This window comes from Oryzomonas rubra, from assembly GCF_008369015.1.
Classification (GTDB): domain Bacteria; phylum Desulfobacterota; class Desulfuromonadia; order Geobacterales; family Pseudopelobacteraceae; genus Oryzomonas; species Oryzomonas japonica.
On the sequence record NZ_SRSD01000001.1, the window covers coordinates 1 to 57,671 of the forward strand.

At 58.4% G+C, this 57,671-nt stretch carries 49 protein-coding genes and 1 tRNA gene (1 of these 50 running past the window's edge); 27 read left to right on the forward strand and 23 right to left on the reverse strand.

All coding sequences use genetic code 11. From position 1 onward, the window contains the following. The 3 genes from ET418_RS00005 to ET418_RS00015 all read left to right on the forward strand — a co-directional run. On the forward strand, window positions 1–593 hold a 593-nt coding region (locus ET418_RS00005; protein WP_149305526.1), incomplete at its 5' end, for a cytochrome c3 family protein. 27 nt (window positions 594–620) lie between these two features. Then, window positions 621–2,639 carry a hypothetical protein gene (locus ET418_RS00010; RefSeq protein WP_149305527.1) on the forward strand — a complete coding sequence of 673 codons (2,019 nt, stop codon included), beginning with the start codon at window positions 621–623 and terminating at the stop codon, window positions 2,637–2,639. A gap of 201 nt (window positions 2,640–2,840) precedes the next feature. Continuing rightward, complete coding sequence (locus tag ET418_RS00015; protein ID WP_149305528.1) at window positions 2,841–3,389, forward strand: DUF2269 family protein; 549 nt, start codon at window positions 2,841–2,843, stop codon at window positions 3,387–3,389. Window positions 3,390–3,431: 42 nt separating this feature from the next. Here ET418_RS00015 and ET418_RS00020 read toward each other — a convergent pair whose 3' ends face one another. Further along, window positions 3,432–4,199 (reverse strand): formylglycine-generating enzyme family protein, encoded by a 768-nt coding sequence (locus tag ET418_RS00020; RefSeq protein ID WP_149305529.1) that lies wholly within the window; start codon window positions 4,197–4,199, stop codon window positions 3,432–3,434. Window positions 4,200–4,441: 242 nt separating this feature from the next. Here ET418_RS00020 and ET418_RS00025 point away from each other — a divergent pair, with 242 nt between their 5' ends. Genes ET418_RS00025 through ET418_RS00035 form a run of 3 tightly spaced genes read left to right on the forward strand, consistent with a single transcriptional unit; the run spans window position 4,442 to window position 5,960 of the window. Next, a complete protein-coding gene (locus tag ET418_RS00025; protein ID WP_149305530.1) occupies window positions 4,442–5,512 on the forward strand; it encodes a branched-chain amino acid aminotransferase in 1,071 nt (356 codons plus the stop codon). A 59-nt stretch (window positions 5,513–5,571) separates the two neighbouring features. Continuing rightward, entirely contained in the window at window positions 5,572–5,754 is a 183-nt protein-coding gene (locus tag ET418_RS00030) for a hypothetical protein (RefSeq protein ID WP_149305531.1), read from the forward strand. A 23-nt stretch (window positions 5,755–5,777) separates the two neighbouring features. Then, window positions 5,778–5,960 carry a 4Fe-4S dicluster domain-containing protein gene (locus ET418_RS00035; RefSeq protein ID WP_246152875.1) on the forward strand — a complete coding sequence of 61 codons (183 nt, stop codon included), beginning with the start codon at window positions 5,778–5,780 and terminating at the stop codon, window positions 5,958–5,960. Here the strand turns inward: ET418_RS00035 and ET418_RS00040 are convergent. The 4 genes from ET418_RS00040 to ET418_RS18040 all read right to left on the reverse strand — a co-directional run bounded on the left by ET418_RS00040 (window position 5,957) and on the right by ET418_RS18040 (window position 9,707). Continuing rightward, window positions 5,957–8,026: a fused MFS/spermidine synthase gene (locus ET418_RS00040; protein ID WP_149305533.1), complete on the reverse strand. Its 2,070-nt coding sequence runs from the start codon at window positions 8,024–8,026 to the stop codon at window positions 5,957–5,959. The two genes, ET418_RS00035 and ET418_RS00040, sit on opposite strands and share 4 nt — an antisense overlap. 72 nt (window positions 8,027–8,098) lie before the next feature. Beyond that, a complete protein-coding gene (locus ET418_RS00045; protein WP_149305534.1) occupies window positions 8,099–8,542 on the reverse strand; it encodes a tetratricopeptide repeat protein in 444 nt (147 codons plus the stop codon). 50 nt (window positions 8,543–8,592) lie between these two features. Then, complete coding sequence (locus ET418_RS00050; RefSeq protein ID WP_149305535.1) at window positions 8,593–9,096, reverse strand: ferritin-like domain-containing protein; 504 nt, start codon at window positions 9,094–9,096, stop codon at window positions 8,593–8,595. Between the two features lie 191 nt (window positions 9,097–9,287). Continuing rightward, window positions 9,288–9,707, reverse strand: coding sequence for a MauE/DoxX family redox-associated membrane protein (locus ET418_RS18040; RefSeq protein WP_188055167.1), 420 nt, complete (start codon window positions 9,705–9,707; stop codon window positions 9,288–9,290). A 172-nt stretch (window positions 9,708–9,879) separates the two neighbouring features. On the opposite strand from ET418_RS18040, the gene ET418_RS00060 reads away from it, so the two are divergent. From ET418_RS00060 to ET418_RS00070, 3 genes are read left to right on the forward strand one after another with little or no spacing between them, the layout of a single operon-like run. Next, complete coding sequence (locus tag ET418_RS00060) at window positions 9,880–11,526, forward strand: putative manganese-dependent inorganic diphosphatase (RefSeq protein ID WP_149305537.1); 1,647 nt, start codon at window positions 9,880–9,882, stop codon at window positions 11,524–11,526. Window positions 11,527–11,583: 57 nt separating this feature from the next. Then, complete coding sequence (locus tag ET418_RS00065) at window positions 11,584–12,417, forward strand: rhomboid family intramembrane serine protease (protein WP_149305538.1); 834 nt, start codon at window positions 11,584–11,586, stop codon at window positions 12,415–12,417. 47 nt (window positions 12,418–12,464) lie between these two features. Then, window positions 12,465–12,845 carry a DUF4124 domain-containing protein gene (locus tag ET418_RS00070; RefSeq protein WP_149305539.1) on the forward strand — a complete coding sequence of 127 codons (381 nt, stop codon included), beginning with the start codon at window positions 12,465–12,467 and terminating at the stop codon, window positions 12,843–12,845. A gap of 105 nt (window positions 12,846–12,950) precedes the next feature. Here ET418_RS00070 and ET418_RS00075 read toward each other — a convergent pair whose 3' ends face one another. Beyond that, window positions 12,951–13,322 carry a c-type cytochrome gene (locus ET418_RS00075; RefSeq protein ID WP_149305540.1) on the reverse strand — a complete coding sequence of 124 codons (372 nt, stop codon included), beginning with the start codon at window positions 13,320–13,322 and terminating at the stop codon, window positions 12,951–12,953. Between the two features lie 199 nt (window positions 13,323–13,521). Here ET418_RS00075 and ET418_RS00080 point away from each other — a divergent pair, with 199 nt between their 5' ends. Beyond that, window positions 13,522–13,842 (forward strand): cytochrome C, encoded by a 321-nt coding sequence (locus ET418_RS00080; RefSeq protein ID WP_246152877.1) that lies wholly within the window; start codon window positions 13,522–13,524, stop codon window positions 13,840–13,842. A gap of 151 nt (window positions 13,843–13,993) precedes the next feature. Here ET418_RS00080 and ET418_RS00085 read toward each other — a convergent pair whose 3' ends face one another. From ET418_RS00085 to ET418_RS00110, 6 genes are all read right to left on the reverse strand, one after another. Further along, window positions 13,994–14,770 (reverse strand): DODA-type extradiol aromatic ring-opening family dioxygenase, encoded by a 777-nt coding sequence (locus tag ET418_RS00085; protein ID WP_149305541.1) that lies wholly within the window; start codon window positions 14,768–14,770, stop codon window positions 13,994–13,996. A 100-nt stretch (window positions 14,771–14,870) separates the two neighbouring features. Then, entirely contained in the window at window positions 14,871–15,464 is a 594-nt protein-coding gene (locus ET418_RS00090) for a YceI family protein (RefSeq protein ID WP_149305542.1), read from the reverse strand. 80 nt (window positions 15,465–15,544) lie between these two features. After that, on the reverse strand, window positions 15,545–15,991 hold the full coding sequence (locus ET418_RS00095; RefSeq protein WP_149305543.1) for a MarR family winged helix-turn-helix transcriptional regulator: 447 nt from the start codon (window positions 15,989–15,991) through the stop codon (window positions 15,545–15,547). Between the two features lie 237 nt (window positions 15,992–16,228). Beyond that, window positions 16,229–17,449 carry a 30S ribosomal protein S1 gene (gene rpsA, locus ET418_RS00100; RefSeq protein ID WP_149305544.1) on the reverse strand — a complete coding sequence of 407 codons (1,221 nt, stop codon included), beginning with the start codon at window positions 17,447–17,449 and terminating at the stop codon, window positions 16,229–16,231. A 196-nt stretch (window positions 17,450–17,645) separates the two neighbouring features. Further along, on the reverse strand, window positions 17,646–19,283 hold the full coding sequence (locus tag ET418_RS00105) for an ABC-F family ATP-binding cassette domain-containing protein (RefSeq protein WP_149305545.1): 1,638 nt from the start codon (window positions 19,281–19,283) through the stop codon (window positions 17,646–17,648). Window positions 19,284–19,389: 106 nt separating this feature from the next. Then, complete coding sequence (locus ET418_RS00110) at window positions 19,390–19,851, reverse strand: YaiI/YqxD family protein (protein ID WP_149305546.1); 462 nt, start codon at window positions 19,849–19,851, stop codon at window positions 19,390–19,392. 253 nt (window positions 19,852–20,104) lie between these two features. Between ET418_RS00110 and ET418_RS00115 the strand changes: the two genes are divergently transcribed. The 3 genes from ET418_RS00115 (at window position 20,105) to ET418_RS00125 (ending at window position 23,610) form a co-directional block, all read left to right on the forward strand. Further along, the gene (locus ET418_RS00115) at window positions 20,105–22,489 is read left to right on the forward strand and encodes an ATP-binding protein (RefSeq protein WP_149305547.1); all 2,385 of its coding nucleotides are present in this window, start codon (window positions 20,105–20,107) and stop codon (window positions 22,487–22,489) included. An 81-nt stretch (window positions 22,490–22,570) separates the two neighbouring features. After that, complete coding sequence (locus tag ET418_RS00120) at window positions 22,571–23,059, forward strand: adenosine-specific kinase (protein ID WP_149305548.1); 489 nt, start codon at window positions 22,571–22,573, stop codon at window positions 23,057–23,059. Next, a complete protein-coding gene (locus tag ET418_RS00125; protein ID WP_246152878.1) occupies window positions 23,059–23,610 on the forward strand; it encodes a YbhB/YbcL family Raf kinase inhibitor-like protein in 552 nt (183 codons plus the stop codon). The genes ET418_RS00120 and ET418_RS00125 overlap by 1 nt, the downstream gene beginning before the upstream one ends. A 71-nt stretch (window positions 23,611–23,681) precedes the next feature. On the opposite strand, the gene ET418_RS00130 is transcribed toward ET418_RS00125, so the two are convergent. Continuing rightward, complete coding sequence (locus tag ET418_RS00130; RefSeq protein WP_149305549.1) at window positions 23,682–25,307, reverse strand: fumarate hydratase; 1,626 nt, start codon at window positions 25,305–25,307, stop codon at window positions 23,682–23,684. 226 nt (window positions 25,308–25,533) lie between these two features. Here ET418_RS00130 and cysE point away from each other — a divergent pair, with 226 nt between their 5' ends. Together cysE and lpxC are read left to right on the forward strand one after the other, a co-directional pair. After that, complete coding sequence (cysE, locus tag ET418_RS00135) at window positions 25,534–26,208, forward strand: serine O-acetyltransferase (protein WP_149305550.1); 675 nt, start codon at window positions 25,534–25,536, stop codon at window positions 26,206–26,208. Window positions 26,209–26,284: 76 nt separating this feature from the next. Then, complete coding sequence (lpxC, locus tag ET418_RS00140) at window positions 26,285–27,112, forward strand: UDP-3-O-acyl-N-acetylglucosamine deacetylase (protein ID WP_149305551.1); 828 nt, start codon at window positions 26,285–26,287, stop codon at window positions 27,110–27,112. Between the two features lie 240 nt (window positions 27,113–27,352). Here lpxC and ET418_RS00145 read toward each other — a convergent pair whose 3' ends face one another. Beyond that, a complete protein-coding gene (locus tag ET418_RS00145; protein WP_188055169.1) occupies window positions 27,353–30,595 on the reverse strand; it encodes a DUF3971 domain-containing protein in 3,243 nt (1,080 codons plus the stop codon). Next, window positions 30,592–31,902: a hemolysin family protein gene (locus tag ET418_RS00150; RefSeq protein ID WP_149305553.1), complete on the reverse strand. Its 1,311-nt coding sequence runs from the start codon at window positions 31,900–31,902 to the stop codon at window positions 30,592–30,594. Before ET418_RS00150 ends, ET418_RS00145 begins: the two co-directional genes overlap by 4 nt. Window positions 31,903–32,539: 637 nt before the next feature. On the opposite strand from ET418_RS00150, the gene ET418_RS00155 reads away from it, so the two are divergent. The 4 genes from ET418_RS00155 (at window position 32,540) to ET418_RS00170 (ending at window position 41,744) form a co-directional block, all read left to right on the forward strand. Then, window positions 32,540–33,769, forward strand: coding sequence for an MdtA/MuxA family multidrug efflux RND transporter periplasmic adaptor subunit (locus tag ET418_RS00155; RefSeq protein ID WP_246152879.1), 1,230 nt, complete (start codon window positions 32,540–32,542; stop codon window positions 33,767–33,769). A 238-nt stretch (window positions 33,770–34,007) separates the two neighbouring features. Continuing rightward, window positions 34,008–37,124 (forward strand): MdtB/MuxB family multidrug efflux RND transporter permease subunit, encoded by a 3,117-nt coding sequence (locus tag ET418_RS00160; protein ID WP_149305555.1) that lies wholly within the window; start codon window positions 34,008–34,010, stop codon window positions 37,122–37,124. Next, a complete protein-coding gene (locus ET418_RS00165; protein WP_149305556.1) occupies window positions 37,121–40,222 on the forward strand; it encodes a multidrug efflux RND transporter permease subunit in 3,102 nt (1,033 codons plus the stop codon). Before ET418_RS00160 ends, ET418_RS00165 begins: the two co-directional genes overlap by 4 nt. Window positions 40,223–40,301: 79 nt before the next feature. Then, complete coding sequence (locus ET418_RS00170) at window positions 40,302–41,744, forward strand: efflux transporter outer membrane subunit (RefSeq protein WP_246152880.1); 1,443 nt, start codon at window positions 40,302–40,304, stop codon at window positions 41,742–41,744. 123 nt (window positions 41,745–41,867) lie between these two features. Here the strand turns inward: ET418_RS00170 and ET418_RS00175 are convergent, their stop codons facing one another. Next, on the reverse strand, window positions 41,868–42,086 hold the full coding sequence (locus tag ET418_RS00175) for a hypothetical protein (RefSeq protein WP_149305557.1): 219 nt from the start codon (window positions 42,084–42,086) through the stop codon (window positions 41,868–41,870). A gap of 209 nt (window positions 42,087–42,295) precedes the next feature. Continuing rightward, entirely contained in the window at window positions 42,296–43,288 is a 993-nt protein-coding gene (locus tag ET418_RS00180) for a porin family protein (RefSeq protein ID WP_246152911.1), read from the reverse strand. A gap of 252 nt (window positions 43,289–43,540) precedes the next feature. Here ET418_RS00180 and ET418_RS00185 point away from each other — a divergent pair, with 252 nt between their 5' ends. From ET418_RS00185 to ET418_RS00200, 4 genes are all read left to right on the forward strand, one after another. Further along, on the forward strand, window positions 43,541–43,723 hold the full coding sequence (locus ET418_RS00185) for a hypothetical protein (protein WP_149305559.1): 183 nt from the start codon (window positions 43,541–43,543) through the stop codon (window positions 43,721–43,723). A gap of 119 nt (window positions 43,724–43,842) precedes the next feature. Next, a complete protein-coding gene (locus tag ET418_RS00190) occupies window positions 43,843–44,073 on the forward strand; it encodes a hypothetical protein (RefSeq protein WP_149305560.1) in 231 nt (76 codons plus the stop codon). Window positions 44,074–44,380: 307 nt separating this feature from the next. Beyond that, window positions 44,381–44,746 (forward strand): hypothetical protein, encoded by a 366-nt coding sequence (locus ET418_RS00195; protein ID WP_149305561.1) that lies wholly within the window; start codon window positions 44,381–44,383, stop codon window positions 44,744–44,746. Window positions 44,747–44,815: 69 nt separating this feature from the next. Continuing rightward, complete coding sequence (locus ET418_RS00200; protein ID WP_149305562.1) at window positions 44,816–45,823, forward strand: glycosyltransferase; 1,008 nt, start codon at window positions 44,816–44,818, stop codon at window positions 45,821–45,823. Between the two features lie 109 nt (window positions 45,824–45,932). On the opposite strand, the gene ET418_RS00205 is transcribed toward ET418_RS00200, so the two are convergent. The 6 genes from ET418_RS00205 to xseA form a co-directional block, all read right to left on the reverse strand. Further along, window positions 45,933–46,009 (reverse strand) — tRNA-Pro (locus ET418_RS00205). Window positions 46,010–46,059: 50 nt separating this feature from the next. Then, window positions 46,060–47,346, reverse strand: coding sequence for a peptidase MA family metallohydrolase (locus tag ET418_RS00210; RefSeq protein ID WP_188055173.1), 1,287 nt, complete (start codon window positions 47,344–47,346; stop codon window positions 46,060–46,062). A 38-nt stretch (window positions 47,347–47,384) separates the two neighbouring features. Beyond that, window positions 47,385–49,262, reverse strand: a complete 1,878-nt coding sequence (dxs, locus tag ET418_RS00215) for a 1-deoxy-D-xylulose-5-phosphate synthase (RefSeq protein WP_149305564.1) — start codon at window positions 49,260–49,262, stop codon at window positions 47,385–47,387. Between the two features lie 176 nt (window positions 49,263–49,438). Next, window positions 49,439–50,332 (reverse strand): polyprenyl synthetase family protein, encoded by an 894-nt coding sequence (locus tag ET418_RS00220; protein WP_149305565.1) that lies wholly within the window; start codon window positions 50,330–50,332, stop codon window positions 49,439–49,441. Between the two features lie 126 nt (window positions 50,333–50,458). Then, window positions 50,459–50,686, reverse strand: a complete 228-nt coding sequence (locus ET418_RS00225; protein WP_149305566.1) for an exodeoxyribonuclease VII small subunit — start codon at window positions 50,684–50,686, stop codon at window positions 50,459–50,461. 69 nt (window positions 50,687–50,755) lie between these two features. Further along, on the reverse strand, window positions 50,756–52,096 hold the full coding sequence (gene xseA, locus ET418_RS00230) for an exodeoxyribonuclease VII large subunit (protein ID WP_149305567.1): 1,341 nt from the start codon (window positions 52,094–52,096) through the stop codon (window positions 50,756–50,758). Window positions 52,097–52,452: 356 nt separating this feature from the next. Here xseA and lepA point away from each other — a divergent pair, with 356 nt between their 5' ends. The 4 genes from lepA to ET418_RS00250 form a co-directional block, all read left to right on the forward strand. Continuing rightward, complete coding sequence (gene lepA / locus ET418_RS00235) at window positions 52,453–54,255, forward strand: translation elongation factor 4 (RefSeq protein WP_149305568.1); 1,803 nt, start codon at window positions 52,453–52,455, stop codon at window positions 54,253–54,255. Between the two features lie 27 nt (window positions 54,256–54,282). Beyond that, on the forward strand, window positions 54,283–54,969 hold the full coding sequence (gene lepB / locus ET418_RS00240; RefSeq protein WP_149305569.1) for a signal peptidase I: 687 nt from the start codon (window positions 54,283–54,285) through the stop codon (window positions 54,967–54,969). Window positions 54,970–55,194: 225 nt separating this feature from the next. Then, window positions 55,195–56,979: an aspartate--tRNA ligase gene (gene aspS, locus ET418_RS00245; RefSeq protein WP_149305570.1), complete on the forward strand. Its 1,785-nt coding sequence runs from the start codon at window positions 55,195–55,197 to the stop codon at window positions 56,977–56,979. Window positions 56,980–57,087: 108 nt separating this feature from the next. Next, window positions 57,088–57,671, forward strand: the 5' portion of a protein-coding gene (locus tag ET418_RS00250; RefSeq protein WP_246152881.1) for a LysM peptidoglycan-binding domain-containing protein. 16 nt of this gene lie beyond the right edge of the window; the window shows 584 of its 600 coding nt (coding positions 1–584); its start codon is at window positions 57,088–57,090; its stop codon lies off the right edge, out of view.

Consider the following 57,671-nt stretch of genomic DNA (forward strand, 5'->3'; position numbering starts at 1 on the left):
CGATCAAGGAATGCAACGAGTGCCATAAAGGCGAAGGCATTGCGCCCAACCACGACGCCGACTTTGTCCGTGGCCACCGCGTCCTGGCCAGCAGGGCCGGCAGCAACTGCAGCCAATGCCACCAACAAGCCTGGTGTCTCGACTGTCACCAAGGTGGCGGCACGGGGGACGACCTGTCCCAGAGCAATGCTGGGCGCGACTACAAACCGAAAAGCCACCGGAGTGGCTGGCTGCAGATTCACCCGATCAAGGCTCAGGACAACCAGCAGCAATGCTATCGCTGCCATGATCAGAAATACTGCACGGCGTGCCACAGCAAACTTCCCCAAGCCGGTCTGAAATCACTGGGCTTCAAATCCCACAACAGCCAGGCAGTGAACGGGAACAGATGGGGCATGGATCATGCTACCGAGGCGCGGCGGAACCTGCAGGCGTGCCAGACGTGCCATGCCGACGGCGACACCTGCAAGAAATGCCACAGTGCGACAACAAGCGGTGTGAACCCCCATCCGCGCGGCTTCAAGGGCGGCAACTACAAAGACAGAAGCGGCGGCAAGGTTTGCTTGCAGTGCCACCTGTCGGGAACGTTTTAAGTAATATCAACCAGAGGGAGGAAAACTATGCAGATCAATAAGTTAAGCATGATGTTGCTGGGCGCGCTGTCTTGTGCCGTGTTATTGAACGGCTGCGGCGCCAGCAGCAAAGAAGCGGGCGTGCTTCCAAGCGATGTGCCCAAGGTGGACGAAGCTTTATGTGCCCAATGCCATGGCTCGTCATATAACGCACAAAGTGGTATGCCTATTTACTCTGAATACGTTCAATCAAAGCATTTCAAGAACAGCATCGGCGAAGTTATTGGTTGCCAGGACTGCCACGGCGGCGGTTCCCAGCATAATGGCGTCGGCCCAATGCCTTACCCGAACCCTGATACTGCCGGAAGATGTTGGGCTTGTCATCAGCCTGCGTTTATTGGTGCATTCGGCACTCCTACCGCCATTGAAAAAGCTCACTTCTACAACATTACCGGCGCAGGTGTTCACCCCGCCATGTTTGCAACCACGAACTTCCAAAAGGGCTGCACCGCCTGTCACGAGCCTCACAACCCCCTGCTGGGGTTGGGGGCCGCTGAACGCAAGGCTTGGGCAGAATCGGGGCATGGTGACATCAATTCTACAGCATTTGCTACCGAAGACTTCAAACAGAGCACCAGTTGTATCCGTTGCCATACATCCACCGGTTACAGCAACTTCCTGGCTGGCCTGACTGGCGGCACAACAGGCGCATATTCAGACCCCTTCCCGGCCAAAACCTGGGCAGTTGCTGGCGATAACGGCCGCGAGGTTCTGACCTGCCGTACTTGTCACGTCAATGACAGTTTTTCAGTCAAGGCTGCACCCGCGTTCTCTGCCCCCTACAATAGCAACAAAAATCCAAAGCTGTTCCCTAATGTTGGCACCAGCGACCATTGTATAGCCTGTCACTCGGCACGGGAAAGCGGTGACACCATTGTCGCTGTGACCGACTTCACCAATGTCAGTTTCAAAAACTCGCATTACAAGGCGGCGGCAGCGATAATGTATATGTCGAACGCCTTCATCAACTTCACCTCCCTGTCAGCAAAAGTACCTACCAACACTGAAGGTTCTGCGTTAACATTTGGCGCCGCAACCTATGGCCGGGCACTTCTTCCGAACAGCAACACCATTGTATCCAAAGCTACTGGAGCAGTCACTCCCGGCATCGCTTTCGGCATATACAGCGGTACAACCAGCACACATCGCAGACTTGGTACTTCTGCCATAGATTACTCTGAGGATTACCTTAACCCCAACGTAGGCGGGAGCTTGGGTATTGACACCAACGGCCCCTGCGTCACCTGTCACCTGAAAGCGGACAATCCTGTTGCAGCAACCAATGGCGGCGTCACATTTACGCCTCCTCCTGCTGGTCGCCCGGCGCATGGCCACAGTTTACAGATCGATGATGCGACCGGTAATGAACTCTGTCTAGAGTGCCATAACGATGGTCCGAACCTCAAGGGTGGCGACGGTGCTGGCAATGCAATAACAGTACAGTATCATTCTTTTGCTGACCTCGTTAATACTCAGCTTACGGGACAGTCTGATGCGTTCCAGAACGGCCTCGCTCTGATCCAGCAATTGCTGCTGACCAAGTGGCAAATCAGTTTTGATCAAGCTAACTATCCCTATTTCTACGACGAAAATCTACCGCTGAAGGGCGGCAAAAAACAGCAGGTAAAGGACTGGACCCGCGGTACCAATAACCAGACCTTAGGCAAGAAGGTAATGGGGGCCTGCTTCAACTTTAACCTTCTTACCCGTGAACCAGGCGCCTATGTTCATGGCCGTACCTTCTCGCAACGGTTGGTATATGACACCATAGACTTCCTCGATGACGGGGTGATGAACTTCTCGACGCTTACAACTGCGAGGACGTTGAATCCGGCAATCTATAATGGATATAATGTTAACGTGTATGTCAACAATTCCTTGGTACCTGCTACTCAGGCTCTTGCCACCGAATCAATGATTTGGTTGTCAGGTACCCATTACAGCCAAGCAAAATCTGGAAGTGCCACTAAAGCAACCGATTTTGTACCGATGAAGCTCCATCCTTAAATGGAAATGTTGTAACTTTCAGTTGTGACACCGTACCTGCCCCGCCTCGCAAGAGGCGGGGTTTTTTTATTGGGTTGTCGATTAATCAGGCCGCTCCGACTTGTTTCGCTGGTGTCCCGTATACATTATGTGCAATTTGTCTGCATCGGATTATAGTATATAAGGTGAGAAGAGGCGTATCGGGCGGGGAGGTACTAAATCATGCAGGTACTTGAGGAATACAGTACCGTCAGCATCGTACTCAAGTTCACGCATATCATTTCATCCTGCATCTGGTTTGGGACCGTCGTCTGTATCGGGGTTCTGCTCTATCTCAACCATGAATCCGGCAGCACTGCGGAGTTGAACGCTTTCAACCTGGGAATCCACTATCTGGACAACTATCTGATCGGTCCGTCGGTGATCATCAGTATATTGAGCGGAGTATTTCTCTGCTTCTGCAAAAAACTGCAATTATTTGCCTGCCGGTGGGTGATCAAAAAATGGCTGGGCAGCCTGATTGCCGTGGCATTCGGCCTGATATGGCTTGCCCCATGGTTGCGGGAGTTGGAGATTATCTGCAAGATCAACCAGTTCATGGTCTTTACCATACCCGGTTACTATCGCGCCTACTACCTGAACCATATCAGTCTCGTGGTCCAGGAAATCATGTTGCTCTACCTGATTCTCATCTCCCTCTTGAAACCATGTGCCGACCATAAGAATTGCATCCACTGCCGGGAACGTTTCGGTTACAAAAGAGATGAGTGACAAGCCGCTTTCGGCGCCTCTGCCGTTCCCTGACCCGGTGGGTCAGGGGGCCGTAATGACCAGACGGAATCCCACGTCATAGGTGTGCACTTCCGGCTCCAGGGAACTGCGCACCGAGGCCCTGACATTCTTGGGAAGCATGAACCAGCCGCCGCCACGGATGACGCGGTTTGAGCCAGTTGAAGGCCCCTGTGGATTGTCCTTGATGCTGGAAAATTTCTCGTCATACCAATCGCTGACCCATTCCCAGACATTACCGCTCATGTCGTAGATACCCAGACCGTTGGGCCGCTTCCTCGCCACACGTTGGGTGCGGTCGCCCGAGGTGCTGAAGTACCATGCCACTGCCTCCACATCGTTGCCGCCACAGAATTTTTCGCTCTTGCCGCCGCTACGGCAGGCGTACTCCCATTCTGCCTCGGTAGGCAGGCGGTACTCCTTACCGCTTAGTTTGTTAAGCTTGCTGATGAACTCCTGCACGTCATTCCAACTTACGTTCTCCGTCGGACAATCGTCGCCGCAGCTCTTGAAAAACGACGGATTGTTCCCCATCACCACTTTCCATTGGTTCTGGGTTGTTTCCTGCTTTGCCATGCTGAAGTCGGAGACACAGACATCGTGAGGCGGTTTCTCGTTGCTGGCGCCATCACCAAAGGTGTCGCCCATCTTGAAACAGCCGCCGGTGATGCGGGCAAACCGGATGCCGGTAGTGGCATCGGTATAATCCTTGGCCGCCTCTCCAAAGGACGGCGATGCTGCAAACAGGGGCATGAGCCCAATGCAGGCCGCGACTGACAGCAATCTTTTCATGACAAAGCCTCCATCTCATTTTTCGCAGCGCGAATAGCTGCTCGATGCTCCCATGGGCGCGAATACCGCAGCCGCTTCCATTGGGGCACGTAGCAGGCGACGCAGCATAATTGACAATATGCCTTATTTTTGCCCTTTTTACATCATCAAAACTAGGGTTGAAAGTGCTAGAGGAAATTGATATAGTTTCTAGACAAATTATTCCGATGACATTGTCATGGCATCATTTCCGGAGGCGCTTCATGGATATTTCAGTACTACCGTTGTCCGCTGATAAGATGAAGGCAAAGTTCAAGGACGAGTCGCATCTCGGCTTTGGCAAGATATTTACCGATCGGATGTTTCTGGCCGAATGGAGTGCCGGTAAAGGGTGGCACGATGCCCGCGTCAAACCTTACGAGCCGTTCGTGCTCGACCCGGCTTGTCTGGTGTTTCACTATGCCCAGGAGATTTTCGAAGGGCTCAAGGCCTACAAGTGGGATGACGGCAGGGTCGCCCTGTTTCGTCCCGAGATGAACGCCCGGCGTTTTCAAACCTCGGCGGAACGCCTCTGCATGCCCGAGGTTCCCGAAGATCTCTTTTTGAACGGTATCGAGAAACTGGTTTCCCTGGAGCGCGACTGGATTCCCACCGCACCCGGGACCTCCCTCTATATCCGGCCCGCCATGATCGCCGTTGAACCGGTGCTGGGGGTGAAAAGCTCCGACCATTACTATTTCTATGTTATTGCCTCACCGGTGGGCGCCTATTATGCCGCCGGATTCAACCCGGTCAGCATCCTGGTGGAAGACAAGTATGTACGCGCCACGCCGGGCGGCACCGGCGAAGCCAAGACCGGCGGTAATTATGCCAGCTCGATGAAGGCCGGCCAGGATGCCAAGAAAAAGGGATTCGATCAAGTGCTCTGGCTGGATGGCCGTGAACGGCGCTACATCGAAGAGGTCGGGGCCATGAATATGTTCTTCGTCTACGGCAACCACATCGTCACCGCCCCCTTGGCCGGTTCGATCCTTGCCGGTGTTACCCGCGACTCGGTGCTCAAGCTGGCCACGACCCTGGGATGCACGGTGGAGGAACGTCCCATCGATGTCAACGAACTTATGGCCGATTTCAAGAGCGGCAAGGTCACCGAGGCCTTCGGCAGCGGTACGGCAGCGGTGATTACGCCGGTCGGCAAGCTCTGCTACAAGGACGAGTGCGTCTCCGTGGGGCAGGGGGTGGGACGTCTGACCCAAAGGTTGTATGACACCCTGACCGGCATCCAGACCGGCAAGATTGCCGATACGTTCGACTGGGTACGTTTTGTAGCCTGAAAATGACTGAACCGGGGGAGCGGCGCGTCAAACCGCTCCCCCGACCTATGAGGGTAACCATGTCCCCCAGGAACAAGGAAATGAAGCAGGCATCCCCCAACCGATTGTGCGGTTCATGTCGTCGCACGTGCAAACAGGCGGCAAATGCCGTCGTTGCCAAGTGTCCCCGCTACTACCCCTTCAGCCGTACCACCCAGAAGCCTGAATTTACATGGAAACAGCTCGATCTGGGCCTCTTTTAGGTTCCTCCCCGTCAGTACCCCGCGTGGCCGTCGATCACTGCTCCGGTTGCGGCCGGTGCGTGGCCGCCTGTCTTCTCCATTTGGTAACGCTTGAACAACAGGGACACCGCAAGGCGGCCCGTATCGTGTCCGCGGAGCGCTGCACCCGTTGCGGCGCCTGCATCGCGAGTTGCCCCATCGGCGCGCTCATTACGGACACCCCCTAGAACTTCACCAAAGGCCACAGGCTGGCGTAGTCGTCCGTCCAGGGTCGGGCCGCCGCTGGCGGTAGTGGCGTGAGCCTGCTCCGCAGTGCGGCATCGTTTATGAATTTCGCGTTCTTGGTGAGCAGCATCCAGTCGGCCTTGAAGATGCCGTTTGGGCTATCGGCCGGTGAACTGACGGACGCTACGCGAAAGCCTTCCCGTTCTCCCTCGGTTCTGATGAGGGGGGCGAGGTCGAGGAAACGGTTGGTGACATTGATGGCGATGATGCCGTCAGGGCGCAGATGGCGGCCGTACACGGCGAAACATTCCCTGGTCAGGAGGTGGATCGGGATGGCGTCGCTGCTGAAGGCATCCACCACCATGATGTCGAATTGCTGCTGCCGTCCCGATACAAGCTCCGCTTCCAGCAGCAACCGCGCGTCGCCGGTAGCCGTCTCGATCCGGGCGGCGGAATCGGCAAGGTACGAAAAACGTTCCCGGGCAATGGTGATGACCGCCGGGTTGATCTCATAGAATCGGAACAGATCCTCCGGAAGTCCGTACACCGCGATGGAACCGGTCCCGAGACCGATAACGCCGACCCGTAACGGCAGGTGGAGTGCTCGGCGCGGATGGAGGAGCAGGGCAAGCCCGGCACCGCTCCCGGGGCCATAGTACGACGTGGCGAGGCGGCGTCTCCCCGGTTCCACGAACTGGATGCCGTGGGTGATGGCACCATGCATCAAGGTTCGCATTTCGCCGGAACTCTCCAGGTGTTTTACCACCCGCAGGACCCCGTAAAAATTGCGGGTGACCGTGTCGGTATAGGGCGCATAACTCAGCAGCGGATGTGCCGTAGTAATGACGAGCAGAACGATGCCGCAGCCTGCGAGCGGCATCAGCCAGTGCGGGGCGCGGCTGAAGAAGCCGCTTCGGCGCCAGGCGGCAACAACGGTGAGACAGGTGGCCCACCACGTGACCGGATACTCCCAAAAGTTGGTGAAAAGGGCTGGCGCGGCCAATGCGACGAACATACCGCCCAGCGCCCCGCCTGCTGATAGCGCCAGGTAAAAGGTCGTCAGGCGGGTGGGGTGGGGGCGGGAGCGCACCAGTTCGCCGTGGCAGACCATACAGCCGGCGAACAGTGCGGCGAGGTAGACGATGATCTGCAGCGGCAATGACACCCTGGCGCCCAAAGCGAAGACCGAGCAGGCGGGGACCAGAAAGCCGGGCAGAAGGATGCCCCACAGAACCCGGTCATAACTCTGGTCGTTGCGGAAACAGATAACGAAGCTGAACAGGTAGAGGGCGAGGGGGACAACCCAGAGAAAGGGGATCACCGCCACCTCCTGGCAGAGCTGGTTCGTTGTCGCCAGCAGCAGGGCGGAACCGCATGCCGAGAGCAGCAGCCAGAATAGCAGATCGGCGGCTGAGATCGCCGGTCCGGTCGCATCCTCTCTCCGTTCAGGTTGACCGCCATTTGTGGTTATGGCGGTGCGAAATGTGCCGGAAAGAACCGGCCGCAGGACGCAGGCGGCACAGGCCAGGCTGTAGAGGCCGAACCCCCAGCTCCAGACAATGGCCTGATGCCGGAGGGAGAGCAGGGGCTCGACGACGAACGGGTAGCTTGCAAGGGCCAACAGCGAGGCGATGTTGGAGAAGGAGTAGAGCCGGTAGGGCGAACGCTTCGGAAAATCGTGCTGGAACCAATGTTGGACAAGGGGAGCCGAGGCGCAGAGCGTGAGGTACGGTAATCCGATGGTGGTCGCCAGGAGTGCAAGGATCGTCGGTGCGGGTGGGCTCCCCGGAGCAGGTTTCCAGATATCCGCGGCGGGAGAGACCGGCAACAGGATGAGGGAAGCGATCAGGAATCCGCCATGGAGGCATGCCTGCCGCGTCCGGCTCAGGGTCGAGACGCCATGGGCATAGGAGTAGCCGGCCAAAAGCCCGACCTGGAAGAAAACCATGCAGGTCGCCCAGACGGCAGGCCCGCCGCCGAACCAGGGAAGGATGGAGCGGCCGACAAGCGGCTGGAGTTGGAACAGGAGGAACGAACCGAGGAAGATCGTGATGGTATGCAGGGGCATCGGTTCCTCCCGTGGTTGCACCTCTTTCAACGACCCCTTTGCCCCGTGTCCCATGACTAAACGTACGGAACGTTAGCGCATGCCAAGTCTCGTGAACAGGATGCCGAGGAATTTGTTGATGGGATTGTCGCGATGCAAAAATGACATGACCGGCGGTTTCCGCACGCCGACCACGGCAAGCAGCGCAGCAAGTTCCGGATCAGGGGCGTGCTGGATCCCCTCCCTGAGGACCTTGAGGGCATCCTCTTTGTTTGGCCCCAACAGGTGGATGCGGGCAAGGTTCAGATAATGAACCGGATTGCCCGGCTCCTGTGTCAACGCTTCGCGGCACAGGGCCACCCCCTTTGTGACATGGCCCCGCTCCTTTGCCATGCAATAGGCGTAATAGGAGGCGCAGAGGGGGGTTGGCTGCGCCTCCATGGATCTTTCGAAATGCCCCAATGCCCTCAGGATACTGCCGGTCTTGAACAGGATCAGGCCATTATCGAACTCCTTGTGCGCATCACTATCGGTCATGCAGAACTCCCGGTGGGTCATTGATGAGATGTGGTCCGACCTTCCGGTTCTCACCCCTTGAAGGCCCTCATCATCAAGTCAAAATCCTCCAGAAGCGCCTGCAGGTCTTCCTCATGCTCGATTTCCTGCTGGAGGATCTGCAGCACCATGTTATGGGTGATGGGATCCTTGTCCTTGGTCACCTCCAGAAGCCGGCTATAGACGCCGATGGCGCACTGCTCTCCCTTGATGTTCTGGTCGAGGATGACTTTGACAAACGGATCGTCCGGGGCCTCGTAGCCGCAGTTGGTCAACTTGTACCAATCTTCCGGTTTGGTGACCGGGGTCCCGCCGAGCTGGATGATCCGCAGGGCGACCATGTCGGCGTGCAGCAACTCCTCGGTGGCATGCTGGAGCAGTTCGGCCCCGACCGCATCCTTCATGGGGCCTTTCACCAGCTTGGCGCCCAGCCAGTACTGATGATACGCAAACCACTCATCGCAAAAGGCCCGTCGTAACAGGTCGATGAGTTCATCCACATCCATGCCGATGATTTCACGTGCTCTTGACCCCATGATGTCCTCCTTGCCATTAATTGTGTTGCAACGAAGCAGCGGCTATGATTGAAGCGTGATCGTGTATGGCAGACTTCTGCTTCATTGTACCGAAACGGCAGGGGGTTACAGCCGAAAACCTCTTGCTGCCGTTTAGGAAGTGGCGTGCATCACACCGGTAAAGCTGCTTTCATCTGGTACGATGGCTCTGCTCAGCGGGTGTACAACGACCTGACCGGGCGGGCGAGCCGGGCCAGCAGCAGCGACAGGGCAACCAGTACCAGGTTCTGTCCCACCGTCATCCAGGAAAGGGGACGGGCAAGGTAGGAACCGAAACAGCCGCAGTTGAGAATCGGCACGTTGCGCAGGAGCATGAAGGCGGCAAAACAGGCATAGACGCTATGCAGCACCAACGAGGTCCAGGCCGCCTGCCGCAGATGGCGCCCCCAAAAAAGCCAGGAACCGATCACCAGTTCGGCGCCGCTGATCATGATTGCCGCCGGCCAGTGCAGTCCCTGGGGAAATATGTGATACGAATGCAATACCGCTACGAAGCCCGACATGTTGCTCAGTTTGGCGATTGAGGCAGTCAGCAGGATCAGTCCGAGCACTATGCGCAATGCTGTTTTCATGATGGTTCCTTTTGGGGGCTCATAACATATTGTAAAACGGACATGTAGCACGATTTTGCGCCAATGTAAATCCGCCATTCTGCGGACTGTCGCATGGCGCGGGGCAGGGGCCTGTTTGACAATGTCGTCCGCCATCCCTATACTGGCCCCACAAAAATGTGCAGGAGCAACCATGAACAAACAGATATATGTCATCGGGCACAAAAACCCCGATACCGACTCCATAGCGGCGGCCATCGGCTACGCGGAGTTGAAGAAGCAACTCGGCCATGCCAACGTCAAGGCTGCCATGGCGGGCTCGCCCAATCCCCAAACCCTGTATATCCTTGGCCGCCTCGGCATTGAGTTGCCGGTTTACCTGGCCGATATTCACCCCAAGGTGCGCGACGTCATAAAACGCCAACCGGTCACCGCAGGGGCGGAAATGCCGCTCAGGGAAGCCTTGGCGCTGTTCCATCGCCATAGTATCAGGGTGCTGCCGGTGGTGGATGGGGCGAATGCTCCCATCGGCATTGTCTCCCTTCTCAAACTGTCGGAAAAATATCTGGTGGCAGGCTCCGACCGCAAACGGGGTGTGGATAGCTCGCTCTCCGCTCTTGCCGGCAGCCTGGATGCAACCTTTCTGTCTGGTGGAGCGTCGGACGAACTGGAGCACCTCCACCTCTTCATCGGCGCCATGGAAGAGGATTCCTTTCTCTCCAGAATTGCCGGTTATGACCCGGCGACCATGCTGGTCATGACCGGAGACCGCCCCTCCATCCAACAGGCGGCCATCGACAAAGGGGTGCGGATTTTGGTGGTGACCGGTGGTTTGGCGGTCGGGGACGATCTGGTCGCCAAAGGCAGGGAGGCCGGCGTCGCAATCCTTTCGACGCCCCACGACACCGCCACGGCCGCCTGGCTGGCCCGCCTCTCCACGCCCCTGGCCTGTTTCATCGAGCCGGGATTTGAACGGGTCGGCGTCGGCGAACCGCTGGAACACCTGCGTCTCAAGCTGCTCCACTCGGGCGAGCCTGCGGTGGTGGCCGTGGAAGAGGACGGTTCCATCGCCGGGGTCGCCACCAAGTCGTCGCTTCTTGCCTCTTTCCCCTATGCTTTGATCCTGGTGGATCACAACGAACTGGGGCAGGCCGTGCCGGGGGCGGAGACGGTGGAGATTCTGGAGGTGATCGACCACCACAAGCTGGGCAACCCCCCCAGCAATCAACCGATTACGTTCATGACGGCCCCCGTGGGAAGCACCTGCACGGTGGTTGCGACCCTCTACCGGGAACGGGGACTGGAGCCGGAAAAGCCCATCGCTGCCCTGCTCCTGGCCGGTATCATGTCAGACACGGTCATCCTCAAGTCCCCCACCACCACCGAACGGGACCGGGAGATGGTGGCCTGGCTGGAAGAACGGGCCGGCCTGGACCACGTGGCTTTCGGCAGGGACATATTTTCCTCATGCAGCGGTTTCAAGGCCTATGGGTCGTTGGAAAAGGCCGTTCGCTCAGATTTCAAACACTTCACGGCCCATGATACCCTTTTCGGCGTCGGTCAGGTCGAGGTGGTCGGTTTCGACGAGTTCTACGAGCTCAAAGACGATCTGCGTCAGGTGCTCAAACAGGTCAAGGAAGAGGAAGGGCTGCACATGGCGGGCCTGATGGTAACGGACATCTACACCGAAAGCACGCTTTTCCTGGTAGAGGGGAAAAACGAACTGGCCCATATCATGGGCTATCCCCAGTTGGAGCCCCGCCTGTATGAACTGAAAGGGGTCATGTCCCGCAAGAAGCAGATGGTGCCCCACCTGTTGAAGGTGCTGGGGGCGCTCTGACCAGCTGCCGTCGTTTGGCAGAACCAGGACACTAAAATTACCGTTGGAGTTACCATAATGACGCAAAAGGCAATGCTCTGTCCCCGCTGCCGTCAACTGATCGGCAGCGAAGAATCCGTCTGCTCCTGGTGCGGGGCGCAACGTTCCAGTGCCTGGTGGCGTCCCACAGCCTGGGTGCAGGGCGGGGTCGATGGGGCCTGGCTGGTCAAGGCCATCATCACCGTCAATATCATCATCTATGCGTTCTCCATCATCCTCAGCATGGGGCGCGGAAATGCCGCCGGCCTGCTGACCATGCTCAGCCCGGACCAGATGAGCCTTATGCTGCTGGGGGCGACCGGAACAGAGCCCATCGACGGGTACAACGGATACTGGACGGTGATCACCGCCAACTACCTGCATGGCGGCATTCTGCACCTTATCTTCAACCTGATGGCGCTGCGCCAGATAGCCCCCTGGGTCACCCAGGAGTACGGGCCAGGCCGCATGTTCGTTATCTACACCCTGGGGGGCGTCTGCGGTTACCTTGTTTCCTATCTGGCGGGGGTTCCCTTTACCATAGGCGCCTCGGGGGCCATTTGCAGCCTCATCGGTTCGTTGCTCTACTATGGCCGCAGCCGTGGCGGCGTCTACGGGGCCACGGTCTTCCGGGAGGTTAGCGGCTGGGTGCTCGGATTGGCGCTGTTCGGTTTCATCATGCCGGGTATCAACAACTGGGCCCATGGCGGCGGTATTATCGGCGGGATCGTACTGGGTCTGCTTTTGGGGTATGATGAGCGCAGTAAGGAGAACGCCTTGCATAGGCTTCTGGCCCTACTGTGTGCCGCTACCACGGTGGGTGTGCTTGGATGGAGGATTTTTGTGCTCGTCGCCCGCGGGATCGGTCATTGATTTTGGATGTGGGGGCATCAAGAGGGTCAACAGAGAGGGAGTAGACCATGAAACGATTGCTGGTGGTCATGGCGCTGATGCTGGCATCCAGCGCCCAGGCCGATGTCTATAAGTGGATCGATGGGCGGGGGGTAGCCCACTACACCAACAAGGAGTACGAGATTCCCGCGCGTTACAAGGCCCGGGCAAAGCCTCTGCACATCGAGGCGGTCCAGGCCGGAGCACCGGCCGCACCATCCACAGCACCACCCCAACAGGCCGCGCCCGCGCAACCTCCGGTCCAACCACAGGACAAACCGGTGTCCCCCCAGGCCGCTCCGCCGAATCCTGTTCCACAACCGGTTGTCACCCCGGCTGGAACGCCGCCGGCGCAGAGCGTACCGATCCGGCCGAGGGTGAGGCGCAGGATTCACTCAGGGGATGAATAACCCGGTTACTGGCGAGAATAGGTATGGATGGATGCGCCCTGACACAACAAAGGGTTAGCCTGACGGCTAACCCTTTGTTGTGTCAGGATAGGGAACATGTGGAAATTACTTGAGGTTACCCAGATAGTCGACAATAGCCTTGAGGTCGTCGGCCGGCAGGTCGGCGAAGGACGGCATGGCGGTTGAGGGGTTTTGCTTTTTGGGATCCTTGATGAAATCCTGGAGGCCGGCAGCATCTTTCCGGGAGGCGACGGCTGTCAGATCGGGGCCGACCACGCCGCCCTGATCCTTGATCTTGTGGCATTGGGCGCATTTGGCTTTGAAAAGTTGTTCTCCGGTCAGTTTTTGTGCCGGGGCTGACACCGTCTGTTCGGAGGGTTTTTCCACCGGTCTGTTGGCGTCATTCTTGGTACAGGCCGCGGTTGCGGTCAGAGCAAACAGTGCAGCGAGTAAAATAAGGGCATGGTTGCAGCGCATGGGGCATCTCCTTTTATGCTGATAATACAGATTTTATACACTCTATTCCAAACCTGGGCCTGCGGCAAATGTGTATACCGCTGCCGCGGAGCATTCGCGGGGGCGTTTTTGCTTTTTTTTGTTCGAACACAATTTGACAAAGAGAACTTCACGGGTAGCATCTCCTGAGAGGAATTCATTTCATTCAAGGAGCAACAGCATGAAAATGTCCGTGGCAACTCTCACCCTGTTGGCCGTGTCGGTAAGTAGTGCAATGGCGGCTGTTTCGTCTTCCCCTGAGCGGGGTAAAGAGCTGTTCAACAGCGCCGCCCTGGGGACAAACGGTAAAAGTTGCGCCAGTTGCCATCCTGGGGGCAGTGGGCTGGAAAAGGCCGCTGCCTCTGCCCCCAAAAAGCTTGAAAAGGTTGTAAACCAGTGCATTGTGAAAGCGCTCAAGGGAAAGGCCCTCCCGTCCGGTTCTCCTGACCTGGCTTCGCTCGTCTCCTACCTGAAGACACTCTCCCCCGCCAAGACGAAATAGCAGGAAGCCGCCCATTTTGGAGCCGGCGTCCCGCAGGCGGTTCACGTGCGGGACGCCGGCAGGCAACAAAGGGTACAAAAAAGGGCGGCCGCTTTCCGAAAAAGCGGCAGCCCTTTTTGTACGTCTTACGCGGATGCGGCTAAGGCAATGATTACTCCCAGGCGAAGGCTCCCATGGAGATAACCCCGTAGGTGAAGGCCCGGTGCAGCACTTTGCCCGTGTCTCCGGCCCCCATGGCGACAAACAACGGCAGGAAGTGCTCCGGCGTCGGGTGGTTAGCCAAGGCATTCGGTCCCGTATTCCGGTAATCCAGCAGCGAGTCCCGGTCATTGGTCTCCACGGCCTGGCAGAGCCAGTCATCAAATTCCTCAGCATACGGCTGCGGCGGAGCGTCGATGGCCCGCCCGAAAAAATCCCTGAGATTGTGGGTCGCCGAGCCGCTGGCCAGGATCAGCACCCCCTCCTCCCGCAAGGGACGGAGAGCCGCTCCGATTGCCATATGGTGGGCCGGGCTCAGGTGCGGTTGCACCGACAGTTGGACCACCGGGATATCCGCGTGGGGATACATCAGTTTGAGCGGCACCCAGGCCCCATGGTCGAGGCCTCGTGTCTCATCCCGGCTCACTTCGATGCCGCGATTCTCCAGGAGTTGGGTGATGCGTTCGGCAAGAGCCGGGTCGCCCGGAGCCGGGTAGGTCATGCGGTAAAGTTCATCGGGAAAGCCGCCGAAGTCGTAGATCAGGTCCGGCTGCGCCGTATGGGTCGCCGTGGGGACGCGGGTGGTCCAGTGGGCCGAGATGCAGACAATCGCCCGCGGCCGTTCCATGTTGGCACCCAGTGTGAGCAGGAAGTCGCGGGTCGGTACCGGGTCGATCAATAGGGTGGGGGCCCCGTGGGAGATGAAAAGTGTCGGTAGGATTGGTCTCATGGTATTTCACCTCGTGCAATCCCCCTGAGGGCCGGGAAGCCGAACCGGCTCTCCGGCCCTCAGGGGGTGGTGTTACCGTGCCGAGTCGCAAGACCCGACGCTATTTTTTCTGCAGTAATTCCACTTCCAGGGTGATGGTGACCTCTTCGCCGACCATCACGCCGCCCGATTCTATGGCTTTGTTCCAGGTCAGACCGAAGTCCTTGCGATTGACCTTGGTGGTCGCGGTTGCACCGCGTTTGGTGTTGCCCCAGGGGTCTTTGTAGGCCTTGGAGGGGCCTTCCACGTCAAGCACAACTTCCCTGGTTATGCCGTGCAGGGTAAGATCGCCGTAGACTTTCAGTTTGTTGTTGCCAGCCTTTTTGACCTTTTTGGAGACAAAGGTCATGGCCGGGTATTTGGCCACATCGAAGAAGTCGGGGCTTTTCAGGTGATCGTCCCGCTTGGTGACCCCGGTGGTGATGGAGGGAGTCTCGATGTTGACGGAGACCTTTGACTTGGTTACGTCCTTATCGTCGATCTCCAGCGTGCCGTTGAAGTTACGGAACTCGCCTTTAACGTTGCTGACCATCAGGTGCTTGACCTTGAAGCCGACATTGGAATGATCCTGATCGATAGTCCAGCTGGATGCTGCTGCCAGGCCGGGCAGGGCGAGGGCGATGATCATGCTGATGGCTGTGATGATGCGTTTCATGGTGATTCTCCTTTCGCTGCAAGTGGTTTAAAGTAGTGTGATTGAATGTCAAACTATCTGAATAAAAAAACGTCCTGCTCCTATCCCCTCCCTTCCCGTAAACCGAGTTTTTTACACAGGGTACCCAGGGTCTCCTGCTCGTCGTGGGTAAGTACCTTCATTTCCGCCACAATTGCCGCCTCAACCCTGGCAAAGACTTCGTGGATCAACTCCAACCCATGGTCGGTGAGCTGGATGGTCAGGTAGCGCCGATCTTCGTTGATGCGTTCGCGCCGTACCAAGCCTCTCTTTTCCAGGTTGTCGATGACCAGGGTGATATTACCGGTGCTTTTGAGGATCTTGGCCGCGATGTCCCGTTGGCACAATGGACCCTTATGCAACAGCGCCTCCAATACCCCAAACTGGCTGATGGTCAGGTCGGCAGCCGCCATGTTGCGTCCCACGCGGCTGGTCACCGATTCCGCCGCGCGCATCAGTTTGGTGTAGGTGTTTAAAGCGCGATAGGTTGTGGTGTCGGTCGGTTTCATGGGCTCTTCTCGAATAATTACTTAATGTCATATTGTTTAATATTAAACTATATGATTTGCATCACCCTGTCAACATGTTTTTTGCACGGGGTTGTCGTAACTATGAAACCGCGTGAGACGCCGTGCGGAAGGGGGTATTAATTTTTTGTTGCCCACAAAAGAACGGGGCAAGGAAACGCATCTGCCGACGTTCCTTGCCCTGTCGCGTAACGGTTATGGACGGCATAACCCATGACGCTATTTTTTGTTCTTTTTGGCCTTGGCAAGCAGCAGGTCGCCAAATGTCCCCATTCCCGTGGGCGCCTCATCCGCCTGGCGGCGGAACTCGGACAGGGTGGCCTCCTCCTCTTCGGCGGCCCGGGCCGCACCGGCCAGACTCAGGGAGATTCGTCGCTCGGCGCGGTCCACGCTCTCGACCTTGACCTCGATGGTTTCACCCTCTTTGAGCACCTCGCGCGGGTGGTTGATACGCTTGCCTCCTCCCAACTTTGAGATGTGGATCAGCCCGTCGATCCCGTCGGTCAGGGTGACGAAGGCGCCGAAAGGGGCGAGGCGCGAAACAACGCCGGTATGGAAGGAACCCTCGGGATAGGTCTGCACCGCCAGGTCCCACGGGTTGGCCAGGGTGTCCTTGAGGCTCAGAGAGATACGCTCCTTCTCCCGGTCGATGGTTTTGATTACCACCTTTATCTGCTGGCCGACGCTCAGAACCTCGCTCACATCCTTGACCCTGCTCCAGCCGATCTCGGAGATGGGGAGCAGCCCTTCCAGGCCGCCGATATCCACAAAGGCACCATACTCTTGCAGGGAGGTGACCGTGCCGCTGACCGTCATGCCTTCGCTGATGCCGGCCTGGACCTCTTCCCTGAGACGGCGCTGTTCCTCTTCCAGCAGGGCGCGGCGGGAGACCACGATGTTGCGTCCCTTTTCATCGTAGGCGGTGATGCGGAACGGCAGGCGGGTGCCGATAAACGCGGCCGGGTTGTCGGTGCGGCGCAGCGACAACTGGGAAAATGGGCAGAAAGCGCGGGTCGTACCGGCCAGCTTGATCTCGTACCCTCCCTTGATCTCCTTCTCCACCATCCCTTCCACCGGAACGCCGCTCTGGAATGCCTCTTCCAGTTGGGCATTGCCCGATGCGCCGCCGCCGATCCTGGTGGTGAAGCGCATCTCGCCGTGGCTCGACGAGAGGAAATAGGCGGCGATGCTGTCGCCGATTTTTGCGGTCACATTACCATCCAGGTCCATGAATTCTTTCACATCGACGACACCTTCGCCCTTTTGGCCGGTATCGATGAAGATCCATTCCGTACCGACTTTCAATACCCGCGCCGTCACTTTCTGCCCCGGCTCCAGCCACTGGGTATGCTGTTTCGCACTCTGCTCGAACATCTCGGCAAAGCTTTCGCCTTCAGACTCATCTTCGTTTGGTTGTTCCAAGTCGTCGTTGTCTAGCATGGTATCCCCGTTCGTGTGAATAATATCTTCCGCCTGATCATTGCGCCGTCTTAATGGCGGTCATCGTGTGATCGTACTAAGTATATTGCCATGATCTGTTTGGGATGCAAATGTATTTTGTGCAGACACGAAAACGCCCCGCTGCGGATGGCAACGGGGCGGGGGGCAAAGAGGCATGACCGGTTGTCGGGACTCCCTACAGGCTCAGTTCTGCATGACCGTGGTACAACTCGTCCCGCTCCCGGACCACATCTTCGCTCTCCAGGTATTCGTCGAACGCCATGACGCGGTCGATGATGCCGCCGGGGGTAATTTCGATGATCCGATTGGCAATGGTGGCGACGAACTCGTGGTCGTGGGAAGCGAACAGCACTACCTCCGGGAAGGCGATGAGCCCGTCGTTCAGGGCGGTGATCGACTCCAGGTCCAGGTGGTTGGTCGGCTCGTCCAGGATCAGCACGTTGGCGCCGGAGAGCATCATGCGGGACAGCATGCAGCGTACCCGCTCGCCGCCGGAGAGGACCGAGGTCTTCTTCATCGCCTCGTCGCCGGAGAAGAGCATCCTCCCCAGAAACCCCCGGGCAAAGGTTTCGCCCTCGGTGGGGGGCGAATACTGTCCCAACCAGTCGATCAGGCTCAGGTCCTTCTCGAAATAGCTGCTGTTCTCCTTGGGGAAATAGGTGTTGGTAATGGTCACGCCCCAGCGGAACGAGCCGCTGTCCGGCTCCAGTTCGCCGGCCAGAATCTGGAACAAAGTGGTGCGGGCCAGGCCGTTGCCACCGACAAAGGCTACCTTATCGTTCTTGCGGATGATCAAGTCCAGGTTGTCCAGCACCTTGACTCCGTCGATCTCCTTGGTGAGGCCTGTTATCTCCAGGATAATGTCGCCGCAGGGGCGCTCCGCCTTGAACATGACGTGGGGGTACTTGCGTGACGACACCGGCATCTCCTCCAGGGTCAGCTTGTCCAGGAGCTTCTTGCGCGAGGTGGCCTGCTTGGCCTTGGAGGCGTTGGAGGAAAAACGCTGGATAAAGGCCTTCAGCTCCTCGGCCTTCTCCGACACCTTGCGGTTCTCGTTCTGGCGCTGCTTCAGGTTCAACTGGCTGGCGTGGTACCAGAAATCGTAGTTGCCCACGTAGACCTGGATGCGGCTGAAGTCGATGTCGGCGGTATGGGTGCAGACCTGATTGAGAAAGTGACGGTCATGGGAGACCACGATCACCGTGTTGGTGAAGCGGAAGAGGAAATCCTCCAGCCAGGAGATGGACTTTAGGTCCAGGTTGTTGGTCGGCTCGTCCAGGAGCAGCACGTCCGGATTGCCGAACAGGGCCTGGGCCAGCAGCACGCGCACCTTGTCGCCCCCCTCCAACTCCTTCATCTTTTTCGTGCGGAGTTCCTCGGGGATGCCCAGCCCGTTCAGCAGCACCGCTGCCTCCGACTCGGCCTCGTAACCGTTCATCTCGGCAAAATCGGCCTCCAACTCCGCCGAACGGACGCCGTCCTCCTCGCTGAAGTCGGCCTTGGAGTAGATCGCCTCCCGCGCGACCATGATTTTGTAAAGCTCTTCATGCCCCCTGATAACCGTGTTGAAGACCGTCTCCTCGTCAAAGGCAAACTGGTCCTGGCGTAGCACCGCAAGGCGCTCCCGGGGGCCGAGGGCTATTTCCCCTTTGTCCGGGGTGATCTCCCCCGAGAGTATCTTGAGGAAGGTGGACTTGCCGGCGCCGTTGGCCCCGATCAGGCCATAGCAGTTGCCTGGCGTAAATTTGATGTTCACATCCTTGAAGAGGATGCGTTTGCCGTAGGAAAGTGCGACATTTGAAGCGGTGATCATGTGTATCGGTTCCTTTCGAACAAATAAAAAACCACAGGGGCGATCCCTGTGGCTCAGGTCAATTACTATTTATATCATCATTGCCGCCTCAACAGCAATCGTTAATTCAGTGTTTCCTACCCTTGATCATTCGGGTCAGCAGGCTGTCCAGGGAGGAGGCAAAGCGCTGGCGGTCAGTCGCGCCGAACTGGCCCGGCCCCCCCTGTACCACGCCCGCATCGCGCAGTTCCATCATCAGGTCGCGCATGGAGAGGCGCTCGCCTACATTTTCCTCGGTGTAGAACTCGCCCCGCGGGTCGAGCCCCACCGCACCCTTGGCTACGATCCGTGCCGCCAGCGGGATATCGGCGGTTATGACCACGTCTTCGGGGGTGGCATGTTCGGCAATGTAGTCGTCGGCAACGTCAAAGCCCTCGCTCACCACCACCGAATCGATCAGGCGGGAATGATGTTTCGCCAAGCTGGTGTTGGCCACCAGGCAGACAGGGATATCGAGACGTTCCGAGGCCCGGAAGACGATCTCCTCGATGACCCGCGGGCAGGCGTCGGCGTCGATCCATATGCGCATGGGTGCTCCGTGGTGAAAATGGGATATAGGCGTAAGACTACCACAGATGCTGCCCGGTGTCCCTTCTAAAGAGAGCCACTGTGTTGGCCGGAGTCCTCGTGTTGTTCTTTCCACAACGGCCCGCAGTTACAGTTAATTTGAGTCAAGTGGTCGCGACCGAAGGCGATTGCTTGTCCGGCAATTTGTGATAAAATTACAAAACAATAACGAAGCTTTTCAGCATAGTCGCCGTGCCGAGGCACGGGGGAGGCATATGCAACAGGGCGCATCTACCGGACTTACCCCCGGAAACCGCATGCAGCGTTTCGGCGCCATCATTGCGGTGTTCTGGACATTGCTCGTGGCGTACTCGCTGTACTGGGATCACCGGCAACATCAGGAGGATGTGCTGTTGCTCGGCAAGATGCAGAGTCAGGCCTTCTTCGAGAAGGATCTCCTCTATCGTCGCTGGGCATCCCGCCATGGCGGCGTGTACGTGCCGGTGACGGAATCCACCCAACCCAATCCCTACCTGTCCCACATCCCCGAGCGGGATATAACCACCCCCTCCGGTAAACGGCTGACCCTGATGAACCCGGCCTACATGACGCGTCAGGTATTTGAAATGGCCCAGGAATACAAAGGGACCGGCCGCGGCCATATCACCAGCCTCAAACCGATCAGGGCCGAGAATGCCCCCGACCTTTGGGAAAAGGGGGGGCTACAGGCGTTCGAACGGGGGGTTGCGGAGGTCGGCGAGATAGAGCATATCGACGGTAAACCGTACTATCGCTATATGAAGTCGCTGTTTGCCGACAAACCCTGCCTCAAGTGCCATGCGTCCCAGGGGTACCATGAGGGTGAGGTGCGGGGAGGCTTGAGCGTCTCCGTTCCCCTGGAGCCGATCTATGCCATGATGGCCAAGGAGATGCGGGGGGGATATATCAACCACGCCTTCATCTGGTTGCTGGGTCTGGGGGGCATCGGGTTCGGGACCCGCAGGCTGGGGCGCATAACCACGGAGCTTTATGAACAGACCGTGGCGCTGGAACATGAAATCGTGGAGCGTGAGGTGGCCCAAAAGGCGCTCCAGGAACAGGCGATGGTTCTGGAAGAGGAGATTGTCGAGCGGAGACAGATCGAAGAAACGGTGCGCCTCAGCGAGGAAAAATTCTCCAAATCCTTCGACAACGCCCCCATCATCATGACGATCAGCACGGTTGAGGAGGGCCGCTTTCTGGATGTGAACAAAAAATTCGTCGAGCTATCCGGCTTCAGCCGCCAGGAAACCGTGGGCAGGACATCGCTTGAGCTTGGCTGGATCACGCCGGACCAGCGACAGGTGCTGCTGACCGAATTTGAGGAAAGGGGCCGCACCTCGGGCGTTGAATTGCGGTTGTGCTCAAAGGATAAAAAATACATCACCTGCAGGTATTACGGCGAACTCATCACGGTTGACGGTCGCCAGTGCCTGCTTTCCTTGGCCTATGACATGACCGAGCAGAGGGCCATGGAGGAGCAGCTCCGGCAGGCCCAGAAGATGGAGGCCATCGGCCAGCTTGCAGGAGGGGTGGCCCATGACTTCAACAATGTGCTCACGGTTATCATGGGGTATTGCAATCTGTTGCAGATGGACCCGAAGCTGGATACGCACCAGCGTGATGAGGTCGAGCAGATTATCGCCTCTTCCGAGAAGGCGGCCCAGTTGACCCGTGGGCTGCTCACCTTCAGCCGCAAGGAGGTCATGGATTTCAGGCTGGCCGACCTCAACGGTATTGTGCAGCATGTCCAGAAGTTCCTCGCCCGGGTCATTGGCGAGGATATCCAGCTCAGAACCATCTGCAACCGCCCTGAGATTACCGTTCGCGTGGATAGCGCCCAGATCGAACAGGTCCTGATCAACCTGGCCACCAATGCTCGGGATGCCATGCAAATGGGGGGGCTGTTGAACATCGAAACGAACACCCTGGATGTTGACGACTCCTTTATCCATACCCATGGTTACGGTACGCCGGGCCGTTATGCCTGCATAGCGGTTTCCGATTCCGGCTGCGGCATGGATGAACAGACCCGCAAGAGAATCTTCGAGCCGTTTTTTACCACCAAGGAGCAAGGCAAGGGGACCGGCCTCGGCATGGCCATCGTCTACGGGATCGTCAAGCAGCATAACGGCTTTATCACTGTCTACAGCGAACCGGGACACGGCACCACCTTCAGGATATATCTACCGCTGAGCGAGGGAGGGCAGGGGGCGCGCGAAGAAACGGGGGAGCCGGTTGCTCCCGACGGCGGGACTGAAACGATCCTTGTGGCCGAGGACGAAGCTGGGGTGCGCAGGCTTTTAGACGATATCCTGACCCGGTACGGCTATCAGGTGATCCTGGCGGAGGACGGGCAGGAGGCTGTCGAGAAATTCATGGCAAACCGTGGTAAGATTCACTTGGTCCTCACGGATATCATCATGCCCAGGAAGAGCGGTCAAGAGGCCGTTGCAGAGATCAGGCGGCTGCAACCGGGCATAAAGGTGTGTTATGCCAGCGGATACACGGCGGATTTCATTCGGAATCGCGGCGTGGATGATGAGGGGATCGAACTTATCATGAAGCCGGTCCAGTCGCAGGAACTCCTGTGGAAGGTGCGGGAGATACTGGACAGGTAAGGGGAATTCAGCGCGGCCGTCCCGATTGCAACGCAACGCTTCATGGAAGCGCCCGAAATAATCGGGCGCAAAGGAGGGGGTATGCAGTTGGAGATTCATAACGTCAAGATCGACTATCCCGAAGGGTGCAACATCATCCTTGGCCAGACCCACTTCATCAAGACCGCCGAGGACCTGTACGAGGCCATCGCCACCACGGTGCCTCAGGCCCGCTTCGGCGTCGCCTTCAGCGAGGCGTCCGGCCCCTGCCTGATCCGAACCGAGGGGAACGACGACGGGCTGATCAAAGGATGTGCCACCGTGCTGAAGGCCATCGGCGCCGGCCATGTTTTCTGCATCCTGCTGCGGGACGCCTATCCCATCAACATCCTCAACCAGGTAAAAAATTGCCCCGAGGTCTGCTGCGTCTATTGCGCCACGGCCAACCCGCTCCAGGTGATCGTCGCCTCTACCATGCAGGGGTGGGGCATCCTCGGGGTGATCGACGGTTGTGCCCCCAAGGGGGTGGAATCGGTTGAAGAGCGCCAGCAGCGGCACGGCCTGTTGCGCACGATCGGCTACAAGCTGTAATGAAAGGACGGGGACGGAAGGTGGGGCGCGTGCTGGCGGCATTGCTGCTGGCAGCGCTTGGGGTGCTATGTGCGACCGCTCAGGGAAAGGGGGGACGCAGGATGGAAACGTTGACCATTTCGAGTCCGGGCTTTAGCCATGGGGAGGCCATACCGTCCCGCCACACCTGCGACGGGAACGATACCAGCCCCGCCATCGTCATCGGCAGGGTGCCGCAGGCCACCCAGAGTTTGGCGCTGGTCATGGATGACCCTGATGCGCCCATGGGGGACTGGGTGCACTGGGTGGTGTGGAATATCCCGCCCCAGACGCGGGAGATCCCCGAGCACGGCCTGCCGCCCCAGGCCGTCCAGGGGAAGAACGACTGGCATCGGAACAGCTACGGCGGCCCCTGTCCGCCGTCCGGGATCCACCGCTATTTTTTCAGGGTCTATGCCCTGGATACCGTGCTGAAGCTCGGCAGCTCCACCACCAAGGGCGATCTTGAACGGGCCATGCAGGGGCATGTCCTAGCCAAGGGGGAGTTGATGGGGACGTATAAGAAGCGGTGAGGTAAGGGGATGTGCAAATGGCCACAGTTTCCCGTGGCCATTTGCATCACCATCATATCAACAACGGATCTCTACAAGCCAAGCTGTTTGAAGAAGTCGTTCCCCTTGTCGTCCACCAGGATGAACGCTGGGAAGTCCTCCACTTCGATCTTCCACACCGCTTCCATCCCCAGTTCCGGGAAGTCGATGCACTCGACCTTTTTGATGTTCTCCTCGGCCAGGACCGCTGCCGGGCCGCCGATGGAGCCGAGGTAGAACCCGCCGTATTTCTTGCAGGCGTCCGTAACCTGCTGGCTACGGTTACCCTTGGCGATCATGATCATCGCGCCGCCGTGGGATTGCAGTTCGTCCACATAGGAGTCCATGCGGCCGGCGGTGGTGGGGCCGAAGGAGCCGGAGGGCTTGCCTGCCGGGGTCTTGGCCGGGCCGGCGTAGTAGATCGGGTGCTTCAGCAGGTACTCGGGCAGCGGCTTGCCGCTATCCATGATCTCCTTGAACTTGGCGTGGGCGATGTCGCGACCGACCACGATGGTGCCGCTCAGGAGGAGGGGGGTGGACACCGGGTGCTTGGTCAGTTCGGCCAGGATCTCCTTCATGGGTTTGTTCAGGTCGATCTTGACGCCGTGGCCGTGCTTGCCGCGGTACTGGTCGGGGATCAGGCGGCCGGGGTTGCGGTCCATCTCCTCCACGAACAGGCCGTGCTTGGTGATCTTGGCCTTGATGTTGCGGTCGGCCGAACAGGATACCGCCATGCCCACCGGGCAGGATGCGCCGTGGCGCGGCAGGCGGATGACGCGCACGTCGTGGGCAAAGTATTTGCCGCCGAACTGGGCGCCGATACCCAACTTCTGCGCCGCTTCAAGGAGTTTCGCTTCCAGTTCCAGATCGCGGAAGGCCTGACCGTGCTCGTTCCCCTGAGTGGGGAGGCCGTCCAGTTCCTTGGCGGTGGCGAGTTTGACGGTCTTCATGCAGGCGTCGGCGCTGGTGCCGCCGATGACGAAGGCGATGTGGTAGGGAGGACAGGCGGCGGTGCCTAGGTACTTCATCTTTTCCACCAGGAATTTTTCCAGTTTGCCCGGGGTGAGCAGGGCCTTGGTCTCCTGGAAGAGCATGGTCTTATTAGCCGAACCGCCACCCTTGGCCATGAACAGGAATTTGTAGTAGTCGCCGTCGGTGGCCGCGATGTCGATCTGGGCCGGGAGGTTGGTACCGGTGTTGACCTCCTTGTACATGTCCAGGGCCACGGTCTGGGAGTAGCGCAGGTTCTCTTCGGTGTAGGTCTTGTAGACCCCCTTGGAGATCCACTCTTCGTCCTTGACGCCGGTCCAGACCTGCTGGCCTTTCTTGGCGACGACCGTGGCGGTGCCGGTGTCCTGGCAGACCGGAAGCTCGAACTGGGCGGAGATCTCGGCGTTGCGCAGGAACGCCATTGCGACTCCCTTGTCGTTCTGGGAGGCTTCGGGATCGGAGAGGATCTTGGCCACCTGCTCGTTGTGCGCGGGGCGCAGCAGGAACGAAACGTCCCGCATGGCCTCATTGGCCAGAACGGTGAGCGCCTCGGGACAGACCCTGATAACCTGCTTGCCGGCAAATTCGGCAATTTCGACGTACTTTTCGCTTCCCTCGACCTTGCGGTACGTGGTTTCATCTGTGGCAAGGGGGAAGAGTTCCTGATAAACGAACGGTTTGGTGGACATGGATGTGGTTCTCCTTTCGTTGCCGGAAATTCGGCTTTGTTGCTATGGTTGGATGCCGAGTAAAAAGTGTTTTGTATACAAGACGCAATGGGCGCATCTTAGTGAAAAGTACGCCCTTTGTCGAGAGCTAAGTTTACGACAAAACAGGTGATAAAAATTGACAGATTTAGTGGGCCTATGTTAATCCTGTACCACAATTTTCAACTGTTTGTACGGGAGTTTCACCATGTTCAAGAACCTGCGCGAGGATATCAACTCCGTCTTTGAACGCGATCCGGCCGCCCGCAATGCCATGGAGATCATCTTCTGCTATCCCGGCCTGCACGCCCTCTGGATATACCGTATTGCCCATTGGTTCTGGATCAACAAGCTATTTTTCCTGGGGCGTTTCATCTCCCATCTCGGCCGTTTTCTGACCGGCATCGAGATCCATCCGGGCGCCAAGATCGGTCGCAAGTTTTTCATCGACCACGGCATGGGGGTGGTGATCGGGGAAACGGCCGAGATCGGCGACAACGTGACCCTCTACCACGGCGTGACCCTGGGCGGGGTGACCTGGGACAAGGTCAAGCGCCATCCGACCCTGGGCGACAACGTGGTGATCGGCTCGGGGGCCAAGGTGCTGGGGCCGTTCACCGTCGGCAAGGGGGCCAAGATCGGCTCCAACTCGGTGGTGGTCAAGGAGGTCCCGGAAAACGCTACCGTGGTTGGCATCCCCGGTCGGGTGGTCATGGCCCAGGAAAAGAAGGAAGAGCTTCGCCCCGACCTGCAACACGGCCAACTGCCCGACCCGGAGGCCAAGGCGATTTCGTGTCTGTTCGACCAGATTCGCGAGTTGGAGAAAAAGTACGCCACCCTGGCCGAGGAACACGAGGCACTGAAAAAGAAAATCAACGGCTGATCCATCTCCCCTCGGTTAGCCAGGAGGGGGAGCGGGGTGTGTGCCGTTGTGCAATAAAATTTGAGAAAGCTGCGCAATGATCAAACGACAAACCACCATAAATCGTATCTTCAAGATCACCGGCATCGGGCTGCATACCGGCCAACCGGTCAACCTGGAGTTCCTTCCCCGCCGCGAGTTCGGCATCGCCTTTGTCATCAACGGCCAGATGATCCCGGCCCGCTACGACATGGTGGCCGACACGCGCCTCTCGACCCTGATCGCCAAGGAGGGGGCATCGGTTTCCACCATCGAACACCTGATGGCGGCCTTTTACTTCTCCGGCGTCACCAACTGCTTGGTGTACATCGACGGCCCCGAGGTCCCCATCATGGACGGCTCGGCCTGGGAGTTCTATCAGGGCATGTGGAAAGCCGGCGTCTACGAATTCCCGGAAAACGGTGTCTATCTGAAGGTGCTCCGCCCGGTGGAGGTCACCCGGGAAGACGCGTTTCTGCGGGTCAAGCCGCTCAATACCCTGGAAATCACCATGTCCATCGAGTTTCGGGCGCCGGTCGGCAAGCAGAAGAAACGGGTCACGGACGTGGAAAACGCCTTCGCCATCATCAATTCCCGTACCTTCGGCTTCATCGAAGAACTGGAAGCGATCCGCCAGGCGGGTTTGGCCAAGGGGGCGACCCTGGACAACGCCGTGGCAATCGGCGAGGACAGCATCGTCAACCCCCACGGCCTGCGTTACAAAAAGGAGCTGGTCAATCACAAAATCCTCGACCTGATCGGCGATCTGTACACCAGCGGTTACCGCCTCCTCGGCAAGGTCGAGGCCAACAAGACCGGCCATTACCTCAACAATCTGCTGCTGAAAGAGATCTTTTCAGACCCCGCCAATTACGCCATCTACTGACGTGCCACACCGCTTTACGCGCCGACTGGATCGAATCTTCCACGACCCTTTGACCCTCGTGCTGTAAGGGGGCAGAGGGTCGGTTTCGCCTTGCCGGTTCGCCCCTCACAGGTTGTTGAAAATCGTAGCGTGGAGGCTGATATGCAAGGCGCACGCGAGCGAGAAGGCGAGGCGTACCCCTTGGTGCGTTGAGCTCTCGAGCGAGTGGCAACGCCGCAGATCAGCCCCGCAGTAGATTTGCTATTGTCCCAGTATGACCTCTCCCGTATCCGTGAATAGTTTCACCGGCAGTTCAAAGACCCGCTTGAAGATATTCAAGGCCCCCTTGGCCATGGATTTGACCGGAATAGCGCTCACCTGTGGATCGGACCATTTGCCCTTGGCCTCGAAATAGGCCGTTACCAGCGATTTGCCCTTGCCGGTCAGAAGCCAGCCCACCACCGGGATGCGGTTGACGATCTTGTCCACGGTCTGGAGCGGCTGGACGCCGATGGTGAAATTGAGTTCCTCCCTGACCATGTCCGCCTTGCCGATGACCGAGATGTTCATGGCGTCGCTGTTGATAAAGAGGTTTTGGGTCGAAATGCTGCCGTCGCTGAAAGCGAAGCTGCCATGGACGTCCTTATACGGCATACCGTCCGACACCATGTCCGGAAGTTGGAACTTGAGCAACTGGGATACGTTGAGGATCGAGAACATCTTGGAGAGCACGTTGAACTTCCGCAGAGTGCCTTTTTCCAGTCTCAGCTTCACATTGCCGAGCGCTGTCCTCTTGAGGTCCGCCAGGGTAGCCCCCCGGGCGGTCAGGTCGCCGGAGAGGTTCAGGGTCCCGGTGACCTCCTTGGTCACGTCCAGCGCCTGAAGAAGGCGTTCCGCATTGACCCGCGAAACCCCGATATTCAGGTCGTAGCGTCGCTCCTGACCATTGCCCGGCGCAATGCGTCCCTTTGCGGTCACCCTGCCACTGAACATCTCGGCCCCCATGCCCTGGAGATAAAGAATGCCGTTTTCCTGGTGCAGCGTCGCATTCAGCTTCGAGTAGGGGATCTTTTCGTATTTCCCGGATTCGGCGTTGAGCTTGAGATTCAGGTTCAGTCGCGATGATGCCCGATTGTCCGCGTTCCCCTGGTCGGAGAGTTTGGCCAGCAGGAGCAGGTCGTCCAGGTCGAGGTTTGACGAACTGAGCGCCAGGTTGGCTGTTGGGGCGGCCCCCGCGGTGTAATCGCCGTTGATGCTGAAATTGGACGTATTGAAGAGTCCGGACAAATGGTTGATGACATACCTGCCGTCCCTGACGGCCAGCACGGCATGCAGGCGGCGGATGCTGGCATTGGCCTTGGCCGGGGGCGGGGGAACAAGGTTTATGTCCCGCAGGAAGAACTGTGGCGACGACAGGGTGATCTCGGCTTCGGCGTTTTTCAGGCTTTTGACCCGGCCGCGCAGGTTGAGGGACGAATCGCCGTAGCGGGCGCTCATGCCGGTAGTTTCCAGGCTGTTCCCGTGAAAGGTGATCGTGCTGCTGATGCCGCTCACCGGCTTCAATTTGGGATCCGGCAGGAAGGAAAACGTGTTCAGGGCAATGCTGCCGGAGTAATCCATGGCCGCGAAGTCTTCGGGGTTGCCGGTGCCGCGGATATGGGCCTGTACCCTTCCGCGCGGGCGGTACTGTTGCCACATGGGCATGATGGGCAAGGTCTCGCTCAACCAAAACGGGTTGGTCTGCACTTCGAAACCGAGGTACGGCTTATCGCCGTATCTCAGCAGGGCGTTTGCGGAGAGGGCGAGAGGCGGCAGGGTATAGGCCAGGCTGTTCAGCTTGATCTCGCCCGGCGGCAGGATCGAACTGAAGGCAAGGTGGTTCGCCATGCCCGCGGGTTTGCGAACAACGCCGGGAAAGGTGTAGGCGGCCTGCTTCAGTTCCCATTCGCCGTCCAGCCGGTAGGCGGAGAAATGGCCGCTGCCGGTGAGGACAAGGTTGGAGTTGCCGCTGAAATCGAGCTTGTGCGCCCCGACGATCCTGGCCAGCCAGGCAATTTCGGGGGAGCGGGGGGTGATCTCCATGCGGACCGGGTAGTCGGATTGCTTGTCGGTGTTGTATTCCGTGATCGACCCGTGCAATTTGAACGGCGACGTGCCGAAGGAACCGGTCATGCCGATCAGGTTGAAGTTCTTGCCCTTCAACTCGATGGTTCCCTTGATGTTGTTGAACGTCGGCGCCTTGGGGCCGTAGCTGAGAACGGCCTTTTCCACCGGCCCCCGGATCAGGAGGGTGTTGTAATTGTCCCCCCGCTCCATGTGGGCGATCTGGCTGACCCGTCCGTCCAGTACGCCGGTATCCAGCTTGAAGACCCCGGACTTGATCTTGTTCTCGATATAATCACGGGTATCGGTGGGGATGATTCCGTAGGGAACGTAGGTCCTGACATCCTCATAGCGGAAGGTGCCCGGGGTGGCCGCTCTGGCGACGATGCGCGGATCCGGGCCTGCATAATCGTGCAGTTGGACGTTCCCCTTGATTCTGAAACCGTCGGTGATCAGGTCGATGGTCTTGATATCCAGCAGTTTGCCGTTGAGTTTCAGGTCATAGTCCGCCTGGAGGAAACGGGGCGCCACGGTGGCGTGGAATATGGTCGGCCAGGACACAGCGGCGTTGTTGATGCGGATCTTGCCCTTGGCGGCGAACTCACGGGGTTTGCCCTTGAAGCTGGTGGCGACGTCCAGGCGGCCACCCGGGTTGGCGAAGGGGATGCGTCTGCCGAAGTAAGGCCAGAAACGGCCGATCTCGGCCTGTTTGATATCCGCATCGCCGTTTACTTCCATTTCAAGCAGGGATTGCCCCTTTTCGGGGAGCTTGATCGTGCCGTTCAGGGCAATTTTGGCGGGAGCCCCCGATACGGCCGGGATGTCGCAGACGAGCTTGACGCTCCCTTTGCGGCCGCGGGCCACGTGATCCATGGTCAGGGCGATATTGGTGGCGGCAACCGTCGGCAGCCCATCTTTGCCCACGGCCATGTCGTGCCACTGGATCGTACTGCGCTTGAGCTGCACCCTGCGGAACTGGATCTGCATGCCTTCTTTGCCCGGCGCCAACAGGTCGTCGATGTTCAACTTCCCATCTTTGTTCCGTACCAGACGGATGTCAGCCCCTTCCAGGGCTACGTCGCGCAACACCACACGTTCTTCCAACAGGGGCCACAGGGCCAGCCGCACCGTGATGCGGTCGGCCTTGAGAAAGTCGGCGCTGTTGTCCGGCTCCTTGACCGTGATGCCGTCAAAATCGAAGGAAGGGCCGAAGTGCCATTTGAACTCGCCGTGGGTGAAGGTGACCTTGCGGTTGAGGGATTTTTGCAGGGAAGCGAGGATTTCGTCGCGATAGGCGTTGACATCCAGCAGGTAGGGCAGAAAAAAGGCCAGGCTGACCACGATGGTGCTGACGGCCAGCAGCAGGATGCCGGAAAGCTTTATATAGGAGCGTTTCATCATGGCTGTTCGGAAGGGATGGCTATGACGCGAACCTTCAGTACCGCGGTCTGGGTCACCTCCTCGCAGAGGAACCGGTAGCCGTGCCATTCGACGGTCTCGCCTTTCAGCGGGAAACGGCCCAGCTCCTGCAGGATCATGCCGGCCACGGTTTCAAAGGGGAGTTCCTCGTCCAGCTTGATCTCAAGGGCGTCGGCCAGATCGAAGACCGACAGCAGGCCATCCACCATCAGGCTGCCGTCCTCCATATTCATAATGGTCGGTTGTTCCCCGACATCGTGCTCATCCTCGATCTCTCCCACCAACTCTTCTATCAGGTCTTCGGTGGTGACCAAGCCGCTCAGACCGCCGTACTCGTCTACCACCAGCACCATCTGGTTGCGGTTGCGCTGCATTTCCTTGAGCAACTCGTTGACCTTCTTTCCCTCCGGCACGAAGACCGGCGGCAGCATGATGGCCGCAAGGTCGAGCTGTTCGCCCGCCACCAATCGCCCCAGGATGTCCTTGCCGTGCACCACCCCCGCAATCTCCTCAATGCTGCCGACATAAACCGGATAGCGGGAATACATGTTATCCAGGAGCGTGGCCACCACCTGGTCGCGGGGCGCGGCAAGATCGATGGCTACCATGCGCGTGCGCGGGACCATAATCTCGCGGACGCAGGTGTGGGAGAACTCGAAGACATTGCGGATGTACTCGTGTTCGGTCTCGCTGAAAACGCCGCTCTCATGCCCCTCAGCCACAATGTGCTGCACTTCTTCGCGGGATATGAAGGGCTCCCGGTTGGCTGGAATACGCAAGAGCCGCATCACCGCCTTGCTGGAGACGGTCAGGAGGCTGACCAGGACCGAGCCGACCCGGGCGAGCACGCTGATGGGCCGGGCGACCCGCAAGGCAATGGCGTCGGAGTATTGCAGCCCGATAGCCTTGGGTACCAGTTCGCCCAGGATGAGCAACAGGTAGGAGATGATAACCACCATGCCGGTGACCGCCACCGGTTCGGCGGCATGGGCCAGGAAGCCGATCCCCAGGTTCTGAAACCAGGGGCGGAGGTAGTCGACGGCGATAATGCCGCCCATGGTCGAGGCCGTGGCGCCGGTCACGGTGACGCCGACCTGCACCAGCGCCAGCAGGCGGTGGGGGTCGTGCTGAAGCACCTCGATGAGGCTTGCCCGCTTGTCGCCCTCGTCCACCAGTTGGGCGACACGGCTCTTGCGAATGGATATGATGGCAAATTCGGAGCAGGCAAAAAAGCCGTTCAGAACAATCATCACTGCAATGACGAATATTTCAACGAGAACGGTATCCACAAAACCTCCATTAAAGCGACATTTTCACTCCTGAGGGGACTAATGTCAACCGTCACATGTATCGGTATACGTTTTATCCCTGTAATGGTGCGAAAAAACGCAAAAAAGTTGCCACTGCTATGAATATGGGAAGGCAATTCGGGCATTATGGAGAGGCGGCTCATTATTTTTGTTTGTTGTCAGTGTAACCTTTGGGCGTTTTGTCCGTCTTATGCTCTGAAAGCGTAAGGTCCACCTTCATATGCAAAACGGATGGCAGAACGGCGCTTCACAAGTGTACACAATGAGAAACGGAAGATCGCTTCCGTTTCTCATTTTACTCCGGGCGACAGTACTGAAAGTATTCTGAGAACAGGGCACCTGACGCCTTTATATTTTTCACATTATGGTCTATATATTGCGGCTGGTGGCAAAGAGGTAATGGATTTCATCTCCATCATTATCCTATCCCGGGCAGCAAGCACATAAGGCAGGAGGAAATCGTGACGTTACATGCAACAGGCACTTTTGAACGCCTGAAGAAACCGGAAACAGGGGTGGTGCGGCAATGACCCTACAACCTCATCAGGAAGAGACAGGCAATGGACCATCCGAAAACACCCCGACAGCCTCACGGTCCCGGCTCTGGTGGCTGATCGTGCCGTTGATAGGCCTGTTGGCAGGTGGGGGGTACCTGTATTGGGGCGGGAAACCGGTCCCGGCCGCCAAGCAGGGGGGGACGAAAAATACCCCCCAGGTGGTCCCGGTGGTGGCACAGGCCGCGGGAAAGGCGGATGTGGGGGTGTATATCACGGGGCTCGGCAATGTGACCCCTCTCAACACGGTCACCGTCAAGTCCCGTATTGATGGGCAGCTCATGGAGGTTCGCTTCCGGGAGGGGCAGGTCGTCAAGCGGGGCGATCTCCTAGCCGTTATCGACCCGCGGCCGTACCAGGTGCAGTTGACCCAGGCCGAGGGGCAGATGGCCCACGACCAGGAACTGCTGCGGAATGCCCGCCTCGACCTGCAGCGCTATAAGCTTTTGTGGCAACAGGACTCCATCCCCAAACAGCAGTTGGACACCCAGGAGACCCTGGTGCGCCAGTATGAAGGGACCGTCAAGGTTGACAAGGGGCAGATCGACAGCGCAAAGCTGCAACTAGTCTACAGCCGGATTACGGCGCCCATCAGCGGCCGGGTCGGCTTGCGTCAGGTCGACGCCGGCAACATCATTCATGCCAGCGATACTACCGGACTGGTGATCATTACCCAACTCCAGCCTATTACGGTGGTATTCCCGGTCCCCGAGGACAGCCTTCCCCTGGTGCTCGGCAAATTCAGGTCGGGAGCCCATCTTGCCGTGGAAGCCTTTGATCGGGAACAGAAACAGAAGCTCGCCACGGGGCAGCTTCTGACCATCGACAACCAGATCGACCCGGCCACCGGCACGGTCAAGTTCAAGGCGGTGTTTCCCAACAATGATAATGCCCTGTTTCCCAATCAGTTCGTCAATGCCCGACTGCTCGTGGAAACCAGGCATGATAGTGTCGTGGTTCCTTCCTCCGCCATCCAGCGCGGCTCCCAGGGCACCTTCGTGTACCTGGTGAAGGCCGATAAAACCGTTGCCATTCGCCCGGTCGTCGTCGGCACCCCCCAGGGGGATGATATCGCCATCACCTCAGGCCTCGCGGCGGGGGAGATGGTGGTGGTGGACGGCGCCGAACGTCTGCGGGACGGCAGCAAGGTGGAGCTGAGGGAACCGGGTCGTCAGCGGGGCACGAATGGCGCAACTGCTCCCGGGAGCCCGAAAGGGCAGGGGGAACAGCGGGGAGCGGTGAAGGGTGCGGGACAGAAGCCTGGTGTGGTTCAACAAGGAACAAAACCATGACCTCGAAATCTTCGCCACGGGGGACATGGAGGTACACGGAGAAAAAAAGTAACGGCTAGGATGGTTTATATATGCTCAAGGGGTTTATGCCGTTAACAACGCTATTTCATTACCAATCCATAAAGACGGTTATGAAAACCCCTCTAGCCTTTCCTTCGTGTCCTCTCTGTCCTCCGTGGCAACCTGTTTTTGCTGTGGACGTTATCGTCCATCCGAATGAAATTTTTCAGGACACTCCATGAATCTTTCGCGCATTTTCATACTCCGTCCCGTGGCCACAACCCTGCTGATGATCGCCATCCTGCTGGCCGGTGCCGTGGCTTACAAGCAGTTGCCGGTTTCGGCTCTCCCCCAGGTGGATTACCCCACCATTCAGGTGCGCACCTTTTACCCCGGCGCCAGTCCTGATGTGGTTGCAACCTCCATCACGGCACCGTTGGAGCGCCAGTTCGGACAGATGCCGGGCCTGACCCAGATGACCTCCACCAGTTCCAACGGCTGCTCGGTCATCACCATGCAATTCAGCCTGGAGTTGAGCCTGGATATTGCCGAGCAGCAGGTGCAGGCAGCCATCAACGCCGCTTCCACCTTTCTTCCCACCGGCCTTCCGAACCCGCCTGTCTACAGCAAGGTCAATCCGGCCGATACACCGATCCTGACCCTGGCGCTCAGTTCCGATTCCCTGCCTCTCCCCAAGATAGAGGACCTGGCCGATACCCGCTTTGCCCAGAAGATCTCCCAGCTTCCCGGTGTGGGTTTGGTGAGTATCAGCGGCGGGCAGCGGCCGGCGGTGCGGGTCCATGCAAACCCGACGGCACTGGCTTCCTACAGTTTGACCATGGAAGACCTGCGTTCCTCCATAGCCACCGCAAACGTCAATCAGGCCAAGGGGGGCTTTGACGGCCCCCGCCAGTCCTACATCATCGGAGCCAACGACCAACTCTACAGCAGCAAGGACTTCCGGCCCCTGGTCGTCGCCTACAAAAATGGCGCGCCGGTACGGCTGTCCGATGTAGCCGATGTCGTGGACGATGCGGAGAACGTCAACCAGGCCGCCTGGATGAACGAGAAGCCGTCGGTGATCGTCAACATACAGCGCCAGCCGGGTGCCAACGTCATCGAAGTCGTGGACCGCATTAAAAAGCTAATGCCCCAACTGCAGAGCTCGTTGCCCGCCTCGATCAAGGTGTCGGTGCTGACCGACCGCACCAACACCATCCGGGCCTCGGTGCGCGACGTGCAGCACGAGATGCTTCTCGCGGTAGTGCTGGTGGTACTGGTCATTTTTCTCTTTCTGCGCAATTTTTCTGCCACCATCATCCCCAGCGTGGCGGTACCGCTCTCACTGGTGGGGACCTTCGGGGTCATGTACCTGCTGGGATTCAGTCTCAACAACCTGACGCTGATGGCCCTGACCATCTCCACCGGTTTCGTGGTCGATGACGCCATCGTCATGATAGAGAACATCACCCGCTACATCGAGGAGGGGGAGAGCCCGCTCCAGGCTGCGCTCAAGGGCTCGCAACAGATCGGGTTCACCATCCTGTCGCTGACGGTCTCGCTGATTGCCGTGTTGATCCCACTGCTCTTCATGGGCGATGTCGTCGGCCGCCTGTTCCGCGAGTTTGCCGTCACCCTGGGGGTTACCATCCTCATCTCTGCGGTGGTCTCCCTGACCCTGACCCCCATGATGTGCGCCCGACTGCTCAAACATGTGCCTGAAGAACGGCAGGGACGGTTTTACCACGCCTCGCAGCTCTTCTTCGATCGAGTCATTGCCGCCTATGGCCGTTCGCTCAAGATCGTGCTGAGGCACCAGACTGCGACGCTGGTGATAGCGGTCGGCACACTGGTGCTGACGGTCGTCCTCTACGTGATGGTACCCAAGGGGTTTTTCCCGGTACAGGATACCGGTGCCATCCAAGGGGTAACCGAGGCGGCACAATCCATCTCGTTTCCCGCCATGGCCGAGCGTCAACAGGAACTTGCCCGGGCGATCCTCAAAGATCCTGCCGTCGAGAGCCTTTCTTCCTTCATTGGGGTGGACGGCGTCAACACCACACTCAACAGCGGTCGCATCATGATAAACCTGAAGCCGCTCGCCGAGCGCGACGCCAGCGCCAGCGAGGTCGTACGCCGTTTGCAGGCGAACACATCAGGTATTGCCGACATAAAACTCTTCATGCAGCCGGTTCAGGACCTGACCGTCGATGCCAGGGTCAGCCGCACCCAGTTCCAGTACACCTTGGAAGATCCCAATACCGATGAACTGAAAGCGTTGGCGCCCAAGGTGATCGAGGCGATGAAAGCACGTCCCGAACTTCTTGATGTCAGCAGCGACCAGCAGGACCAGGGGGCGCGCGTCGTGCTGGATATCGACCGGAACACGGCGGCCCGTTTCGGCATCACCCCCCAGAATATCGACGATGCCCTCTACGACGCTTTTGGTCAGAGGCTTGTCTCGACCATATTTACCGAATTGAACCAGTACCGGGTCGTACTTGCCGTTAAGCAGGATTTTCGTAACAGCCCCACCGGCCTGCAATCGGTTTATCTGCGCAGCACCAGTGGCGGCATGATCCCCTTGAGTACCATTGCCCAGGCGACGGAGTCGGTCGGGCCGCTGGTCATCAACCGCCAGGGGCAATTCCCGGCGGTGACCACGTCGTTCAACCTGGCGCCGGGCATGTCGCTGGGGACTGCGGTCACGGCGGTGGAGGCGGCTACCGAGAAACTCGGGCTGCCGGCCAGTATCAGAGGCACGTTCCAGGGGACGGCCCAGGCCTTCAAATCATCTTTGTCCAACGAGCCGCTACTGATTCTGGCGGCCCTGATTACGGTCTACATCGTGTTGGGAGTGCTGTACGAAAGCTACATCCATCCGGTCACCATCCTCTCCACCCTTCCTTCCGCCGGCGTCGGAGCGGTGCTGTCGTTGATGATCTGCCGCACCGACTTGAGTGTCATCGCCATCATCGGCATTATCCTCCTGATCGGCATCGTCAAGAAGAATGGCATTATGATGGTGGACTTTGCCCTGGATGCGGAACGCAAGGAAGGAAAACCACCGGAAGAAGCCATTTATCAGGCGTGTCTGCTACGCTTCAGGCCGATCATGATGACCACCATGGCGGCTCTTCTGGGGGCGTTGCCGCTGGCCATGGGGCATGGCGTCGGGTCGGAGTTGCGGCGGCCGCTGGGTATCTCCATCGTGGGGGGCCTGATTTTCAGCCAGATACTGACGCTCTATACCACACCGGTGATCTACCTGGCCTTTGACCGGCTGGCGCAGCGGCGGGGAAAACGGCGGGGGGGTGAAAGAAAGATCAAGAGCCCCGATGTAACCACAGCATGAACATCTCCGCCCCTTTCATAAAACGTCCGGTCGCCACCACGCTGCTTACCTTGGGGCTCGTATTGGCCGGGGTGATCGCCTTCCGTCTCTTGCCGGTATCGCCGCTGCCCCAGGTGGATTTTCCGACTATTTCGGTTTCGGCATCCCTGCCCGGCGCAGACCCGGAAACCATGTCCACCTCGGTGGCGGCGCCGCTGGAGCGTCAATTCGGCCGTATTGCCGGCGTGACCGAGATGACGTCCACCAGCAACCGCGGTTCCACCAGCATCACCATGCAGTTCGACCTGAACCGCGACATCGACGGCGCCGCGCGGGACGTACAGGCGGCCATCAATGCTTCCCGTGGCGATCTGCCTTCCAACCTCCCCAGCAACCCCAGCTACCGCAAGGTCAATCCGGCCGATGCACCGATCCTGATCCTGGCCCTGACCTCGGATACCATGAGCAAGCCGCAGATGTACGACGCCGCTTCGTCCATCATGCAGCAGAAGCTCTCCCAGGTGAAAGGGGTCGGCCAAGTGTTTGTAGGGGGGAGTTCTCTCCCGGCGGTGCGGGTAGAGCTGAATCCGCTTACGCTCAGCAAGTACGGCCTCAGCCTGGAAAACGTGCGCAGCATGCTGGCGGCTACCAATGTCAATCGTCCCAAGGGCCAGGTTTCCTCCGCCGATAAGACCTGGGAAATCCGTGCCAACGACCAGCTTCGTACGGCCAAGGAGTATCTGCCGCTGGTGGTGAACTACAAGAGCGGCGCAGCACTCCGGCTGGCTGATGTAGCCAATGTGCAGGACTCGGTGGAAGATCTGCGCTCCGCCGGCCTGGTGAACGGCAAGCCGTCGGTCATGGTGATCATTTTCCGCCAGCCGGGCGCCAATATCATCGAGACGGTGGACAACGTGCGCGCCTTGCTGCCGCAGCTTCAAGCTGCCCTGCCGGGGGCCGTCAATCTGTCGGTCGTCCTTGATCGTACCCCTTCCATACGCGGCTCCCTGCGGGACGTGGAACGCTCGCTGCTGCTTTCCGCTCTGCTGGTGATCCTGGTGGTGTTCTGGTTCCTGCGCGATGCGCGCGCCACGCTCATCCCGGCCGTGGCCGTTGGGGTATCGATCATCGGCACCTTTGCGGTGATGTACCTGTTCGACTACTCCCTGGATAATCTGTCGCTGATGGCCTTGACGATTGCCACCGGTTTTGTTGTGGACGATGCCATCGTGGTGCTGGAAAATATCACCCGCTACCGGGAACAGGGACAATCGCCGCTCCAGGCGGCCCTGTCCGGTTCCAAAGAGATCGCCTTCACCGTCCTCTCCATGAGTGTTTCCCTGGTGGCGGTATTCATTCCCATCCTGCTGATGGGAGGGATCGTCGGGCGTTTATTCCGCGAGTTTGCCGTAACCCTCTCGGCGGCGATCATGGTTTCTTTGCTGGTGTCCCTGACCGCGACTCCCATGATGTGTGCCACGCTGCTCAAGCCTGAACGGAAACGGAAATACGGCATCATCTACCGGGCCAGCGAAGGGATGTTCACCTGGCTTCATAGCTTCTACAAGGTCACCCTCTCCTGGGCACTCGCCCATACCCGCATCATGCTGCTCATCATCGTGGCAACGGTGGTGGTCAATGTGGCGCTGTTCATACTCGTCCCCAAGGGGTTTTTCCCCGAACAGGATACCGGCCGTATCATGGGGAGAATCCAGGCCGCCCAGGATATCTCGTTCCAGGCCATGGAACAGAAGCTGGCCCAGATCGTGGGCATCATCAAATCCGATCCGGACGTGGAGTATGTGACCGGATTCACGGGCGGTAACGGTGGCGGCGCAACCACCAATACCGGCCGGATGTTTGTCTCTCTGAAACCGTTTGAAAAGAGGACCAGCAGCGCCAACGACGTCATCAAGAGGTTGCGCAGGAAGCTTATGGGCGTACCGGGTGCACCGGCCTTCCTGGCCCCGGTGCAGGATCTGCGCGTCGGCGGCAGGATCGGCAACGCCCTCTACCAGTATACCCTCCAGGGGAGCGACCTGAACGAGCTCAACACCTGGTCCCAGAACGTGCTCCGGAAATTGCGCACGGTCCCCCAGGTGGTCGACCTCAGCAGCGACCTGCAGAACAAGGGGAGGGAGGCATCGTTAGTGATCGATCGCCCCACGGCTGCCCGTTTGGGCATCACCCCCCAGGTGATCGACAATACCCTGTACGACGCCTTTGGCCAACGCCAGGTGTCCATCTCCTACACCCTGCTGAACCAATACCATGTGATCATGGAGGTTGACCCCGTCTTCTGGCAGCGGCCCGATACGTTGCGGGACATCTACGTCCCTTCGACCAACGGCAGCCAGGTACCGCTTTCAAGCTTTACCCATTATGAACCTTCGGCCACGGCACTGGCGGTGAATCACCAGGGGCAATTTCCGGCAATCACGTTGTCGTTCAACCTTGCTCCCGGCGTGGCCTTGGGCGATGCGGTCAAGGCGATCGAGGCCGCTACCCGGGAGATGGGGATGCCGCTCACCATTCGGGGCAGCTTCCAGGGGACGGCCCAGGCGTTTCAGGCTTCACTCAACAATCAGCCGCTCCTGATCCTGGCGGCCCTGGTGGCGGTTTACATCGTGCTCGGGGTGCTGTACGAGAGCTATATCCACCCCATCACCATCCTCTCCACCCTGCCGTCGGCAGGGGTAGGGGCGGTGGCCGCCCTGATGCTGTTCCGCACCGACTTGAGCCTGATCGCCATCATCGGCGTCATTCTGCTGATTGGCATCGTCAAGAAGAATGGTATCATGATGGTGGACTTCGCCATCGCCGCCGAGCGCAACGAGGGGAAAAGTCCTGAAGAGGCGATCTACGAGGCCTGCCTGCTCCGCTTCCGGCCGATCATGATGACCACCATGGCCGCACTCCTGGGAGCGCTTCCCATGGCATTGGGGTTCGGTGTGGGATCGGAATTGCGGCGCCCCTTGGGCATCTCCATCGTCGGCGGCCTGATATTCAGTCAGATGCTGACCCTGTACACCACCCCGGTGGTGTATCTCTATATGGACCGTTTCAGGCTGTGGGTGGCGAAGATCCGGGGACAGAGGAAGAAAGCATCCCGGGCTTAACGTGAACACCACACGGATTAGTGGCAATGGTTTCTCGCGCCGCCCGGCCATGACGTTTTGAATTGGGAAAGGATACACCATGTTTATGATACAATCGCCCTGCCGCCGTTGCCTCTTTCTTGCCGGAACGCTCATGTTCCTGGCCGGTTGTACGGTCGGCCCGAATTACGTTCGGCCAGAGGCTGTGCCGGTCATGCCGGCGGCCTACAAGGAAGTGAACGGCTGGAAAACGGCACAACCGCGGGATGAAGCTATCAAGGGGGCCTGGTGGCAGTTATTCAACGACCCGCAGTTGAATGCTCTGGAAGAACAGGTTGCCGTGTCGAACCAAAACGTGCTCGCGGCCGAGGCCAGCTTTCGCCAGGCCCGCGCCCTGATCCAGTCCGCCAAGGCCGGTTACTACCCGACGGTCTCGGTCGGGGCCTCGGCCACCCGCGCCCATCAGTCGTCGACCCTCGGCAGCTCTGCAAAATCCGATACCACCACCTATACGATTCCCGTGGATATTTCGTGGGAGGCCGACATCTGGGGCCGCGTACGGCGCAGCGTGGAAGCGAGCCGGGCCAGCGCCCAGGCCAGCGAGGCCGATCTGGCGGCGCTCCGCCTGAGCGCCCAGGCCCAGCTTGCCCAGGCTTATTTTCAACTGCGCACCCAGGATGCCCAGAAAGCATTCTTGGACGCCACCGTTGCCTACTACCGTAAATCCCTTGAATTGACGAAAAACCGCTACGCCGGCGGTGTGGCTGCAAAGGCGGATGTGCTTCAGGCTGAGACCCTGCTCAAGAGCACCCAGGCCCAGTCCATCGACCTTGGTGTGCAACGTGCCCAGTACGAGCATGCCATTGCCCTGTTGATCGGCAAACCGGCTTCCGATTTCAGCCTGCCCGCCGCTCCCCTCGAAGCGGAGCCGCCGGCTATCCCCCTGGGGGTGCCGTCCCTGTTGCTGGAACGCAGGCCCGACATCGCCGCATCGGAGCGGCGAATGGCGGCGGCCAATGCCCAAATAGGCGTAGCCGAGGCGGCCTGGTATCCATCCATTACCTTGAGCGCATCGGGCGGTCTGGAGACGACGAGCTTTTCCCGCTGGTTGAGTTGGCCGAGCCGTTTCTGGTCGGTTGGCCCTGCGGTTTCGGAGACCCTGTTCGATGGGGGGTTGCGCAGCGCACAGAACGACCAGGCGCGGGCCGCCTTTGATGCCGAGGTGGCCACCTATCGCCAGACCGTGCTGACCGGTTTCCAGGAGGTGGAGGATAATCTGGCTGCGTTGCGCATTCTGGAGGAAGAGTCCAAGGTTCAGGATGAGGCGGTTCAGGCCGCCCGTCAATCGGTAGCCGTTGCCGAAAACCAGTACAAGGCCGGCGTCACCAGTTATTTGACCCTTCTGACCGCTCAGGCCGCCGAGCTGGCCAACGAACGGACGGCCATCACCATCCGCGGGAGCCGCATGACTGCCGGCGTGCTCCTGATCAAGGCCCTGGGGGGCGGGTGGGACGCCTCGAACCTGCAGGATACGAAACGTTGACCCCATGTCGTCAAGTTACGGAAGAATAAGAGCCGGAGGATGATGGCCCGGTAGGTGCAAAGCAAAACGGTTCCCGGCGCTATGGTCGGAAACCGTTTTGCTTTAACTGCGTTATGAGGGAACTTACGAGTTGTCTTCCGGGCCGCCGAGGTACTTGCTGACCTCGTTGGCAAGGGTCGAGTGATGCAGCAACCGGCTGGGGATCTTGTCGCCGCCGAACAGCTCCTGATGCCAGGGCTGCTTTTTCAGCCAGTCCATGAGCCTTTGCCACGCCTGCCAATTATTGAATTCACCGTCGATGCCGGTAAGCTGGTTGAGAAACTTGTCTCGCGGACTTCGCATGTGGGAAGGAACGGCCATAGGCGGGGTACTCCGGGTAGTGGGAAATGCGGTTGTCGTCTTGTTTCCGGTTGCGTCAGCAAAAGGCAATAATTATAGCTGATACCTTTGAAATATCTACTATTTTTGGTATTAAATCAAGCGATAATCCCTATCGGCCCTGCATTCGGCGCGGCAAAACGTATTTTTCTACGCGCCCGATGCTCTGGTGCTCACAGGGGGGGCGGCAGGAGCCGTTTTTTCCTGTCCACCGTCTTATGCCATTTTTTCAACGCCGACTTCTTTGCGGCGCCTGCGGTGGCTGACTTCCCTTTGGTTTGCTTGACTGCCGGTGCAGCATCCATCCGTCCCTCTTCCCGGCTCAGCTCGTTCCGGGTTGTGGCCTGATTGAGCCTTTCCTGTTCCCGCGCACTCTTTTCAGCAGCCAACCGGGCTTCTTCCCCCTTCTCCCATTCTGTCTTGAATGTTGTAATCCGGTCCAGTTCTTCTTTGGTGAACTGTTCCTTCATTCGTGCCAGCTGTTCCGAGGGCGACGGTTCCCGTGCCTTGCTTTCCTCCGGTGCAGCGGCAGCAGGCTGCCTGGGCTTTTCCTGTGGGATCGGCTGGGGGGCTTCAACCTGCTCCTGGCGCTTTTTTGCCAGAGCGGCTTTTACAGAGGCAAAGGTCGGTGCCGGTCTGGCCTCGCCCTTGGTGCCGCCAAAAGGGATGGTCACGCCCAGGGTATATTCGAAGGCGCTGGCATTGGCCACGACGTGCCGCACATCCGCCCGCAGTGCCAGCCGGTCGTACAGGAAGTATTTCACACCGCCGCCATAGTCGATAAAGCCCATCGTCTTTCTCGAAACAAGGGCCGAGGGACCCGACATGTTGTAGCCCCCGAGTCCGGCAGCCACAAACGGCACGAGCTTCTTGTCCGGCATGAAATGGTACAGCCCCTCGACCCCGTATTTGAAAATGGAGACATCCTTGTCCGTCACCAACTTGGAAGAGGTGATGGAGTAATCCAATCCCGCTTCCACGCCGATGTGATCCGTAAAGCTGTAGCCGCCCCTGAGGGAGTACACGGGGGCTGTACTGAGATGCTGCCCCCCATCATAGGTGTATCCGCCGATCATGGGGGAAACCGAGAACTGCCCTTCCGATACGGCCCCGAACACCGTGCCGGAGAATGTCAGTACCAGGGATACGGCCGCACATGCACACATTTTTTTCAAAAAAACACCTCCCGTGTTGGCGTAGCCATGGCAGAATAGCATGGTTGGCGGGACCGGTCAAAGAAGAAGGTTTTTAGACCGGGTTGGCAACAAGCATGGAGGTGCAGAAACGCCATGCGAAGGAAACCGGCCCGGACGACGTCAATTTTGATTGACCCCGCCAGGCCGGTAACAGTATATTTTCAGGCCACGTAACGCCTTCGTTGACTATGACGGCAATGATAATAATAAAAGGGGTATTGCATGAATTGTACTATTGAACAGTTTGAGGATGTTGTTGCCAAGTTCAAATTTTTTGCCGAGTCGGTTGAGCTTGAACTTTCATCCGAAGCGGATGGACTGCGGCAGGAATTGGTTGTGGTTTGCGCTGAGTTGCTGACGACCGTGAGGGAGGAGATCAAGGCTGGGTCTGATTCTATCTTATAATGGACTTCCAGAAAAGCTGTTCGTCTGACAAGCGGCAGCGAAAACTTTTCTTTGATTTCCGGTCTGCTGGTTTTTTCGATGTTTCGTTCTGAGGCGTTACAGGTAATTAAGGAGATGCTATGCACCTGATTGAAATGATGTGGGGCGGCCTTGGCGGCATGGGCTCGGGAACGATTTTATTAAAAATGTGTTTCATGTTCTTCCTGGTGGGTTTGTTTTGGGTAAGCTGCGAATTCGCCAAACACGTTATCACCGTCGGTTCCAAGCTGCTAACGGATGCTATGCGCTATCTTGCGGTGATGGTGAGAGGGTGGCCGGAAGGATCTGATAAACACTCAGAGGACAAATAGGGAGGGGGGCACAGAAAAAGGTATGGATCTGAGAGGAACTTGCTTCTGGTTGACTACTTTGCTCCGCAACAGGGGCAGTTTTTAAACATAGGCATAGGCTTAAGGCCGCCCTCCGGATTGATAAAAGGCTGTTAGCTGACTCTAGCGAACTTCGGGGCAGACTGTCAAACCAAGTATGCAGAATAGCGTAATATTATGATTGTCTCTGTCTTTATGGTGGACTTGGGTGTTGGTAATGCATTGATTCTTATCAACTTGTCATGTATATATTTTGATATTTCTCATTGATTGGGAAAGAAGGGAATACATGGCTGTCGTCACCATTCAGATACAGAACGACATAATGATTGTCAATGTAGTCGGTAGGCTGTCATTTGATGAGATTACCGATACGATCAAGCACCGTTATGACATGGTAACGTGCCATGTATTATGGGACTTTAGTCGCGGTAATGTCGGCGATATCACAACCGAGCAGTTCAAGCAAATACTTGCACTGGCAAAAGAATACCGACCCTTCTGTGAAGGCGCCAAGACCGCCTATGTCAGTACCATCGATAGCAACTTCGGGATGACGCGTATGTTTTCGACAATGGCGGAAATTGCCGGTCTACCTTACCCCTATAAAGCTTTCCGATCTTTTGACGAAGCTGTTGATTGGCTGCGAGAGTAGTCAACCTTCTCATCTGCCGAAAATCTGATACTTGCCAAGCATGGCATTTTCCCCTCATAATCGTTCTCTATGCGTATTGCTCTTATCTCCCCATACTCCATCGGTGCGATGCGTGGCAACATCACCACCGTCCGCCGTATTAACCAATTTCTCAACAAGGCGCACATCGAGACTCTCGTGTTGGCTGCCGACGTACTTTCAGTCGAGGAAATGGTGCAGCGCCTGCTCCCGTTTTCACCGACACTGATCCATGGCTTCCATGCCAGATACTGTGGCGAGATTGCCGTGATCCTGGCTGACCGCCTTCAGGTTCCCTCTATTATAACCATCACTGGCAGTGACCTTCATGATCCAGCCCTGCGCGATCATCCCGCGACCGTCACAGCGTTGGCCCGGGCCGCGGCAATTACCTGTTTCTGTGCGTCGGAAGCAGATGAGCTGGTTGCCCGTTTCCCTGGGTTACCGGGACGCGTCGCCGTGGTATCCCAAGGTGCAGAGGCGTTGCCGGACAGCGGAAGGAGGGATTTCGGCATTCCAGACGACTGCTTTGCCATCTTGCTGCCGGCGGCGCTAAGGCCGGTAAAAAATGTCGAATTTGCCATTACCGCCACCGAGAAGCTCTGGCAAGTTGATACGAGGTTCCGGCTGGTGATTGCCGGAGGTGAGATTGACCGCAGCTACGCCGACAGCATCCGCTCAATGCTTGATGTTGCACCTTGGGCACGTTGGCTTGGCGAGGTTCCGCATGAAGAAATGGGCGCTCTTTACCGCCGTGCTGATGTGGTGATCAACTGTTCAATACATGAGGGGATGCCCAACAGTCTCATGGAAGCCATGGCTCTGGGACGGCCGGTCGCGGCGGTTGACATCCCCGGTAATCGTCCACTGGTTCGACAGGGGGATACCGGCTGGCTATTCGATGACGAATCGACTTTCAGGACACTGGTTGTAACGCTTGCGAGTGATAAAATGCTGCGGCAGGAGATCGGAAAGCGTGCAAGGGAGTACGTCGAGGCCAACTTTTCGCCCTACGCCGAAGTAGAGAAGTACCGGAACCTCTATCGCAGTTTGGTCTGAATAGAGCACACATCCCTAGCACATGGGGAGGCGATGTTGTATTACGGCATTTACTACGGTACGAACAAAAAATGACTTAACCATAAAGTGGCTAAGTCATTGATTATGCTGGTCGGGGAGACAGGATTCGAACCTGCGACCCCCTGTGCCCAAGACAGGTGCGCTACCAGACTGCGCTACTCCCCGACGCGAAAGAGATACTTAATATCACATGTAAGCTGGTATGGCAATAGAAATTACTTTTCGGTACCGCTTCCGGCGAGACGTTCGCGCCATTCCCTGATGATTCCATCATAGGTCAGGTTGTAGTCGGCCAATGCCTTTGTAATAGCCATCTCGGTATTCAGGCCGTTACCCAGGCCAACGAGGATCTGTTTTACCCGGTGCCAGCCATAGGTGGTCACCAGGTAGTTCACCATACTGTAGCTCTGCTGGTAGGCCAGGATGGCATCGGCAGAGGCGAGGCCGCTGAAGCTTTTTTCGAGTTTTCTGAAGTCGGTAACGACGCCTTTGCGAGCGGCATGCTCCAATTCGGTCAGGGGGCGGTTATACTGTGTCCTGCCGAAGACTTCGGCAATTCCTTCGTTGAGCCAGAGCGGGCAGTTGCCGCGTGTCAGTTCGAACACCACCACATGGGCATACTCGTGATACAAAACTGCCCGTAAGGCCGGGTTTATCTCTTTTGCGGAGCCAAAGGGGAGCCTGATCTTGCCGTCGTAGACCCCCCCGGACCAGTCGGGCGAGTCGGTTACGGTCTGGTAGTCGCCACGTTTGTAAATGCCTACCGGTACGCGCGCCTGGGGATAGTGGTCCAGTTCCGAATTGACCGTGTTGGCCGCCGATTCCAGCACATCCAGGACTGTCAGGGCAAAGGCCGTATCCACATCCGGATCGTAGGAAAGATCGAAACGGGAGCTATGTCCCTGGTCCATGGACGCTTCGACGGCCGTTTCCTTGCGCGCCTTGCTGAGTACATCCAGAATTTCCTTGCGTCCCGGCGCACGTTTCAGGGCGAGTTCCCATAACTCCACGGCTTGCTGGCGGTCGTCGGTATCGTACAGCACCAAGCCCAGAAAAAAGAGCACCTCAATAGAGTCGCCCGCCTGTGAACGGGCCTGTTCCAGTTCGGAACGGGCTATCTCGTATTTTTTGAGATAGTAGTTGCAGATGCCTCGCAGCAAGGCATAAGCGGCGTCATCGGGATAAAGCTCCTGGGCCTTGAGGAATACCGCGTCCGCCTGTTCATACCGTTTTTGCGTGAAGAGTTGGTGCCCATACGCCGCATATGCGCTCGCCAGATTATACGTAATCTTCTCGTTGAGTGGGAACAGGCGATGGCTGTTTTCCAATTGTTCCAGGTCTTTTTCACTATACCGGGGAGCCGTTGAGGGGGAAGTTTTATCGCTTGGCTGGGGTTGATCGTTGTTGACCGGCTCGGCGGCGTAAAGGGGAGAAAACGACAGGCAGGATACCGTCAGGAAAAGGGCGGCGTGGTACAACAGGGAATGCCGGCATCTTCGCAATGCCGGCATTCGGCGGTTTGGGGGGCCGCACGGCGGCATCATGGGCGAGAGATGAAGGCGTGCACTGATGCTACGATTCCGGCGCAGTCGAGTCCCACCATGGCGCGTAGTTCGTGCTGTTCGCCCTGGGGTATGTAGTGGTCGGGATAGCCGAGACGCAGAACCGGTACGCCGGTCAGGCCGTGCTGTTCCAACAGCTCCAGGATGGCCGTACCGAAACCGCCTTGCAAGGCGTTCTCCTCCAGGGTCACAATCCGGCCGTGCGTGCGGGCGAGTCCCAGGATCAGCGTCTCGTCCAGCGGCTTTACGAAGCGGGCATTGACAACGGCCAGTGCCATGCCGTGCTCTTTTTCAAGTTGCCCGGCCGCCTCCAGGGCGGGGTAGACCATGGTGCCCAGGGCCAGCAGCACGCCATCGTCCCCCTCGCGGAGCAATTCTGCCCGGCCCACGGGGAGCGGGGCCAGGGTCTGGTCCAGCGGCACGCCATAGCCGTTTCCCCGGGGATAACGCACGGCGGCCGGGCCGCCCAGGTCAAGGGCGGTGGTCAGCATGTGCTGGAGTTCGTTTTCGTCTTTGGGCGCCATCAGGGTCATGTTGGGCAGGTGACGCAGGTAGGAGAGGTCAAAGGCGCCGTGATGGGTGGGGCCGTCGCTGCCCACCACACCCGCCCGGTCAACGGCAAAGGTCACCGGCAGGTTCTGCAGGCAGACATCGTGGAAAACCAGGTCGTAGGCGCGTTGCAGGAAGGTGGAGTAGACCGCGAATACCGGCCGCAGGCCACTGGCCGCCAGACCGGCGGCAAAGGCCACCCCATGCTGTTCGGCGATGCCCATGTCGAAAAAACGTTCGGGGTATTCCTTGGCAAATCCGCTCAGACCGGTGCCGTCGGGCATGGCGGCGGTGATGGCCACGATCCGTTCGTCTTCGGCAGCAAGTTTACAGAGGGTGTTGCCGAAGATTGCGGTGTAGGATGCGGCACCGCCTTTCCCCTTGAGCACCTTGCCGGTTTCGATCTCGAACGGTCCGACGCCATGGAAAAGCGACGGGTTGTCTTCGGCGGGTTTATAGCCTTTGCCTTTCTTGGTCAGTACGTGGATCAGGATGGGATCATGGAACTTCTTGATCCCCTCCAGGGTCTCCAAGAGCTTCGGCAGATCGTGCCCATCGATGGGACCGATATAATTAAAGCCGAACGCCTCGAACATCATGCCGGGGGTGAAGAGCCCCTTGAAGGACTCCTCCAGCTTGCGGGCGACATGCAGAACCCCTTTGCCAACGTCCATCCGCTTGAGAAACGCCTCCGTATTCTTTTTGAAGCGATACACGAATTCGCTGGAGGAGGTACGGCTCAGAAAGGTGGAGAGGGCGCCGACATTTTCGGCAATGGACATCTCATTGTCATTGAGGACGACGATCAGGTCCTTGGCCAGGGCGCCGGCGTTGTTCATCCCTTCGTAGGCCATGCCGCCGGTCATGGAACCGTCGCCGATTACCGCAATCACCTTGTTCCTGCGCTCATCCAGGTCCCGGGCCGCGGCATAGCCGGTGGCCGCCGAGATGGAGGTGGAGGAGTGGCCGACGCCAAAAGCGTCGTGGGGCGATTCGGCCCGTTTGGGGAATCCGGTGATGCCGTTCAGGGTGCGCAGGGTGGGGAACCGCTCCCTTCGACCGGTGAGGATCTTGTGGGCGTAGGCCTGATGGCCCACATCCCAGATGATCTTGTCGGCAGGCGAATTGAATGTCCGGTGCAGGGCAATGGTCAGTTCCACAACACCCAGGCTGGGCGCCAGATGGCCGCCGTTCTTTGCGCACGTCTCGATGATCATGGTGCGAAGCTCCGCAGCCACGGCCGGAAGCTGGGACAAGGGGAGCTTTTTCAGGTCATCGGGGGAGTTTATCGTTTCAAGGATAGACATTGACAGGTCCTTATCTTTTAAAAACACTACCACGGAGGGATACTGGGGAAAGCGGAACGGACAGGATTGAAAAATAGGTTATTCAGGATTTTTAAAATTGCCTTTGTGCATCCTGTTCATCCCTGTAAATGGTTTGTGTCTTTCCTCCGTGTCCTCCGTGGTGAACACTTCCCGTTTCAGTTCTTCCTGTTGACGATATACTGGGCGATGTTCCGTAGCGGATCCGCCTCGGGGCCAAAGATTTCCAAGGCGGCCATGGCCTCGTCCATCATGGTCCGGGCTTCTGCCTTGGCCGCCGGCAAGCCCATTACCGCCGGATAGGTCGCCTTGCCGCGGGCCTCGTCGCTGCCTGCATCCTTGCCGATCTCCTCGGTGGTGCCCTCGATATCCAGGATGTCGTCGGCGATCTGGAAGGCCAGCCCGGCAGCCTCGCCGTATCGTTTGACGGCAGCCAGTTTTGTCTCGTCCGCTCCCCCTAACAGTGCGCCGGCAACCACCGAGGCCTTGATCAGGGCGCCGGTTTTGTGGGTGTGGATGTACTGCACGATGGGCAGATCGATATCCGGCTTGCCTTCACTCTCCATGTCCACGACCTGTCCGCCCACCATGCCGTGGGAGCCGGCGCAGACCGCGATTTCGTTGATGACCGCCAGGCGTGCGGCAGGCGGTACATCGCTGTTGAGACGCGGGTCGCTGGCCAGCTTGAAAGCCTCGGTCAGCAGGGCATCCCCGGCCAGGATGGCGATGGCCTCGCCAAAAACCTTGTGGTTGGTAGGGTTCCCGCGCCGGAAATCGTCGTCGTCCATGGCGGGCAGGTCGTCGTGGATCAGGGAGTAGGTATGGATCATCTCCATGGCGCAGGCCGCCGGTATGGCGCGCTCCGTATCGCCGCCGACCGCCTGGCAGGCGGCCAGCATCAGAATCGGCCGCACCCGCTTGCCACCGGCAAAGACCGAGTAGCGCATGGCCTTGTGCAGGTTGTGGGGAAGCTCGGTTTCTTTGGGCAGGAAGCGGTCCAGGGCTACGTCAACCCGTATGCATTGTTCTTTCAGGTATGCTTTTAAATCCATGGTTACGGTCCTTTTTTTGCCGCGGAGACACCCGGGTGCCGAGCTAGCCAACCGAAGAGGAGCAAGCAAGTATCTGGAGCGGGGAAACTGCGTTGTGTCTCTGTGGCAGAAGTTTTGACTTTGATTTTATTCTTCCGGTTCGAACGGCTCTCGGCCAAAGGTCCCGTCCTTGCGTTTCAGCAACACCTCGACCCGCCGCTCTGCCTCGTCCAGTTTTTGGGAACAGAAGGCGGCGTGTTTGACCCCCTCCTCGAAGGCCTTGAGGGAGTCCTCCAGGGAAATTGAGCCGCCTTCCAGGCGTTTGACGATTTCTTCCAACTTTTTTAGGGACGTCTCGAATTTTTCCGTTGCCATGTTAAAACCTTTTTTTGCCCGTTTTCAGTATCGGGACATTATACAGATATGCTGTCTACGGTCAAGTATTCACGCTTCCCGGCTCTCTATACGGCATATGGCCGTGCCGCGGCGGAAGTTGAGCTTCAGCAGTTCGCCCTCCGCAAGCTGCGCGGCGTCGGTGGCCACCGTGCCGTCTTTACAGCGTCGGGCAATGGCGTACCCCCGGGCAAGGGTGGAGAGCGGCGAGAGTACTTCCAGCCGTGCGGCCTGTTCTCCGAAAGCCAGTTTGAGAACCTCCAGTTTCGATTGTATCAGCCGTTCGCCGTCCGACTCAAGCCGTTGCAGGCGCTGCCGACGATCGGCAATCAAATGTATCGGGCTACTGAATGAAAGCGATTGGTTTAGACGATTTAGTTGTTCTCTGCGCCGGATCAGGCCGTTCTCCAGGCTTAAGGCAAGCCGCTCCGTCAGGTCGTCCACCCGCTGGGCCAAGTGTCCCACCAGGGTCGTGGGGTCGTGGAGCGCCCGTCGCAACAGATCGAGCCGTGATTCCCGGGCAGCCAGGTACGATTCGATTCCCAGACGCAGGCGATGGGCCAGGGACTCCACCTGACCGCGCAATTCCTCGGCACTGGCGGAAACCAGTTCCGCGGCCGCAGACGGGGTGGGGGCACGCAGGTCGGCGGCAAAGTCGCAGATGGTCCAGTCGGTCTCGTGCCCCACAGCCGAGATGATTGGGATGCGGGAACGGCGCACGGCTCGCGCCACGACCTCTTCGTTGAACGCCCACAGGTCTTCCAGGGAGCCGCCGCCGCGGCCGACGATCAGCACGTCCACATCGCCCAGGCGGTTCATGTCGGCGATGGCTGCGGCGATCTCCCGGGCGGCGCCGTCACCCTGGACGCGCACCGGGTAGAGCACCACCTCCAGCGATGCAAAGCGGCGTTTGAGGACATTGAGGATGTCGTGGATAGCGGCGCCGGTCGGCGATGTCACCACGCCCACCCGTTTGGGAAAACGAGGCATGGGGCGTTTGCGGACCTCATCGAAAAGCCCCTCCCGGGTCAGGAGCTCCTTGAGTTGCATGAAGGCCAACTGCAGGGCTCCGACGCCGGCCGGTTCCAGGTATTCGCAGATGATCTGGTATTCGCCGCGCTGGTCGTAGACGGATAGGCGGCCCCTAACGATCAGGCCCATGCCGTCGGAAAGGCGGAACTTCAGGTTCTTTACGGCACTTTTGAACATGACGCACCGCACCTGGGCCCCGGAATCCTTGAGGGTGAAATAGAGGTGCCCGGAGGAGGGGAGGGACAGATTGGAGACCTCGCCCTCGACCCAGACCTGATCGAAGTTATCCTCCAGCACCCCCCGGATGAGGGCGGTCAGGCGGCTGACCGTGAGGATGGTTTTTTCGGCAAAGATATCCATGGGGGTATCTTAAGCGCCGCGCACTCCGGCGTCAATCCCTATCACCTGAATCCGGGGCGCCTCCATGCCTCCGCTTGTCCGGAAGGCCTCTGCCTCTGGGATCATGATTGCCGACCGTCCGGCGGAGGACCGGCGGGTGAGTGGTTCGCCGCAATACGGGCGACGTGCGGGTTGCGGCTCTTCCGGCTACTATGGCACCCGCGTCACGGCTTCAGGTGAGTAACGCGCCAGCCCCATGCGCGGGTCAACCCCCGGACATCGCGGGAATGGCGGCGGTCCGGCTTTTCCGCTTTACTTTCAGGCCATATTTATCTATCCTTCACAATTCCATTTTAGTGTGCATAACCGAAGGATTTATGGCCATCAGCAGACTACGAAATTTTTCCATCATCGCCCACATCGATCACGGTAAGTCTACCCTGGCCGACCGACTCCTGGAATACACCGGTGCGCTTTCCGACCGGGAAAAGCAGGATCAATTCCTGGACAAGATGGATCTGGAACGTGAACGGGGCATCACCATCAAGGCCCAGACCGTTCGGCTCAACTACCGGGCCGACGACGGCAACGATTACGTCCTCAACCTGATCGACACCCCCGGCCATGTGGACTTCACCTACGAGGTGTCCCGCTCTTTGGCGGCCTGCGAAGGCGGGCTCCTGGTGGTTGACGCCTCCCAGGGGGTCGAGGCCCAGACCCTGGCCAATGTCTATCTGGCCCTGGATAATAATCTGGAGGTCTTCCCGGTCCTCAACAAGATCGACCTGCCCGCGGCCGACCCGGAGCGTGTAATCCAGGAGATCGAGGAAATCATCGGCATTGATGCCCATGACGCCGTACTGGCCAGCGCCAAAGAGGGGATCGGCACCCACGAGATCCTCGAAGAAATCGTCAAGAAGATACCTGCGCCCACGGGGGACCCCTCCGCGCCGCTCAAGGCGCTCCTGTTCGATTCGTGGTACGACCAGTACCAGGGGGTCATTATCCTGGTACGGCTCTTCGAGGGCACCCTCAAAAAGGGCGACAAGATCCAGCTCATGTCCACCAACCGCTCCTACGAGGCGCTCAAGGTCGGGGTGTTCGCCCCGGTGATGCTTGAGGTCCCGGCACTGAGCGCCGGCGAGGTCGGCTTTGTGATCGCCGGTATCAAGGATGTGGCCGACGCCAAGGTGGGTGATACGGTGACCCTGCTGAACCGACAGTGCGAACGGGCGCTTGCTGGCTTCAAAGAGGTCAAGCCGATGGTATTCTCGGGCCTGTACCCCATCGATACGGCCCAATACGAACAGTTGCGCGACGCCCTGGCCAAGCTCAAGCTGAACGACTCATCCTTTTCCTACGAGCCGGAGACCTCTGTCGCCCTGGGGTTCGGTTATCGGTGCGGTTTTCTGGGACTGCTGCATATGGAAATCATCCAGGAACGGCTGGAACGGGAATTCGGCCTGGACCTGATCACCACCGCACCGACGGTTGTGTACAAGGTCCATCGCGTCACCGGCGAGGTGGTCACCATCGAGAGCGCCAACCTGCTCCCCGAGCCACAATATGTGGATTACCTGGAAGAACCGTTCATCCTTGCCCATATCCACGTGCCCAACGAATTCGTCGGTGGCGTGCTGGCCCTGTGCGAGGAAAAGCGCGGCGTGCAGCGGGAGATCAAGTATCTGACCCCCACCAGGGTCATGATCATTTACGAAATGCCCCTGAACGAGATCGTGCTCGATTTCTATGACAAGCTGAAATCCATCACCAAGGGGTACGCCTCCCTGGACTACGAACACCTGGATTACCGGCGCAGCGAACTGGTCAGGATGAACATCATGATCAACGGCGAGGTGGTGGACGCCCTGTCCCTGATCATTCACCGGGATAAGGCCTATTTCCGCGGCCGCGATCTGGTATCCAAGATGAAGGAGCTGATCCCGCGCCAGATGTTCGAGGTGGCCATCCAGGCGGCCATCGGCAACAAGATCATTGCCCGCGAGACGGTCAAGGCCATGCGTAAGGACGTGCTAGCCAAGTGTTACGGCGGGGACATCACCCGCAAACGCAAGCTCCTGGAGAAACAGAAGGAAGGTAAAAAGCGTATGAAAAACGTCGGGAACGTGGAACTCCCTCAAGAGGCGTTTCTGGCGATTCTCAAGGTGGACGATAAATAAATTCTCATTTCCGCAAAGGAACATCCAATGGAAGACAACAGCGAAATATCACCGCAGCCATCCGCATCATCCGCAGAACCAACCCTCAATGCCTCTGCGCCGGACGTAAAGCAGAAGAGCATCATCCGCGAATACGCCGAATCGATCATTATTGCCTTACTCCTGGCGTTGGTCATCCGCACCTACTTGGTGCAGGCCTTCAAGATCCCGTCCGGGTCCATGGAAGACACCCTGGCCATCGGAGATCATCTGCTCGTCAATAAGTTCATCTATGGCACCAAGCTCCCCTTCAGCGACAAACGGCTGCTTACGCTTCGCGACCCGCGTCGGGGCGACGTGATTGTCTTCGAATACCCCGAGGACCCCAGTAAGGATTTCATCAAGCGGGTTATCGGCACACCGGGCGATGTGATTGAGGGCAAGGACAAAAAGGTCTTCGTCAACGGCAAGCCCTACGAGAACCCCCATGAGGTGCACAAGGAAAAGGATGTCGTTCCCAAGGAGATGAATCCGCGGGACACCTTTGGTCCGGTCACGGTGCCGCCCAACTCGTATTTCATGATGGGGGACAACCGCGACCGCTCCTATGACAGCCGTTTCTGGGGCTTTGTGAGTCGGGACAAGATCAAGGGCTTGGCGTTCATCAAGTACTGGTCGTGGGACAAGGATAAATTTAGGCCCCGTTTCGGCAGCATCGGGAAACTGATAAACTGATTTCAAGACGAAAACGAAAACCATAATCTGCCACGGAGACACAGAGGACAGACAAAGGCAGAGAAAACCAGGCTCACAAGGCTTTTCATGGTAAACCTCTGTTTTTGTTTTTGATTCCTCCGTGGTGGAAAATTTTGCGGTTCCGGTTGTAGAGACTGGTTTCATGCTGTTCCTGCGCCCCTGTTGCAGGCGCTTTTAAGAATACTTTGAATGGAGGATTGAGATATGGACACGTTGGGAAGCTGGAAACGGACGCATTACTGCGGCGATTTGCGCGCCGCCGATATCGGCTCCGAGGTGATTCTGATGGGCTGGGCCCTGCGTCGCCGGGACCATGGCGGTTTGATCTTCATCGACCTGCGCGACCGGGAGGGGATTGCCCAGATCGTCTTCGATCCCGAGGTGTCTGCTCCGGCCCACGGCGTGGCGGAATCGGTACGCAGCGAGTTTGTCCTGGCGATAAAGGGCAAGGTCATCCCGCGGCCGGAAGGCACGGTCAATCCTACCATGAAGACCGGCGAGGTGGAGATCCGGGTCACCGAATGCAAGCTGCTCAACCGTTCCAAGCCGCTCCCCTTCATGCTGGACGAATTCAGCGAGGCGAACGAGAATATCCGTCTCAAACACCGCTACCTGGACCTGCGCCGTCCCCAACTCCAGAATAACTTGATCCTTCGCTCGAAGGTTGCACAGCTAACTCGTTCATATCTGACGGAAAATGGATTTATCGAATTGGAAACGCCCTTCCTGACCAAATCGACGCCGGAGGGTGCCCGCGACTTCCTGGTGCCGTCCCGCATCAACCAGGGCACTTTCTATGCTTTGCCCCAATCCCCCCAGATCTTCAAACAGATTCTGATGATCTCCGGCTTTGACCGCTATTTTCAGGTGGTGCGCTGCTTCCGTGACGAGGATCTGCGGGCCGACCGCCAGCCCGAGTTCACCCAGATCGACTGCGAGATGTCCTTTATCGATCGCGAGGATATCATCACTATCATGGAAGGGTTGATCGCCCGCATCTTCAAGGAAGCTAAGGGGGTCGATGTCCGGCTGCCGGTGGAGCGGATCACCTATGCCGAGTCCATCCGCCGTTTTGGCGTGGATAACCCGGATATGCGCTTCGGTATGGAACTGTGCGACCTGACCGATCTGGTCAAGGGTTCCGGCTTCAAGGTCTTTGCCGATGTGGCGGCCAAGGGGGGCATCATCAAGGGAATCAATGCCAAGGGGTGCGCCACCTTTTCCCGCAAGGAGATCGACGACCTGACCGAGTTCGTCAAGATCTATGGCGCCAAGGGGTTGGCTTACGTCAAGTTCGAGGGTGGTGAGTGGCACTCTCCCATTGCCAAGTTCTTTACGCCGGAAGAGATTGCCGTCATGAATACCTCCTTTGGCGCCGAGGAGGGCGACCTGCTGTTCTTCGTGGCCGATAAGCCCAAGGTGGTCCACGACTCTCTCGGCAAGTTGCGCAACCACCTGGCCGGGATTCTCAAGCTCACCAGCAAGGATGACTACCGTTTCGTCTGGATAACCGACTTTCCGCTCCTGGAGTGGGATGAGGACGAGAAACGGTGGGCTGCGGTGCACCACCCCTTCACCGCGCCGATGGACGAAGACGTGGAGTACGTGGAATCGGACCCGGGCCGCTGCCGCGCCAAGGCCTACGACCTGGTGCTCAACGGCAACGAGATCGGCGGCGGCTCCATCAGGATTCATCAGGAAGAGGTCCAGTCGCTGATGTTCAAGATGCTCGGCCACTCCGAGGAGGACAAACGCGCCAAGTTCGGTTTCCTGCTGGATGCGCTCGACTACGGTACGCCGCCCCACGGCGGTATCGCCTTCGGCATGGACCGCCTGATCATGTTGCTGACCGGCAGTGACTCCATCCGCGACGTCATCGCGTTCCCCAAAACCCAGAAAGGGGCCTGCCTGATGTCGGAAGCTCCCTCGACGGTGGATACCAAACAACTCCGCGAGCTTGGGATCAAGTTGGCGGAAAAACCGGCATAGCGAACCGTAATGGTGCGCTGGCCCACCGCCATACTGCTCCTCGTATGTTGCTGTCTTGTCGCCGCATGTGCCACGCAGGCGCCGCCGCCGTCTTGGCGCCTGCAGGCCATGGCCCTGGTGGACGAACTGTCCCCTCATGGCGGCCCGCGCCAATTCCCGGTGGAGTATCGCAACATCGTCGAGACCTTCGAGCATGGTGAGGCGGTGCTGCAGGTGCAGAAAAATGACAGGGAGGCTGATGCCTATTATCTTCTGGCCCTGCAAAAGGGCGATCTGCTGAAAGCCGAATTGCAACGGCTGAAAAGGGAAGCAGAGGAAGAGGCGAGGCGGCAGGCGGCCGAACGTGCGGCTCGCGCCGAGGAAGAACGGCTTCAACGCGAAGCAGCCCAGGCAGAGGCCCGCCTGCAGGAACGCAATCGCTTGAAGGCCGCCGCCGAGGCTGCGGCGGCCAGAGCGAAAGCCGCTTCAAAGGAGCCGCCCGTTTCGCTCCCTTCCGCCTACACGGTTCGCCGTGGCGAAACCCTTCCGCAAATTGCCGGAAGAACTGAAATCTACAATGATGTTTCACTCTGGCCCCTCATTTACCGTGCCAATCGTGACCAGATACGCGACCCTAAGCGGCTCTGGCCGGGGCAGGTGCTCACCATTCCGCGCCACTTCTCCCATGACGATGCCGTCGAGGCACGCCGTTA

Bases quoted from the DNA above. Each gene is read 5' to 3' on its own strand.
- ET418_RS00010 (WP_149305527.1), top strand. From the start codon at position 621: ATGCAGATCAATAAGTTAAGCATGATGTTGCTGGGCGCGCTGTCTTGT.
- ET418_RS00015 (WP_149305528.1), top strand. From the start codon at position 2,841: ATGCAGGTACTTGAGGAATACAGTACCGTCAGCATCGTACTCAAGTTC.
- ET418_RS00020 (WP_149305529.1), bottom strand. From the start codon at position 4,199: ATGAAAAGATTGCTGTCAGTCGCGGCCTGCATTGGGCTCATGCCCCTG.
- ET418_RS00025 (WP_149305530.1), top strand. From the start codon at position 4,442: ATGGATATTTCAGTACTACCGTTGTCCGCTGATAAGATGAAGGCAAAG.
- ET418_RS00030 (WP_149305531.1), top strand. From the start codon at position 5,572: ATGTCCCCCAGGAACAAGGAAATGAAGCAGGCATCCCCCAACCGATTG.
- ET418_RS00040 (WP_149305533.1), bottom strand. From the start codon at position 8,026: ATGCCCCTGCATACCATCACGATCTTCCTCGGTTCGTTCCTCCTGTTC.
- ET418_RS00045 (WP_149305534.1), bottom strand. From the start codon at position 8,542: ATGACCGATAGTGATGCGCACAAGGAGTTCGATAATGGCCTGATCCTG.
- ET418_RS00050 (WP_149305535.1), bottom strand. From the start codon at position 9,096: ATGGGGTCAAGAGCACGTGAAATCATCGGCATGGATGTGGATGAACTC.
- ET418_RS18040 (WP_188055167.1), bottom strand. From the start codon at position 9,707: ATGAAAACAGCATTGCGCATAGTGCTCGGACTGATCCTGCTGACTGCC.
- ET418_RS00060 (WP_149305537.1), top strand. From the start codon at position 9,880: ATGAACAAACAGATATATGTCATCGGGCACAAAAACCCCGATACCGAC.
- ET418_RS00065 (WP_149305538.1), top strand. From the start codon at position 11,584: ATGACGCAAAAGGCAATGCTCTGTCCCCGCTGCCGTCAACTGATCGGC.
- ET418_RS00070 (WP_149305539.1), top strand. From the start codon at position 12,465: ATGAAACGATTGCTGGTGGTCATGGCGCTGATGCTGGCATCCAGCGCC.
- ET418_RS00075 (WP_149305540.1), bottom strand. From the start codon at position 13,322: ATGCGCTGCAACCATGCCCTTATTTTACTCGCTGCACTGTTTGCTCTG.
- ET418_RS00080 (WP_246152877.1), top strand. From the start codon at position 13,522: ATGAAAATGTCCGTGGCAACTCTCACCCTGTTGGCCGTGTCGGTAAGT.
- ET418_RS00085 (WP_149305541.1), bottom strand. From the start codon at position 14,770: ATGAGACCAATCCTACCGACACTTTTCATCTCCCACGGGGCCCCCACC.
- ET418_RS00090 (WP_149305542.1), bottom strand. From the start codon at position 15,464: ATGAAACGCATCATCACAGCCATCAGCATGATCATCGCCCTCGCCCTG.
- ET418_RS00095 (WP_149305543.1), bottom strand. From the start codon at position 15,991: ATGAAACCGACCGACACCACAACCTATCGCGCTTTAAACACCTACACC.
- rpsA (WP_149305544.1), bottom strand. From the start codon at position 17,449: ATGCTAGACAACGACGACTTGGAACAACCAAACGAAGATGAGTCTGAA.
- ET418_RS00105 (WP_149305545.1), bottom strand. From the start codon at position 19,283: ATGATCACCGCTTCAAATGTCGCACTTTCCTACGGCAAACGCATCCTC.
- ET418_RS00110 (WP_149305546.1), bottom strand. From the start codon at position 19,851: ATGCGCATATGGATCGACGCCGACGCCTGCCCGCGGGTCATCGAGGAG.
- ET418_RS00115 (WP_149305547.1), top strand. From the start codon at position 20,105: ATGCAACAGGGCGCATCTACCGGACTTACCCCCGGAAACCGCATGCAG.
- ET418_RS00120 (WP_149305548.1), top strand. From the start codon at position 22,571: ATGCAGTTGGAGATTCATAACGTCAAGATCGACTATCCCGAAGGGTGC.
- ET418_RS00125 (WP_246152878.1), top strand. From the start codon at position 23,059: ATGAAAGGACGGGGACGGAAGGTGGGGCGCGTGCTGGCGGCATTGCTG.
- ET418_RS00130 (WP_149305549.1), bottom strand. From the start codon at position 25,307: ATGTCCACCAAACCGTTCGTTTATCAGGAACTCTTCCCCCTTGCCACA.
- cysE (WP_149305550.1), top strand. From the start codon at position 25,534: ATGTTCAAGAACCTGCGCGAGGATATCAACTCCGTCTTTGAACGCGAT.
- lpxC (WP_149305551.1), top strand. From the start codon at position 26,285: ATGATCAAACGACAAACCACCATAAATCGTATCTTCAAGATCACCGGC.
- ET418_RS00145 (WP_188055169.1), bottom strand. From the start codon at position 30,595: ATGATGAAACGCTCCTATATAAAGCTTTCCGGCATCCTGCTGCTGGCC.
- ET418_RS00160 (WP_149305555.1), top strand. From the start codon at position 34,008: ATGAATCTTTCGCGCATTTTCATACTCCGTCCCGTGGCCACAACCCTG.
- ET418_RS00165 (WP_149305556.1), top strand. From the start codon at position 37,121: ATGAACATCTCCGCCCCTTTCATAAAACGTCCGGTCGCCACCACGCTG.
- ET418_RS00170 (WP_246152880.1), top strand. From the start codon at position 40,302: ATGTTTATGATACAATCGCCCTGCCGCCGTTGCCTCTTTCTTGCCGGA.
- ET418_RS00175 (WP_149305557.1), bottom strand. From the start codon at position 42,086: ATGCGAAGTCCGCGAGACAAGTTTCTCAACCAGCTTACCGGCATCGAC.
- ET418_RS00180 (WP_246152911.1), bottom strand. From the start codon at position 43,288: ATGTGTGCATGTGCGGCCGTATCCCTGGTACTGACATTCTCCGGCACG.
- ET418_RS00185 (WP_149305559.1), top strand. From the start codon at position 43,541: ATGAATTGTACTATTGAACAGTTTGAGGATGTTGTTGCCAAGTTCAAA.
- ET418_RS00190 (WP_149305560.1), top strand. From the start codon at position 43,843: ATGCACCTGATTGAAATGATGTGGGGCGGCCTTGGCGGCATGGGCTCG.
- ET418_RS00195 (WP_149305561.1), top strand. From the start codon at position 44,381: ATGGCTGTCGTCACCATTCAGATACAGAACGACATAATGATTGTCAAT.
- ET418_RS00200 (WP_149305562.1), top strand. From the start codon at position 44,816: ATGCGTATTGCTCTTATCTCCCCATACTCCATCGGTGCGATGCGTGGC.
- dxs (WP_149305564.1), bottom strand. From the start codon at position 49,262: ATGTCTATCCTTGAAACGATAAACTCCCCCGATGACCTGAAAAAGCTC.
- ET418_RS00220 (WP_149305565.1), bottom strand. From the start codon at position 50,332: ATGGATTTAAAAGCATACCTGAAAGAACAATGCATACGGGTTGACGTA.
- ET418_RS00225 (WP_149305566.1), bottom strand. From the start codon at position 50,686: ATGGCAACGGAAAAATTCGAGACGTCCCTAAAAAAGTTGGAAGAAATC.
- xseA (WP_149305567.1), bottom strand. From the start codon at position 52,096: ATGGATATCTTTGCCGAAAAAACCATCCTCACGGTCAGCCGCCTGACC.
- lepA (WP_149305568.1), top strand. From the start codon at position 52,453: ATGGCCATCAGCAGACTACGAAATTTTTCCATCATCGCCCACATCGAT.
- lepB (WP_149305569.1), top strand. From the start codon at position 54,283: ATGGAAGACAACAGCGAAATATCACCGCAGCCATCCGCATCATCCGCA.
- aspS (WP_149305570.1), top strand. From the start codon at position 55,195: ATGGACACGTTGGGAAGCTGGAAACGGACGCATTACTGCGGCGATTTG.